This window comes from Flavobacterium notoginsengisoli, from assembly GCF_014207905.1.
Taxonomy (GTDB): Bacteria; Bacteroidota; Bacteroidia; order Flavobacteriales; family Flavobacteriaceae; genus Flavobacterium; species Flavobacterium notoginsengisoli_A.
Genome location: NZ_JACHLB010000003.1, coordinates 173,014 through 230,684, shown reverse-complemented (window position 1 = coordinate 230,684; position 57,671 = coordinate 173,014). Strand labels below are relative to the sequence as shown.

35 protein-coding genes (2 of these 35 only partly in view) are annotated in these 57,671 nt (G+C 35.5%); 25 read left to right on the top strand and 10 right to left on the bottom strand.

All coding sequences use genetic code 11. The features are described from left to right. From fucP to HNP35_RS11400, 7 genes are all read right to left on the bottom strand, one after another. Positions 1-712, bottom strand: partial view of an L-fucose:H+ symporter permease gene (fucP, locus tag HNP35_RS11430; RefSeq protein WP_184161733.1) — the 5' portion only. The gene continues 593 nt to the left of window position 1, outside the view; 712 of the gene's 1,305 nt are visible here — the first part of the coding sequence; it begins with the start codon at positions 710-712; its stop codon lies beyond the left edge, outside the window. Between the two features lie 136 nt (positions 713-848). Further along, a complete protein-coding gene (locus HNP35_RS11425) occupies positions 849-1,292 on the bottom strand; it encodes a MaoC/PaaZ C-terminal domain-containing protein (protein WP_109193888.1) in 444 nt (147 codons plus the stop codon). Positions 1,293-1,389: 97 nt separating this feature from the next. Next, a complete protein-coding gene (locus HNP35_RS11420) occupies positions 1,390-2,463 on the bottom strand; it encodes a Gfo/Idh/MocA family protein (protein WP_184161730.1) in 1,074 nt (357 codons plus the stop codon). A gap of 33 nt (positions 2,464-2,496) precedes the next feature. Then, positions 2,497-3,753 carry an extracellular solute-binding protein gene (locus HNP35_RS11415; protein WP_184161727.1) on the bottom strand — a complete coding sequence of 419 codons (1,257 nt, stop codon included), beginning with the start codon at positions 3,751-3,753 and terminating at the stop codon, positions 2,497-2,499. Continuing rightward, on the bottom strand, positions 3,753-4,892 hold the full coding sequence (locus tag HNP35_RS11410) for a CaiB/BaiF CoA transferase family protein (protein ID WP_184161724.1): 1,140 nt from the start codon (positions 4,890-4,892) through the stop codon (positions 3,753-3,755). Before HNP35_RS11410 ends, HNP35_RS11415 begins: the two co-directional genes overlap by 1 nt. Before the next feature lie 196 nt (positions 4,893-5,088). Next, entirely contained in the window at positions 5,089-6,231 is a 1,143-nt protein-coding gene (locus HNP35_RS11405) for a CaiB/BaiF CoA transferase family protein (RefSeq protein WP_184161721.1), read from the bottom strand. Further along, a complete protein-coding gene (locus HNP35_RS11400) occupies positions 6,228-7,376 on the bottom strand; it encodes an ABC transporter substrate-binding protein (protein ID WP_184161718.1) in 1,149 nt (382 codons plus the stop codon). The genes HNP35_RS11405 and HNP35_RS11400 overlap by 4 nt, the downstream gene beginning before the upstream one ends. Positions 7,377-7,741: 365 nt before the next feature. Between HNP35_RS11400 and HNP35_RS11395 the strand changes: the two genes are divergently transcribed. From HNP35_RS11395 to HNP35_RS11380, 4 genes are all read left to right on the top strand, one after another. Continuing rightward, the gene (locus tag HNP35_RS11395; protein WP_184161715.1) at positions 7,742-8,596 is read left to right on the top strand and encodes a fumarylacetoacetate hydrolase family protein; all 855 of its coding nucleotides are present in this window, start codon (positions 7,742-7,744) and stop codon (positions 8,594-8,596) included. A gap of 183 nt (positions 8,597-8,779) precedes the next feature. Beyond that, entirely contained in the window at positions 8,780-9,793 is a 1,014-nt protein-coding gene (locus HNP35_RS11390; protein ID WP_184161712.1) for a zinc-binding alcohol dehydrogenase family protein, read from the top strand. A 120-nt stretch (positions 9,794-9,913) separates the two neighbouring features. Further along, positions 9,914-10,711: an SDR family oxidoreductase gene (locus HNP35_RS11385; protein WP_184161709.1), complete on the top strand. Its 798-nt coding sequence runs from the start codon at positions 9,914-9,916 to the stop codon at positions 10,709-10,711. A 6-nt stretch (positions 10,712-10,717) separates the two neighbouring features. Further along, complete coding sequence (locus HNP35_RS11380) at positions 10,718-11,551, top strand: amidohydrolase family protein (RefSeq protein ID WP_184161706.1); 834 nt, start codon at positions 10,718-10,720, stop codon at positions 11,549-11,551. 77 nt (positions 11,552-11,628) lie between these two features. Here the strand turns inward: HNP35_RS11380 and pelA are convergent, their stop codons facing one another. Together pelA and HNP35_RS11370 are read right to left on the bottom strand one after the other, a co-directional pair. After that, on the bottom strand, positions 11,629-12,804 hold the full coding sequence (pelA, locus tag HNP35_RS11375; protein ID WP_184161703.1) for a pectate lyase: 1,176 nt from the start codon (positions 12,802-12,804) through the stop codon (positions 11,629-11,631). A gap of 12 nt (positions 12,805-12,816) precedes the next feature. Beyond that, the gene (locus HNP35_RS11370; RefSeq protein ID WP_184161701.1) at positions 12,817-14,499 is read right to left on the bottom strand and encodes a glycoside hydrolase family 28 protein; all 1,683 of its coding nucleotides are present in this window, start codon (positions 14,497-14,499) and stop codon (positions 12,817-12,819) included. A gap of 382 nt (positions 14,500-14,881) precedes the next feature. Between HNP35_RS11370 and HNP35_RS11365 the strand changes: the two genes are divergently transcribed. The 4 genes from HNP35_RS11365 to HNP35_RS11350 all read left to right on the top strand — a co-directional run bounded on the left by HNP35_RS11365 (position 14,882) and on the right by HNP35_RS11350 (position 21,366). Continuing rightward, the gene (locus HNP35_RS11365) at positions 14,882-17,398 is read left to right on the top strand and encodes an L-rhamnose mutarotase (RefSeq protein ID WP_184161698.1); all 2,517 of its coding nucleotides are present in this window, start codon (positions 14,882-14,884) and stop codon (positions 17,396-17,398) included. A gap of 175 nt (positions 17,399-17,573) precedes the next feature. Further along, complete coding sequence (locus tag HNP35_RS11360) at positions 17,574-18,638, top strand: Gfo/Idh/MocA family protein (protein ID WP_184161695.1); 1,065 nt, start codon at positions 17,574-17,576, stop codon at positions 18,636-18,638. After that, complete coding sequence (locus HNP35_RS11355; RefSeq protein ID WP_184161692.1) at positions 18,635-20,215, top strand: sodium:solute symporter; 1,581 nt, start codon at positions 18,635-18,637, stop codon at positions 20,213-20,215. The genes HNP35_RS11360 and HNP35_RS11355 overlap by 4 nt, the downstream gene beginning before the upstream one ends. 215 nt (positions 20,216-20,430) lie before the next feature. Further along, a complete protein-coding gene (locus HNP35_RS11350) occupies positions 20,431-21,366 on the top strand; it encodes a hypothetical protein (RefSeq protein ID WP_184161689.1) in 936 nt (311 codons plus the stop codon). 70 nt (positions 21,367-21,436) lie between these two features. On the opposite strand, the gene HNP35_RS11345 is transcribed toward HNP35_RS11350, so the two are convergent. Continuing rightward, the gene (locus tag HNP35_RS11345; protein ID WP_184161686.1) at positions 21,437-22,648 is read right to left on the bottom strand and encodes an MFS transporter; all 1,212 of its coding nucleotides are present in this window, start codon (positions 22,646-22,648) and stop codon (positions 21,437-21,439) included. Between the two features lie 101 nt (positions 22,649-22,749). Between HNP35_RS11345 and HNP35_RS11340 the strand changes: the two genes are divergently transcribed. The 17 genes from HNP35_RS11340 to HNP35_RS11260 form a co-directional block, all read left to right on the top strand. Then, a complete protein-coding gene (locus tag HNP35_RS11340) occupies positions 22,750-23,568 on the top strand; it encodes an AraC family transcriptional regulator (RefSeq protein ID WP_246453478.1) in 819 nt (272 codons plus the stop codon). Positions 23,569-24,007: 439 nt separating this feature from the next. Next, positions 24,008-26,194 carry an alpha-rhamnosidase gene (locus HNP35_RS11335; protein WP_184161681.1) on the top strand — a complete coding sequence of 729 codons (2,187 nt, stop codon included), beginning with the start codon at positions 24,008-24,010 and terminating at the stop codon, positions 26,192-26,194. Between the two features lie 262 nt (positions 26,195-26,456). Continuing rightward, complete coding sequence (locus tag HNP35_RS11330) at positions 26,457-28,133, top strand: hypothetical protein (protein ID WP_184161678.1); 1,677 nt, start codon at positions 26,457-26,459, stop codon at positions 28,131-28,133. Between the two features lie 187 nt (positions 28,134-28,320). Then, positions 28,321-29,445 carry a glycosylase gene (locus HNP35_RS11325; protein ID WP_184161675.1) on the top strand — a complete coding sequence of 375 codons (1,125 nt, stop codon included), beginning with the start codon at positions 28,321-28,323 and terminating at the stop codon, positions 29,443-29,445. Positions 29,446-29,577: 132 nt separating this feature from the next. Then, on the top strand, positions 29,578-32,922 hold the full coding sequence (locus HNP35_RS11320) for a glycoside hydrolase family 2 TIM barrel-domain containing protein (RefSeq protein ID WP_246453476.1): 3,345 nt from the start codon (positions 29,578-29,580) through the stop codon (positions 32,920-32,922). Positions 32,923-33,141: 219 nt separating this feature from the next. Next, a complete protein-coding gene (locus tag HNP35_RS11315; protein WP_184161672.1) occupies positions 33,142-36,531 on the top strand; it encodes a glycosyl hydrolase in 3,390 nt (1,129 codons plus the stop codon). A gap of 316 nt (positions 36,532-36,847) precedes the next feature. After that, a complete protein-coding gene (locus HNP35_RS11310) occupies positions 36,848-38,272 on the top strand; it encodes a sialate O-acetylesterase (protein ID WP_184161669.1) in 1,425 nt (474 codons plus the stop codon). A 108-nt stretch (positions 38,273-38,380) separates the two neighbouring features. Beyond that, positions 38,381-40,711, top strand: coding sequence for a DUF5703 domain-containing protein (locus HNP35_RS11305; protein ID WP_184161667.1), 2,331 nt, complete (start codon positions 38,381-38,383; stop codon positions 40,709-40,711). A 15-nt stretch (positions 40,712-40,726) separates the two neighbouring features. Next, positions 40,727-43,186, top strand: a complete 2,460-nt coding sequence (locus tag HNP35_RS11300) for a pectate lyase family protein (protein ID WP_184161664.1) — start codon at positions 40,727-40,729, stop codon at positions 43,184-43,186. 158 nt (positions 43,187-43,344) lie between these two features. Continuing rightward, a complete protein-coding gene (locus HNP35_RS11295) occupies positions 43,345-45,363 on the top strand; it encodes an aceric acid hydrolase (protein WP_184161661.1) in 2,019 nt (672 codons plus the stop codon). A gap of 196 nt (positions 45,364-45,559) precedes the next feature. Continuing rightward, complete coding sequence (locus tag HNP35_RS11290) at positions 45,560-46,567, top strand: pectinesterase family protein (RefSeq protein ID WP_246453473.1); 1,008 nt, start codon at positions 45,560-45,562, stop codon at positions 46,565-46,567. Positions 46,568-47,261: 694 nt separating this feature from the next. Further along, complete coding sequence (locus HNP35_RS11285) at positions 47,262-50,633, top strand: SusC/RagA family TonB-linked outer membrane protein (protein WP_184161658.1); 3,372 nt, start codon at positions 47,262-47,264, stop codon at positions 50,631-50,633. 19 nt (positions 50,634-50,652) lie between these two features. Next, positions 50,653-52,632 carry a RagB/SusD family nutrient uptake outer membrane protein gene (locus HNP35_RS11280; RefSeq protein ID WP_184161655.1) on the top strand — a complete coding sequence of 660 codons (1,980 nt, stop codon included), beginning with the start codon at positions 50,653-50,655 and terminating at the stop codon, positions 52,630-52,632. Between the two features lie 102 nt (positions 52,633-52,734). Then, positions 52,735-54,444 carry a polysaccharide lyase gene (locus HNP35_RS11275; protein ID WP_184161652.1) on the top strand — a complete coding sequence of 570 codons (1,710 nt, stop codon included), beginning with the start codon at positions 52,735-52,737 and terminating at the stop codon, positions 54,442-54,444. A 179-nt stretch (positions 54,445-54,623) separates the two neighbouring features. Then, a complete protein-coding gene (locus HNP35_RS11270; protein WP_184161649.1) occupies positions 54,624-55,316 on the top strand; it encodes a DUF3826 domain-containing protein in 693 nt (230 codons plus the stop codon). Between the two features lie 51 nt (positions 55,317-55,367). After that, positions 55,368-57,074, top strand: a complete 1,707-nt coding sequence (locus HNP35_RS11265) for a polysaccharide lyase (protein ID WP_184161646.1) — start codon at positions 55,368-55,370, stop codon at positions 57,072-57,074. A 259-nt stretch (positions 57,075-57,333) separates the two neighbouring features. Further along, positions 57,334-57,671 carry the start of a DUF6298 domain-containing protein gene (locus HNP35_RS11260; RefSeq protein WP_317618012.1) on the top strand. Its footprint extends 2,815 nt past the window's final position, so 338 of the gene's 3,153 nt are visible here — the first part of the coding sequence; it begins with the start codon at positions 57,334-57,336; its stop codon lies off the right edge, out of view.

The window sequence follows — 57,671 nt, the reverse complement described above, 5'->3', positions numbered from 1 at the left end:
CAGCATGAGTTGCTTTCATTGAAGGAAGGTTGACAAAGTAAAATATAATTGCTATCAAAACTAATACGCATCCTAAGATAATATAAGGCATTTTCACTGCAGCAGCTTCTCCCATTAAATAAGCTGTTTTTTCAGCCTCTGGCATTGCTGCCATTTGCTCTTTTGTATGATTAGTTCCTGAAAGAATAAATAATGAACCAACTATAGGTGCTAACATAGCAGCCAATCCATTGAATGAAGCAGCTAGATTTAATCTTTTAGAAGATAATTCAGCAGCTCCTAAAATTGCCGCATAGGGATTCGCACTAGTTTCTAAAATTGTAAGGCCGCATCCAATTATAAATAAGGCAAACAAGAATAATTCATATGTTTTTGAGTTTGCAGCTGGCACAAATAAAAATGCACCGGCAGCAAAGACTAGTAAACCTGTTATAATACTATATTTATAACCAAATCTTTTGATCAGCATTCCGGCTGGGATCGCCATGATAAAATAAGCAAAGAATACAGAAGTGTCAATTAATGTTGATTGACTATTATTTAATTCACAGGCTTTCTTTAAATGAGGAATTAAAATAGAATCTAAATTATGAGCCATTCCCCACAGAAAAAATAGGCAGGTAACGAGAATAAATGGGAAAAGATATTGATTTCCTTTTCCGCCTTCTGTCGGCACTTCATGTTGATCACCGGCTTGGTTTGTAATTTGCATTGTTTAGATAGTTTTTTGAGTTATTTTTTTTTGAAGTTGCTAAGGTTCTGAGAGGCTAAGATGCTAAGTTTTTTTTGCCACAAAGGCACTAAGACTCAATGTATTTAAAATCTTAGTGCCTTAGAATCTTAGCATCTTAGGACCTTTTCTTCACAAGTAATAGATGATCACATACCAAAACTACTTCACCTCTTTGGTTAATAATTTCTACGTGTTCTGTAACAGTTCCCATTTCTGGATTTTTGGCTTCGCCTTTTTCAGAAATGGTAACTTCTGAGTGAATTGTATCACCGATATGAACAGGTTTTACAAAACGCATTTTATCGTATCCTCTTGAAAAAGCTTCAGGATTGATTTCAGAAGCTGTTAATCCGATTCCAATAGCAAAAACCATCGTTCCGTGGGCAATTCTTTGTCCGAATGGCTGAGTTTTACACCATTCTTCGTCCATGTGGTGTGGGAAGAAATCCCCTGTGTGTCCCGCGTGAACTACAAAATCAGTTTCTGTAATGGTTCTGCCTAAAGTTACTCGTTTGTCGTCGATTTGATAATCTTCGAAAAAAGTCGATTTAAAATACATATTCTTGATATTTTTTATCGGCCATACTTCTAAAATTCGTTCGTTTTGAAGAAGGCTTAAATTAGTTTTTTTTTGGTTTTGAAATATAGTGTTTTAATTACACTTCTTCAAAAGAAATTCCGCCATTTTTACTGCTCGCGTAGCACGCTTCTACAACTTTCATAGTTCCTAAAACATCTTGAACGCTGGCAGACAATTTTTCATCAGAACCTTCTTTGTAACGCATCAGATTAGACATTGCGCCAATAAAAGCTTCCGGAAACCAAGAACCTTCCAGTTTCACTTCTGTCCATTCGTATTCATTTTCATTGTCTTTTTTCGGCAAAGCATACTCAAAAACGTCCGGAAGACCGTCAGGATAATTCATCAGCAAGCCCATTTTTGCTTTAACAGCGCCTTTTGTTCCTTCCCATTTGATATAGCTTTCTTCATGTTTTGGACCAAAATGATGATCGTGATTTGTATTGATGACAACATGTTTATCGTCGCCATAATCTAGAATAATCGTAGATCGGCTTGAAGATAATTTTTTAAGCGGATGTTTAGCCGTTTTCGCATAAACACTTTTCGGATTTCCCAGAAAAGATCGAATGCAATCGATATAATGAACGCTGTGGAAAAGAATCTCCAATCTCGGATGTTCTTTAATTAGAGGAAACAATTCCCAAGGCGTATTTACCGTTACTTTGAATTCTAAATCGTACAATTCGCCAATAATGCCCTGATCGATTAAATATCTTGCAGCGCTTACAAACGAAGCAAAACGCAATTGAAAATTGATTGCCGCAACCAAATTTTTTCTTTCGCAAACTGCCACAATTTCGCGCGCCTGAGCCAAATCATTTCCCATTGGTTTCTGAATCAAAACTGCAGCTCCGTCAGGCAATTGCTCCAGAATTTCAATGTATTGATCAGGTAAAACTGTAATATCGTAAACAGCGTTTGATGGTGCATTTTTAACCGCATCGGCAACACTTTCAAAAACATGATCGATTTTAAATTCTTTCTGTAAATCGTATGCTTTTGAGATTGTTCTGTTGGTAATACCAAAAACTTTAAAACCAGCCATTTCATAAGCAGGAAGATGCGCATCTTTTACAATACCGCTTGCACCAATAATCACAATCGGCTGTTCTGTTTGGGGAAGTAAAGGTTTATATTGAATATTCATTTGTTCTATATTTTGAAATTAAACCTGCCAATTTTAATTTTTGACAGAGCTGTGTAATGTTGTTCCTTGACTTAATTCTTTAATTTTTTTCTGAGTTTCCTCTAAAATTATAGCTGATGAAATATTAGTTTCTATAGCTTTTAAAACTGCTCCGTCAATGAGTTCAGCTACTTTTGGCCAGATTGGAGTTTGAGGAAGCGTCAATGCATTTTCATGAAGCATTTCCAGTTTGTGATAAAACGGAATCAAAGTATTAATTTCTTCATCTTTCCAAGTCGATTTTCGGCATCCGATTCCGCCTTCGGTAGTCAATAATTTATCGCTTTCGGGTGTAGTTGCAAATCGTAGAAAATCATACGCTAGTTTTTTGTGTTTGCTCCCAGAACCAATCGTGTATAGCCAATATACGTTCAGAGAAGCCGTTTTATGACCAGGATCAGATGGGAGGGAAGTAATATCGATTTTTCCTTTCACTTTCGATTCTTCAATTACTTCTGCCATAGACGCAAATCCGAACCAATTGATGGCTATTGCCGCTTGTCCTTCGGCGAAAGCCAAACCAGCTTCTACCGAACCAAATTCACGAGATTTTGGATGAACAGCATTTTTGTCATTGACCATTTTTCTATAAAAATCCAATGCTTTTATGGCCGCTTCGTTATGAATGTCAATCTGATTTTTTTTGTTTAATAATGAACCGCCACGTGTCCATAGTTGCAAACAAAAATCAAAAACCATATTATGTCCGTCTGGGTAATTGGCAAAAACAGCACCGTATAAATTTTGTTCTGGGCGATTAAAAAATGTTGCTATTTCTGAGAATTCTTGCCAAGTTTTTGGAGTTGAAAGCTCGTAGCCAAATTGTTTTTTAAAATTCTCTTTTTCTGTTTCATTTTCGAATAAATCTTTTCTGTAAATGAGACATTCTGGACCATCGTGAAACGGAAGTCCGAAAATACCGTTGCTTAATTTTTGTAAATGCAACAGCGATTTATGCCATCCAAAAGGATAATTTTCTGGTGGATTTTCTCCAATTAATGAAAATAAATTAAGAACCGCATTTTCGTTTGCAGCATCAAAAATCCAATCGGTGTTAATATGGGCAATATCCCATTTTCCTTCTTTTAGACCCTTTTCTGAAATCGTGGTTTCATATAAATCATGAAGTTCTAATGCAACCATTTCAGCCTCAATTTTTATATTGTTTTGAAGTGAAAATGCATCCCATAATTTTTGAAGTGTACTTTCGAACGGATCGAATTTTCGAACGGCGATTCTAATTTTTTCCATCAGCAGTCTATAAATTCTTTAATAATTTTCTCGTTGTCCTGACCTAGTTTCGGCGAACCTTTTCCAGATGTCAGATATTCGCCGTCAATTTTTATCGGACAGCGTGTTGTTTTATAAGTGTAGCCGTCAAGCATTTCGACTTGCTGTGTAAAATTCAAAACTTTAAATCCATCTTCTGCAAATAGCTGCTGATAATTTAAAACTCCTGCACACCAAATGTCTGCGGGTTCTAAAATGTCCAGCCAAAACTGTGTTTCTTGCGTTTGTAAATGATCGGCAAGTATATTTTTTATGTCGTCTCTAAGCGTAAATTTATTTTCAGGAAATTGCAATAAAGCATCACATTTTAGCAGAGAAGCCAAAACAGGAATCGATCCCATTGCCAATGCCAAGTAACCATTTTTCGTTTTGTAAATTCCGTATGGCGCGCCTAAATAAGCGTGTGCATTGTTTGTTTTAGTTCTAACAGGCAATTCGCCTCCGTCATTAAAGAAAGTGGTAATGGTTTCAAACTGAAAATCAAATGCCGATTCCAACATGCTCACTTGAATTTGTGCTCCAATATTATGCGTTGCTTTTCGGTATAAAGCGGCCAAAATTCCTTGTGCCAAATGCGCTCCGGCCAGCATATCTACAATCGATAATCCCATTGGTACTGGACCATCTTCCTGATTGCCGCTTAACCAAGTCAATGCCGTTAAAGATTGTAAAAGCAAATCCTGACCCGGTAAATCTTTTAAATTAGGATGTTCTCCAAAACCAGAAATAGAACCATAAATCACATTCGGATTAATGCTTTTTACATCTTCATAACTTAGTCCGATGCGTTCCATAACTCCAGGTCTGAAATTATGCATGACAACATCGGCTTTGGCTAATAATTTTTTTAGTTTTTGAAGCTCCTCAGGCTGTTTAAAATCAATAGCAAAAGATTCTTTGTTTCTGTTGATGGTATGAAAAACAGACGACTCGCCGTTCATAATCAAATCAGAAGTATATAAAGTACGGCAGATATCTCCCGTTCCCGGTTTTTCAATTTTTATAACGCGTGCGCCCAAATCAGCCAAGCGCAAACTCGCCGAAGGCCCCGAAAGAAACTGACTGAAATCTATAATTAAATAATCTTCTAAAGGTTTCATATTATGTTTAACCGTTTTATCATTTATTTGTTTAATCGTTTTATTCAACAATTAAAATCTAATTTTAATCTGCTCAAATCTTTTTAAATCTGCGTGAAATACTTTTTTGTGTATAGATTTTTTCACGCAGATTTACACAGATTAAAGCAGATTACGCAGATTTAATCTAAGTTGATGAATAATAAATTTTAGTTTATTATTGAATAAACTCTTTATTTATCGCTAAATTATCCTGACCAACTTTCGGAGCAGCTTTTTCACTTAGTAAAATTTCACCGTCTAATTGAATAGGACTTCTCGTTGTAACTAAAGTTTCGCCTTCGGTATTTTTTACCGTTTGTTTCAGCTGTAATTCATTCACAAAAGGCTGACTGTCTAATTCTTCGTAATTGAAAACTTTTCCGCACCAAATGCCTTCTTTTTGCAGGATTTCTATCCAGTAATCAGAAGTTTGGGTTTTAATTCTTTCGCTCAAAATCGTTCTGATTTCATCTCTTTTTTCAAACCAAAGATGTTTATCCGCGAAAGCGTTTAAATCTAAACCTAAAGTTTTTCCAATGAAAATCAAATCACCCATTGCCAGCGATAAATAACCGTCCTGAGTTGGATAAACACCATAGGGAGCGCTTAAAAAAGCATGTGCACTTCCTTTGATATCGCCTCTTTCTGGCTGTTGTCCGCCATCGTTTAAGAAAGAAGTAATGGCTTCAAATTGTACATCCAAAATAGATTCCAGCAAGCTGACTTCAATCAAAACTCCTTTTTTGGTTTTAGCTCTTTTTAAAAGTGCCGCTAAAATTCCCTGTACAAAATGATTCCCGCACATTAAATCGGCCACAGCCAAACCAAAAGGAACTGGGCCTTGACTTTTACGTCCACTGAGCCAGCTTAATCCAGAAAGGGATTGTAATAATAAATCTTGTCCTGGTTTCTTCGCCCACGGACCTTCATTTCCGTAACCTGTAATAGTTCCGTAAATAATCTGCGGATTAATAGAAAGCGTATTTTCAAAATCTAAACCGATTTTTTCCATCACTCCGGGTCTGAAATTATGCGTCATAATATCAGCCTTTTCGATTAGTTTTTTGATTAAAACCAAATCATCAGGATTTTTCAAATCGGCTGCAAAAGATTCTTTATTTCTGTTAATCGTATGAAAAAGCAAACTGCTGTCATCTACAAACAAATCTTTAATGCTCAGTTGTCTGCAAGCTTCTCCTTTTACTGGACGCTCAATTTTGATAACGCGCGCACCCAAATCGGCCAGTTTTAATCCGGCAGAAGGTCCTGCTAAAAACTGACAGAATTCCAGAACAATTAATCCTTCTAAAGGTCTCATACCGTCTGGATTTTTAAAGATTCCGCGTAAAGCGAATTCATTTCTTCCAATACTTTTAATTCGTCTCCGCCATTCATCAAATAATTACGAACCACATCTCCCGCGTGATCTTGGAAATACATATGTCCATAATATCTTGGACGAAGGAAAGCGCGTTCTAAAGCAGGAAGTGTATTTTTGAAATAATCATGTGTTACGCCATTAATTCTCTCGCTTTTCCAAGCTTGTAAATGACCTGGCTGACCACCATTATCGGTATAAATATTCTGCTGAACTTGTGATGAACAGGTAAATTCGGCATATTTTATTGCAGTTTCAGTATGCTCGCTGAATGAAGAAACAGCCAAACCTGTTCCACCCAAAGACGAAATCATCGGATTATTATTTAAACTTACTAAATCATAAAAATGTAAAAGTTTACGGCTGTAGCCAATGCGAGAATAGTTAGAATAACCATAAGCGAAAGGACAATACGCAATTTCGTCTGAATTAACCATTGCTTCGTAAACTTGTATAGGATTTCTATTAAAGTTAGCAGAATCAATTAATTGAGCCAATTCTCTAAACATTTGAAGCGCTTTGATTCCAGTCGTTTCAGAAATCACTTTTTCTTCAGAAAGAAAAGGAGCTTCACCCAAACTACAGCAAAACATATAGAAACTCATTAAAACATCTACTGGGATTCCTGCAAAAGCGACTAAGCCTTTTTTAGCTAAAGCCAATAAATCATCATAAGTTTTTGGGACTTCTAAATTGTTTTTTTCCAAAAGATCTAAGCGGGCAGAAGCAACCGGAGTTGCAGCATCAATTGGCAATGCCCATAATTTGTCGTGAAAAACATAACTTCCGTATGATTTTCCAACAGTATTACTTTCTTGATCTTTAATATATTCGTTTGATAAATAATCAGATAACGGAAGAATCGCTTTGGTCTGAGCTCCAAAACCTGTCCAAGGATGATCGATAACCAATAAATCGAATCTTTTGGCTAAGTCTTCGATAGAGGCATCGGCAAATTCTTGTAAGCTTCTTTTCTCCCAAGAAATTTCAACTTCAGGATGTAGTTCTGTAAAACGTTGCGATGTGGCAACCATAGGGAGCAAACCTCTTGTATGATTCCAAGTTATGCCTTTTAATTTTATCATTTTTGTATAGGAATTTTGGGTAGTGAAATCGATTGAAATAATAAATGTAAAATTTACAATTACAAAAGTAGAAATAAGATTGAAATGAACAAGAAATCCTTTCTTTTTAAGAAATCTTTTTTACATAAATCGATAATTAGTGATATAATTTTTACAAACCGTCTAAAAATTGTTATAAAAATTTAAAGTTTAGTCATTTTCATTAACGGAAAATAAAATATAGGTCGGATATTAATTTTTAAGAAGTACTTTTGTAATTGTAAATTTTACATTTATTAATTTTGCTTTGTTCTTTTTGAGGAATTTTGAATTGGTAAAGGAGGATTTACTGTAAATAATAAACTAACAACTAAAAATATACGATTATGAAATTAATACGTTTTGGAGAAATCGGAAAAGAGAAGCCCGGAGTTTTGATTGGGGAAAAAAGATATGATGTTTCTTCACTTGTAACCGATTTTAACGAGAGCTTTTTTGAAGAAAACGGATTGGAAAAACTGCAAAAAGCATTAGAAAGTAATCCAACTTTGCCAGAAGTAGATGCTTCGGTACGTTTGGGTTCACCTGTGGCTCGTCCTTCAAAAATAATCTGCATTGGATTGAATTATATTGATCACTGTAAAGAAACCAACGCACCGATTCCGACAGAACCTATTATTTTCTTCAAATCGACAACTTCTTTGTGCGGTCCAGATGATGATTTGATTATTCCAAAAAACAGTGAAAAAACAGACTGGGAAGTGGAATTGGCTTTTGTTGTAGGTAAAAAAGCAAGTTATGTGGAAGAAGCAGAAGCTTTGGATTATGTGGCTGGATATGCTTTATTGAATGATTACAGTGAAAGAGCTTTCCAACTGGAGCGCGGAGGACAATGGGCAAAAGGAAAAGGAAGCGACACTTTTGCGCCTCTTGGGCCATTTTTGGCAACAAAAGACGAAATCGCTGATGTAGACAATTTAAAGATGTGGCTGACTGTAAACGGTAAAAAATATCAAGACAGCAATACATTGAATCTGGTTTTTAAAATTCCTTATTTACTGCATTATTTAAGTCAGTTTATGACTTTGCTTCCGGGCGATATCATCAGTACAGGAACGCCTCCGGGAGTTGGTTTAGGGATAAAACCAGATCCGATTTACATTAAAGCGGGTGACGTTATTGAACTTGGAATTGAAGGTTTAGGAACAAGTAAACAAAAAGCGGTTGCTTATAAAAAATAATATAACTATCTGTTATTATACTAACGAATGGTAACGCGGATAAAACTGATTCGCTATCGCGAAGACACGGATTTAACGGATTTTTCATCGTTTTTCTTAACAATAAAATCCGTTTTAATCCGCGTTTTTACGAAGTAAATCCGTTTCATCCGCGTCCAATTAGAAATTTAAACGAAACAAAAAATGAAATATATTGTTTGCGAAAAACCGCAGGAATTTTTACTAAAAGAAACAGCGATTCCAGAACCAAAAGATGGTGAAGTTTTATTGAAAATTAAAAGAATCGGAATCTGCGGAACTGATATTCACGCTTTTGGCGGAACTCAGCCTTATTTTGAATATCCAAGAATTTTAGGTCATGAATTGGCTGCAGAATATGTAAATGGAAATGCCGAAGGTTTTAAACCAGGAGATAAAGTAACTTTTATTCCATATTTCAACTGCGGAAAATGTGTGGCGTGCAGAAACGGCTTAACAAACTGCTGTGTAAATATCAAAGTTTTCGGAGTTCATATTGATGGCGGAATGGCTGAATATGTTTCGATTCCAGAACAGTATTTATTGCACGGTCAAGGTTTAGATTATGACGAATTGGCCTTGGTTGAACCATTGGCAATTGCAGCGCACGGAGTTAGAAGAGCGGCTGTAAAACCAACAGATACTGTTTTGGTAATGGGAGCAGGTCCAATCGGAATTGGTTTGATTCAGTTTGCTAAAATTGCGGGTGCAAAAGTAATCGTAATGGATATTAACGATTACAGACTGAATTTTTGTAAAGAACAATTACAAGCAGACGAAACGATTAATCCATTGAATGATGATGTTGCTCAAAAACTAGCTGAGTTAACCAACGGAGATATGGCGAATGTGGTAATTGATGCGACTGGAAATCAGAAAGTCATGAACAGCGCTTTCAATTATATTTCGCATGGTGGAAGATTTGTTTTGGTTGGACTTCAAAAAGGAGAATTGAGTTTCAGTCACCCTGATTTCCACAAAAGAGAATCAACTTTAATGAGCAGTAGAAATGCTACAATTGAAGATTTCGAATATGTAATGAAATGCCTGAAAGAAGGAAAAATCGATCCTAAAAAATATATTACGCATAGAACTAGTTTTGATGAAATGATTACTGATTTTGGAAACTTGATTGATCCTAAGAATAATGTAATTAAGGCATTGATTGAAATTGAGTAATTAGTTATTAGTGAAAAGTAATTAGTGAAATGTGAAATGTGAGCAAGTTTAAGTTGAATATATTTCACAATTCACAATTCACAATTCACATTTTACAAGTTACATCTAACACAAAAAAAAATGGATTTAAACTTAAAAAATAAAATAGTTGTCGTTTCTGGTTCGGCTGGAAAAGAAGGTAGTATTGGAGAAACTATCGTTAATAGATTGGCAGATGAAGGCGCAATTCCGGTTTTAGTTGATAGAAATGCAAGAGGTTTTGAATACGCAGAAAGACTTCAAAAAAGAGGCATTAATTCTTCATTTGTGCAGACTGACGTTACCGATCCTGTTGCGATAGAAAATGCCGTAAAAGTAATTGGAGCAAAATATGGAAGAATCGATGCTGTTATCAATAACGTTGGTGTTAATGATGGAGCAGGATTGGACGCTTCTTATGAGGAATTTATGGATTCTCTGAAACTGAATGTGGTAAGTTATTTTCTTTTAGCTAAATATTCACTTCCATATTTAAAAGAATCTAAAGGAAATATTTTGAATATCGGTTCAAAAGTTGCCTTAACTGGACAGGGCGGAACTTCGGGTTACGCTGCTGCGAAAGGTGGAGTTTTAGGTTTAACAAGAGAATGGGCTGTCGATTTGATTCAGTACGGAATCCGTTCGAATGCGATTATTATTGCCGAAAGTTATACGCCAGCTTACGAAGATTGGATTAAAACATTGCCAGATGGAGAAGCGGTTTTGAAAAAAATCAGTAAAACGATTCCATTAGAAAGCCGAATGACTAAAACAGAAGAAATTGCTGATACGGCTCTTTTCATCATTTCTGAAAAATCATCGCATACTACAGGACAATTTGTTTTTGTGGATGGAGGTTACGTACATTTAGACCGCGCTTTAATCAGCGATGTTAATTAAAAAGTTATGAGTAAAAGAATAGATTCCCATCAGCATTTTTGGGTGTTCGATCCTGTTCGAGATAGCTGGATCGACGAAACCATGCAGAATATTCAAAGACATTTTCTTCCAGAAGATTTAGAGCCATTATTAAAAGCTAATCAGTTTGAAGGTTGTGTGGCAGTTCAGGCAAGCCAATCAGAAGAAGAAACTCAGTTTTTATTGGATTTAACTTCTAAAAATGATTTTATAAAAGGAGTTGTAGGCTGGATCGATTTACGAAATGAGAATATTGAAGAACGTTTGCAATTTTTTTCAAATCAAAAAAAATTAAAAGGTTTCAGACACGTAGTTCAGGGCGAAGCTGATGATTTTATGGATGGTGAGGAATTCAGAAGAGGAATCAAAGCTTTAAAACCATTCAATTATACTTACGATATATTAATTTTCCACAGACAGCTTCCGGCTGCAGTACGTTTGGTAAAAGATTTTCCAGAACAGCGTTTTGTGATTGATCATATCGCTAAACCAGATATTAAATCAGGAAGTATTGATTCTTGGAAAAAAGGAATCGAAGAAATTGCAAAATACGACAATGTTTGGTGTAAAATCTCAGGAATGGTCACAGAAGCCGACTGGAAAAACTGGAAACCAGCAGATTTGAAGCCGTATTTAGATGTGATTTTTGAAAACTTCTCAGCTGATAAATTAATGTATGGTTCAGATTGGCCAGTTCTTAACGTTGCTTCAGATTATCGCGAAGTAGTAAAAACTTTAGAAGATTATATTTCGAAGTTTTCTGTTGAAGACCAAAATAAGATTTGGTTTGAAAATGCGAATGAATTTTACGGCTTGAAATAAAATTTTATAGCCACAGATTAAAAGGATTAAAGTGATTAAAAAAATCTGTTAAAATCCTTTTAATCTGTGGTAAAAACTTATTTCAAAACATTATCGTCAGGAGCCCATTTCTTCTGCCATTCAGGATATTTTTTTAAGGCTTTTTCAGGCTTATCCGTATACCACGCATAACCCGTTCTTCTTTCACGGCTTACTTCTGCCAACGAATATAAAAACTCACTGTCACGATCACTGAACAAAGGTCTGTGTGTTTTTAATTCATAATAGCGAGTCCAGATTGGCGGAGCAGTTGGATCGTTTACCACTCTAACGTCATTCTTGATTTTCTTGTATTTGGATTCCATTTCTTCAGCTGCAAAACTTTCGACTCTGGTATTATAAATTTTAGAATTCTGAAACCATTTTATAGCACCTTGGACAGCATTAATTATTTTTTCATTTGGATTATCAATATCCATCAGAAATAAAACAACATCAACGCTTTCGGCATTACAGATGCTTGGCGGTTCAAATTTACGAGCCCAGGCAGGTTCAAGCGTTATTTCGTCATGCTGCTGACACCAAGCAGTTAATTTTCCGTTGTCTTTAATCTGCATTTTTAAAATACAGTCCAATCCTTTTTGATATGCTGCAGTTACTTTTTTTCTGGTTTTAGCATCAATAAAAGCATAATCAGGATCATTGTTTACAATCTTTTTCAAGAGATTCATAATTCCCATATAAGCTCCGTCATTAAAGGTAATATGACGGCTATATCCTTTTTCCAGCGGATAATATTGTGGCCAGCCTCCGTTTGGATATTGTGCTTTTAAAGTAAAATTAATGCCTCGCAGACAACCGTCTTTATATCTTTCATCTTTTGTAAGCGTATAAACCTGCGCCAGATAATGAATATGAGTGTAAGTTGTTTCATTATCAAAGGTAGTATGTTCAATATATTTTGTTTTCACTACGCTGTCAACTTGTTGTGGCGTCAAGATAGCTTTCATATCGTAGTTCTTTGGCCATCCGCCGTTATCACGTTGGAAATACAGAATATTATCGGCGATTTTTGTGTAATCCGTTTCGGCATATTTCGGCTGATTCGGAATTGGATTTATGATATTGGTTTTATCTTTAATAAAATACCAATGATTAGTTCCATCAGTAAAAGGTTTTGTACTTATTTCACTTGTCTGTGCATTTAAACATAAAACGGAAAAGATACAAAAGGCTGATGCCAGTAATTTTGAGCTGTTTACGGAATTGAACATAGAACCTCTGTTTTAGAATTTAACCGCTTTCTTAGGAACATTTTTATCAATTGTCGTAGTCTTCGAAAAATTAGCCGAAGAACCACTCAAATCAATATTCTTACTCGCTTCACCATTAATCGTAATCGCATTTGAAGAAGAAGGATTAAACTCAATATTTTTCAGCGAAAGGTTTTTAGTATTGTAAATTTCGAAAGCATTTTTAGCCTCGATATCCAATTGCGCATTGTTGATTTTAATTCCGTTTGCATCAATTATAGAAAAACCTTTTTGTGCTTTGGCAATCAGATTTGAGATTTCAATATTCTCTAAATTCATTTCAGGAAGACCTTGTAAAAATACGGCTTGCTGAGCACCTTTAATTGTAATATTCTTGATTACAATATTTTTAAACTGAGGCGTTTCTTCGTTAACCGGAATTGCTTTTGTACTTACCGTATTTCCGCCTTCAGCTAAAGTTTCAGCAATAGATTTTCCTCCATAATATAAATCGAAAGAAATTGCTTGAGACGGAATATCCGTCATAAAAACATCTGAGATATAAATGTTTTCTACGACACCGCCACGTCCGCGAGTGCTTTTAAAACGAAGACCAACATCTGTTCCCATAAAAGTACAATTCGAAACATGCAGGTTTTTTACACCGCCAGACATTTCACTTCCAACCGTTACACCGCCGTGACCGTGATACACTATATTGTTTTTTACAATGATATTTTCGCAAGGAACACCTCTGTCACGTCCGTCTTTATCTTTACCAGATTTAATACAAATAGCATCGTCACCCACATCAAAACTTGAATTTTCGATTACCACATTTTTGCAAGATTCCACATCAAGACCATCACCGTTTTGAGAAAACCAAGGATTACGAACCGTTATGTTTCGAACAATTAAATCTTCAATTAATAAAGGGTGAATATTCCATGCCGGAGAGTTTTGAAAAACAGGTCCGTCAAATAATACTCTTTTACTATTCTGAATACTAACCAGTACTGGACGCAAGAAATCATGAATGGCTTCAAAATCTTCTTTTGTTTTTAAATCAAGACGAATATTCTGATCTGCACCTTTGGCACCTTTTAAATATTGCTCAGAAGGATACCAGCTGTCTTTCTTTTCATTTAAAACTCCGCCAGAAGCCACAAATTTTTTCCATTGGTCGTCTGTCAGTTTACTCTTTTTAACTTGTCTCCAGGCTTCACCAGAACCGTCCCAAACGCCTTTTCCTGTAAAAGCAATGTTTTCTAAGTTTTTTCCATAAATAGGAGAGATGCAACGCCAAGTGTTTAAACCTTCAAAACTCGTTTCTATAATAGGATATAAAGATTTGTCGGTAGAGAATTTAATCAAAGCACCAGTTTCAGCATGCAGTTCAATATTACTTTTTAGAATGATTGGGCCAGTCAGCCAAATTCCGGGCGGAATAATTAGTTTTCCGCCACCTTTTTTAGAAAGCGCATCAATCGCATCTGCAAACGCTTTTGTGTTTAAAACATAACCGCCGTTTACCGCTCCAAAGTCTTTTAGATTAACAGTATTGTTAGGGATAACAGGCTCGTTAACTTTAGACATTTTAAACTCAATGTTTTGGTAAGTGCTATTCGGAACGCTCTGGGCAATCCCATTTTTAGAACTCAGACACATCATTAAAGCAAGAGCAAGAGAAGCAAATTGTAGTCGGTTGGTTTTCATTGTTAGTAAATTTTTTGGTGTTTATTTTATTTATCTGGAAATTTAGCTTCTAATAAATAATAATTTCTAAATGTAATCGATTACACAAATCTATTAAAAAAATATTATGAAAAGCTATTTTTAGGCAGTTTATCACAGAATTATTATGAATTTAACTTTTTTTGATTGTGAAATCAGAAGATAATGAAAAGTCAGTTTTTGAAAGAGAATGTCTTAAGGGCAATATTACAGGAGGGTACAGGATGCCTGTAATTTTATATTCTTTTAAATTGTCCCTGTTATTTGGTAAAAGTGTTAAAAATACATTTATTTGTAAAAATTATAGCGCTTTAAATAAATGCCTCGTAATTTTAGTACAAGAAAAAAATCAATACTATAAATAATGCGTTTAATTTCTTTCAACAAATTACTGATTGTTTTTTTGATGGTATTCACAATTTCGGCAAGTGGAGCTGAAATCTGGGTTTCGCCATCAGGAAAAGATTCGAACAACGGAACAAAATCAAGTCCGCTGGCAACGGTTCACATGGCAATGCGAAAAGCCAGAGAACTTCGTCGATTAAAAGATCCATCCATAAAAGACGGAATCCGAATCATAGTAATGAACGGAACGTATTATTTAAACGAACCGTTATTTGTAAGACCAGAAGATTCTGGAACTGCTGACAGTCCAACAACAATCGAAGCCGATGCCAACGCAAAACCAATTATAAGCGGTGGAATTGAAATTAAAAACTGGACAAAATCAACAACTGTAATTAATGGATTGAAAAAAGGTTCAGTTTGGGTGGCAGATGCTCCTAAAAAAGCGGGAACTTTAATTGATTTCAGACAATTATGGGTCAACGATAAAAAGGCAGTTAGAGCTAAAAATACGGCTGGAAACGCAATGGAAAGAATCTTGTCTTGGGATCATGAATCGCAGACTTGCTGGATTCCGTTTAAAGATAAATCGGTTAAGTTCGAACCCGGAATGGAAATGTTTATTGTGCAATGGTGGTCGAATGCGAATCTTAGAATTAAAAATATTGAAGTTCAAAAAGACAGCGCCAGACTTTCGTTTGAAGAACCAGAAAGCCGAATCCAAAGCGAACACCCTTGGCCAGCGCCGTGGATTTCTAAAAATAATGGAAATTCAGCTTACTTCTTAAACAATGCTTTTTCACTTCTAAACGAACCGGGCGAATGGTATTTGGATAAAAAAAATGCCAAAATCTATTATATTCCAAGAGATGGAGAAGAAATTACTACAGCTAAAGTAACTGCTCCGTTTTTAGAAAATCTTCTAGAGGTGAAAGGGACAATCGATTCTTCTGTACATCATTTTCAATTTAAAGGAATTTCGTTTCAGTATAGCAATTGGCTTCGTCCTTCACAGCAAGGTCACGTTCCGTTGCAGTCTGGTTTGTATTTGTTGGATGCTTATAAATTGAAACAGCCGGGAACGCCAAATCAGGCGAATTTAGAAAATCAGGCTTGGGTTGGAAGACCTCGCGCTGCCGTAGAAGTGAATTATGCGAATAATATTCAGTTTGAATCGTGCCGTTTTGAACATTTGGCTTCGACTGGTTTAGATTTAAATAAAGGAACAAATCACAATACCATAAAAGGAAATTTATTTAAAGATATCGGTGGAAGCGCCATCAATGTTGGGATTTTCTCTGAAGAAGCTTTTGAAGCGCATTTGCCTTTAATCATAAAAGACGAAAGAGAAATGTGTTCTGATGAAGTGATTGCTGATAATTTAATCACAAATGTAACCAATGAAGATTGGGGAACTTTAGGAATCAGCGCTGGATTTGTTCGAAATATTACAATTGAGCACAACGAAATTTCAGACGTTTCGTATTCTGGAATGGCAATGGGTTGGGGTTGGACACACACGCCAAACGTGATGCAGAACAATAAAATTCTAGGAAATAAAATTCATCATTATGCGAAACACTTGCATGATGTTGCTGGAATTTACACGCTTTCGGCTCAGCCAAATAGCCGAATTGAAGAAAATTATATCGACAAAGTTTACAACAGTCCGTATGCGCACGATCCGTTTTTATGGCTGTATTTGTATACCGATGAAGGAAGCGAAGGTTTTACGATTAAAAACAACTGGATTGCAGAAAAGAAAATCCTGAAAAACCATAACGGTCCAAAAGGAAATATCTGGGAGCACAATGATCCGTATGTTAGTTCTAAAATAAAAGACGCAGCAGGAATTAGAGCGCCTTATAAGGATTTAGAAAAAGAAGTTGTTATTGATGAAAAATGGGGCTTGCAGGAAATGCCAAAACCGTATGCCATCGAATTGATAGGTTCTGATTTTGATATCGAAAAAATCAAATCGACTTTGACAGGATTCAGAATCGTTGGTCAGGAATTGTACCAATGGAAAAATCATTTGGTGATATACGGAAAAATGAATCAGCCGGAAAGAACGAAACGAAAACTGGCAGGTGCTTTTCCATCCTTACAAATTAAAATCTATGAAGATTTGGTTTACGATTTCCAAAATTTCGAAAGATGTAAAGATTCAAAACCTGCATCAGATTGGGAAAATGTGGTTTTAACAGCAAATCTTCCTGCTGATGAAAAACTGCAAAAGGAATATGTAGAGTATCATAAAACGCAATTCGAAAAATGGCCAGAAGTTGCCAAAGGTTTCTGTAATGCCGATTTCCAACAATTGCAAGTCTTTAAAAATGAAAGACAATTAATCTTGGTTATCAGTATTCCGAAAGGTGAAAATCTGGATAAACTAAACCCAAAAACAACTCAAAATAACCCAAAAGTAGATCAATGGAACGCCTTAATGAAAAAATATCAATCTGGAATTGAAGGCACAAAACCAGACGAAACCTGGATTTTCTTGAATAAGGTGAATGTGGAAGAGAAAAAGTAGAAGAAAGAACCAATTAGAAAATAGAAGAAAGAGGCAAGAAGAAAGATTTTCTGAGAATTAAGAAGGAAGAAAATCTGCTGAATCTGCTGAATCTGCGTGAAAAAATAAAACTAACCTCAGAGAAGATTTCGGAAATAATATAAAATCTAAACTCAAAAATCTAAAATAATAAACCATGTTAAAAATAGCCATTCTGGGACTTGGAGAAGGACGAAGCACAATGTCGGCTGCAATAGAAAGTTCAAAACTAGAACTCGTTAAAATATGCGACCGAAACGAAGAATTGTGCAAACAGCGCGCAAAAGAATTCGATTTTCATTCGTACACCACCAATTACGACGATTTGTTAAATGATGCCTCAATTGATATTATCGCGATTTATACGCCAGATCATTTGCATGCGCAACACGTAAAACAAGCTTTATTGAGCGGAAAACATGTCGTGTGTACAAAACCGTTTATCGATGATCTTTCAGATGCAAAAGAATTGTTAGAATTAAGCAAATCAACTGGAAAGAAAGTTTTTATCGGACAAAGTTCTCGTTTTTTCGAACCAGCAAAAAGACAAAGAGCCGATTATGAAGCAGGTTTAATTGGGGATTTGATTACGATTGAAGCACAATACCACGCCGATCACAGATGGTTTTTAAAGAAAGAATGGTCGCTTTTGCAATCGTTTAAATGGTTGTACGGAGGTTTGAGTCATCCTGTAGATTTTATCAGATGGTATTTGCCAAATATTCAAGAAGTAATGGGATATGGAATGATCAGCAGTAACGGACAATCGGCAGGATTGAAGAATGAAGACACGATGCATTTTATCTTCAAAGCAACCGATGGAAGAATTGCTCGTGTAAGCGGTGTGTATACATCACCAACTCAGCCTGCACAACGCGACAGCGGAATGAGTACCATTCTGCGTGCTACAGAAGGTGCAAGTCAGGCCGATTATCACGAATTGCGTTATGCACTTACTGATAAAACTGGAGAAGAAAAAGTAATTACTTGGGGCGATAGTACGATAAAATATTATTTCCGTTTTGAAGGACAAAGTCATCACGGCGGAGAATATCAAAATTATTTAGAATATTTTGTAGACAGTATTGAGCAAGGTTTTGAGGCATATCCAAACATGGAAGAAGGAATTGGAACTGTGGCTTTATTACAAGCAATGGACAAATCGCTGCAAACTGGAATGCCGGTTAAAATTGCCGATATTCTTAATGAATATGGACTATGAACAGTATCTACGATAAATTAACCACGCTCGATTTTGTCATTGTTGCAGGTTATTTAGTGGCTTTGTTAGTCATTGGATATGTGGTAAGCATAAAGCAGAGAAAGAAAAACGAAACGCTTTTTCTGGCCGGAAATTCTTTAAACTGGTACAGCATCGGGTTTAATATGTGGGGAACCAATGTTGGACCTTCGTCATTATTGGCTTTTGCAAGTATTGGTTACGCTACGGGAATTGTAGCGGGAAATTTCGAATGGTACGCTTTTGTGTTTTTACTGCTTTTGGCAATGGTTTTCGCACCAAGATATATTGCCAGTAAAGTAAGTACAATGCCAGAATATATGGGAAAACGCTACGGCGATAGTACGCAGAACATTCTCGCTTGGTATGCTTTAGTAAAAATATTAGTAAGCTGGTTGTCTTTAGGATTATTCAGTGGAGGTGTTTTAGTACGTCAGATTTTAGGAATTCCGATGTGGCAGAGTGTTACCGTTTTAGTGATTTTCTCTGGAATTTTCACTTTTGCAGGAGGATTGAAAGCAATTGCTAAAGTGAATGTTTTTCAGATGATTCTGCTGATTGTAGTTTCATTAACCCTGTCATATTTAGGATTGCAAAAAGTGGGTGGAATTGAAGCTTTAGCAGCAAAAACGCCATCCAACTTTTGGAATTTAGTTCGCCCTTCTGATGATGCGAGTTATCCGTGGCCGGCTATTTTGTTAGGATATCCTGTTGCAGCAGTGGCTTTTTTCTGTACAGATCAATCGATGGTGCAGAGTGTTTTAGGAGCGAAAAACTTAGAACAAGGACAGCTCGGCGTGAATTTTATTGGATGGTTGAAGGTAATGGCGCTTCCGTTATTTATTTTACCTGGAATTTTGTGTTATGCCTTATATCCAGAACTAGGAAGTAACTCAGACTTAGCTTATATGACCATGGTTACGAATCTTTTCCCAAGCGGAATGAACGGTTTGGTAATCTGTGTGATGATTGCCGTTTTGGTAGGAACTATTGGTTCTTCGCTAAATGCTTTGAGTACCGTTTTTACGAATGATATTTATGTGAAGAAAATCAACCCGACTGCAACGATTCAGGATCAAATCAAAATTGGTCGTTTAACAATTGCTGCTGGATGTGTATTTGCAATTCTTATTGCCGTTGCGATTGACAATATCAAAGGGCAAAATTTATTCAACATCTTTCAGGCGGTTTTAGGTTTTTTGGCGCCTTCGTTATCTGTTGTTTTTCTTTTGAGTGTTTTCTGGAAACGCACTACCAAAAAAGCCGTAAATGCAACACTATCTTGGGGTTCTGCTTTTAGTTTATTTGTTGGGGTTTTATATCTATGGATTTTTCCTGCTGACAAATACCCAGTTTGGCCTCACTTTTTATTGATTTCGTTTTACATTTTTGCCGTTTTAATGATTAGTGCGGTTATCATTTCTTTAACTGATAGAAATCCAGAAGTTAATGTTTCAGACGAAACGGATATTCCTAAAACTAGTAAAAAGGTGAAGCTTTTGTTTGGTTTGCTGGGATTGGTGATTTTGGTTTTGTATTTAATCTTTAATTTCAATTGATCATAATTAAAAAACACAAAACTTTTAGATGTTGGTTACAGACAGATAAATGAAATTTTACAATAGTAAAAGCGCTTCCATGATAGGAAGCGTTTTTTTTGATAGAATGCAGATGAATTTTTTAGTAAATATAAAGTGGTATTAAAAATAATAAAAAGATTACTTTATTGTGTTGTTTTGTAGTTTTTGTACTACATTTGTATCGTTTTTAAACGATGTATAACGATAAAAATGTAATTATGTATAAAAGTAATTTTTTAAGTATTTTAGTATTTCTTCTAGCAGGATTTAATTCTATTACCTCTCAAAATCAGATTTATGTTACCAAGGTAAAAAATGCAGATAATAGTATAGAGTTTAAATATACTAAGGTAGTGCCAGGTAACTATTTTATAGAGTTTAATATAGAAAATGTTTCAAATGTTAATGATATTGCCTCAATCAAAAAAACATATGACATAAACCTGATTGGAGATACAGGAAAACTTTTTAAACTGTATCCTGCTGATAAAGATAAACCAATTAATTGTTCTTATAGCTATAGTGTTACTAGAGGACTTATAAAACCCCAAGTAGATTATACTGTTACCTATTTGCTTCCATTCAAAGAGAATAAAACCGTAACGATATATGAGTCTAATAGATTTAATGTAAGTTCAGATATATGGAAAAACTATGTGGTCTATTCTAAAACAAAAGATACAATTTGTGCCATGAGAAAGGGTATTGTTACTGATATAAGAAGAAATGCTATTGATAATGATGGAAAAACAGTTTTTAAAACTGAAATTATTGTTGATCATGCAGATGGAACTAATGCATCTTATATTGGTCTTGATGAAAAGCTACTAGCTGTAAAAGTAAATGACTCGATTTTTCCGGGCACACTTTTAGGGCTAATGGATGATATACTTGACTCTACACAGAATCGTAATTTTAAATTTAATATCTATTATTTTTCTAATGAAGAAATAGACGGAATAGAAGGAGGAAAAAATCTAAAAATAATTGAGAAATCTGTTATGCCAGTTTTTTATACCTCAGAAGGATATCAAAATTTAGTAACTGATCAAAATTATACAGTAAAATATGCAGATGAGATTTTATTGAAAGAAATGACTCCAGACGAAAAAACTAGGTATAAGTCTTAGATTAAAAGATTAATTAAAATAAAAAATGCTCCATAATTATGGAGCATTTTTGTTTTATAAGTTTTAAAGTTTACGCATCGTTTTTTCTCCCTTCAATATTCGGTAAAAATCCTGTAATAACGCCAATCAAAGGCAGAAATGCACAAATCTTAAATACATATTCTATACTCGTAGCATCGGCGATTTTTCCTAAAACAGCAGAACCCAATCCGCCCATTCCGAAAGCAAATCCGAAGAAAAGACCTGCGACAAGTCCTACTTTTCCTGGCATTAATTCCGTTGCATAAACTAAAATTGCAGAGAAAGCCGAAGAAAGAATCAATCCGATAATTACAGATAAAGTTCCAACCCAGAAAAGAGAAACATAAGGAAGCATTAAAGTAAACGGAGCAACACCTAAAATAGAAACCCAGATTACATATTTACGTCCGAAACGATCTCCAATTGGACCTCCAATTAAAGTTCCAGCAGCAACAGCTCCAGAAAACAAGAATAAATAAACTTGTGACTGCTGAATCGAGATGTGGAATTTATCAATCAAAAAGAAAGTGTAATAACTCGTAATACTGCTCATGTAGAAGTATTTAGAGAAAATCAAAACCAATAAAATTACAAGAGAAGCAATTACACGATTTTTAGATAAATGATGCGTTTCAATTTTATGAGCCGATTTATTCGCATTTCTTTCAGATAGATGTTCGGTGTACCAAATCGCAATTTTATACAAAGCAAAAACGCCGACCAAAGCAATAATACAGAACCAAGCCACATAACTTTGTCCGTGCGGAATTACAATAAACGCTGCTAACAAAGGACCAATTGCACTTCCGGCATTTCCGCCCAATTGAAAGATGGATTGCGCCAAACCTCTTTTTCCGCCCGAAGCCAAATGCGCCACACGAGAAGATTCAGGATGAAAAATAGAAGATCCGATTCCGATTAAACTTACTGATAATAATAAGTAAATAAAGTTAGAAGCAATCGAAACCATAAAAAGTCCGACCATTGTAAAACACATTCCAATAATTAGCGAATACGGTTTAGAATTTTTGTCGGTATACATTCCCACAAAAGGCTGAAGAATAGAAGCGACGATTTGGTAGGTAAAAGTAATGATTCCGATTTGAGAGAAACTTAGGTTAAAGTTTTCTTTTAACAACGGATAAATTGACGGCACTACAGCCTGTAAAAGGTCATTGACTAAATGAGAAAAACTGATAATAAAAAGTATCGAATACGTAGTTTTTTTAACTATGTCAGGATTTGCTTTAATAGTGTTCATGGGTTATTTTTTGATTCTTAATTTAGGTTTAAAAACAACAGCTGTATTATTTTTTACAAAATTGAAACAAATAACAATGTCAAAATTGCTATATTTGGACAATGAATAACCAGATTCGGACATATAGGATGGCGCAGGAGCATGGATACAGAGAAGATCCATCGATTCCTGTTATTGGTTATACCGAAATGGTAACCAACGAAATGTGTATTTCGCACTCGCACCCAAGAGGACAGTTGATCTACGCAACACGAGGCGTAATGAACGTTGTCGTGGGAAATCATATTTGGGTTGTGAATCCGTTGCAGGGTTTATGGCTTCCGGGCGGAGTAGAGCATCAGGTTACTTTTCAGAAAGATGTGAACTATTATAGTGTTTTTATCGATTCGTCTGCAATGGCGGGATTACCAGAGAAAAGTTTTTCATTTGATATTCCGATGTTTTTAAAGCAATTGGTTTTTAAAATCATTTCTTTTGGAGTAGATGGAAATTTAACGCCTCCACAACACAGAGTCATATCGGTTTTTCTGGACGAATTGGCTTTAATAGAACCAAGTGCGACTTTCCTGCCAACAACCAATCACGAAAGATTGCAAAAAGTAGTCGAATTGATAATGGACGATATTGCCAGCAAAAACACGATCGATTATTACGCCGAACTTTCATTTATGAGCAGTAGAACTTTATCGCGTTTATTCATTAAAGAACTCGGAATGAATTTCAGCGACTGGCGAACTCGTTTAAAATTATTAGAAGCCATAAAACGTTTGGGCGAAAAACAATCCATAAAAGAAATCGCTTTTAATTTAGGCTACGAAAACACCAGCGCCTTTATTTATATGTTTAAAAAGCATTTAGGAAAAACACCTTCTAATTATATTTTGGAAGATGAAAATGAAAACGATAAGTTATCGGCTTAATTTCATGTGCCTAAAATTAGAACGCAGATAAAACGGATTTACTTCGTAAAGACGCGGATTTGCGCGGATTTTTTCTTTTAGTTTATCCAAAATAACGCAATTTTTGTCATTTCGACGAAGGAGAAATCTTCGCAAGTAACTCTGCAACGAAAGTCCAATCTTTGTAGAGCTTCTCGTGGAGATTTCTCCTTCGTCGAAATGACAATAAACAGAAAAAAAAGAAATCCGTTTTTCATCCGCGTCTTCGCGATAGCGAATCCGTATTATCCGCGTCCCATAAAAATTGTAACATCATTTTTTTTAGTACTAAAAAAGTTATAACTCATAATTTTTCCCTTAAAAAATTATCAAATAGTATTGTTTTTTATAAAATAACAGGATAGTGCAGGGTGTGAAATGTGATAATAACACTTATCTTTATTCCCAAAATAAACTTACTATGCTAAACCGCTTTCCAATTTTCAAGATTTTACTTCTTTTTGTTGCCCTTTTTTCTTGTTCGCTTTCATTTGCGCAGGAAAAAACAAAAGAAGCGACATGGATCTGGTATCCAGGGGATTTTGAAGTTTGGTTAAGCAATAAAATGCAGGTAAGACGTACAGAACGTGAAGCGGTATTTCCTCCGCTTTGGCAATATTACAGTCCGTATGCTTTGGTTACTTTTCAAACAGAAGTAGATATTCCACAGCCAGACGAGGTAAAAATTTACTCAGAAGGGCCTTTTCAATTACTTTTAGACGGCGTTCAAATTTACGGACAGCCAAAATCAATTGCAGTTCCTGCCGGAAAACACAAAATTTCTTTTAAAGTGTATAATCAGGAAGTTTTGCCGGCTATTTATATAAATGGAAAATACGTTAAATCTGATGCTTCATGGAAAGTAACCAACGAAGACAAACTCTGGATTGACGAAACTGGAAAAGCGCAACAATCTGGGACGCCATGGGTTCCAGTTGGTTCCTGGAATTTTAATTCGCCAGAAAGTAAACCTTCCGGATTCAAATTAACAACAAAACCTTTAAGCGCTAAAAAAACAGAAAAAATTGGAGCGGGTCAGTTGATAGATTTTGGAAAAGAAACTTTTGGTTACATTAAAATTCACGGTTTAAAAGGAAAAGGAAAATTAGCTCTTTACTATGGAGAATCTCGTGAAGAAGCTTTGGATTCTGCCAAATGCGAAACTTTAGACCATTTATCTTTTGACGGAAAACAATCTGAAACTTATACGCATGACGGTTCAAAAGCATTCCGTTATGTTCAAGTCCAAGCAGATGCAGGAGTAAAATACGATTCTATTTCGATGCTTTATGAATATCTGCCATTAGATTATCGTGGAGCATTCAAATCATCAGACGAACAATTAAATAAGATTTGGGATGTGTCGGCTTATACGATGCATTTGACTTCTCGTGAATTTTTTATCGATGGAATCAAACGCGACCGCTGGGTTTGGTCTGGTGATGCTTATCAAAGCTATTTAATGAATTATTATCTATTCTTTGATTCGGCTTCTGTAGAAAGAACACTTTTAGCACTTCGTGGAAAAGATCCTGTAACGGCTCACGTAAACATTATAATGGATTATTCGCTGTATTGGTTTGTTGGAGTTTACGATTATTACTTGCACACAGGAGATACAAAATTTATCAAAACTTTTTATCCAAGAATGAAATCTCTTATGGATTTCTGTTTAGAAAGAAGAAACAAAAACGGATTCCTTGAACCATTAGAAGGCGACTGGGTTTTCATTGACTGGGCAGACGGATTGCCAAAAACAGGCGAAGTCAGTTTTGAGCAAATGCTTTTAGCGAGAAGTTTAGAAGCGATGGCAGTAAGTGCTGAAATTGCTGGTAAAACCGAAGATCAAAAACAATATCAAAAATTAGGAACTGATTTAAAAACCAAATTATTTGATGTTTTTTGGGATAAAAAAGAAAACGTGATGAAACACCAGCGTATCGATGGAAAAATTCAAAACATCGTAACCAGATACGCAAATATGTTTGGTATTTTCTTCAATTATTTTAATGAAGAACAAAAGCAAAGCGTAAAAAATAAAGTGTTGTTGAATAAAGATGTTCTTCAAATTACAACACCATACATGCGTTTTTACGAGTTGGAAGCTTTGTGTGCGATGGGCGAGCAAAACTATGTTCTAAAAGAAATGAAAGATTATTGGGGCGGAATGTTGAATGAAGGCGCAACATCTTTCTGGGAAGAATACAACCCGAACAAAAAAGGAAAAGAGCATTTAACCATGTACGGTCGTCCTTACGGAAAAAGCCTTTGCCACGCTTGGGGAGCAAGTCCGATTTATTTATTAGGAAAATATTATTTGGGTGTAAAACCAACTGCTCCAGGATATTCAGAATACGAAATCAAACCAAGTTTGGGCGGTTTAAAATGGATGGAAGGAAAAGTACCAACACCAAACGGAGAAGTTGCTGTGTATTGCAGTACCAAAGAAATCAAAGTAAAATCAGGCGAAGGACAGGGAAAATTGATTTTTGAAAGTGCAACAAGACCAAAAACAAATTCTGGAACAATTACGGAATTAGCCAAAAATAAATATCAATTGATTGTAAAACCGAATGTGGAGTATAAAGTGAGTTATAAGGCTTTGTGAGTTGTTAGTGATTAGTAATTAGTAATTAGCCAATAGTTTATAACGTCTAGTTTGTTATTCCGATGAAGGAGGAATCACACTCGTAACCACAAAGATTATCACGTACAGTTTGTCATTTCGACGTAAGGAGAAATCTTCGCAAGTAGCTCCTCACAGAATGTCGCCAATGTTTGTAGAGTTTCTCACGAAGATTTCTCGTTCCTCGAAATGACAAGATTGGGGAAATGCATTAAAAGAATAAAAGCCAAAAAATAAAAAACCAATGTCTTCAAAAAAGAAAAAATACAACATCAAATTAAAAACCGCTTTCCTAATGCTATTGGCTGTCTGCATTCAATCCACAGCACAAACAACAGCATGGAAATCAGCCTCATTTGAAATTGTAAAATCAAAATACAAAACGTTCAAAACCACACAATACGCGCATGTATTTTCAGGAAGCAAACACAATATTTTCCGTTTAGCTCCAGAATTGCAAGGGTTAACAGGTATTGAACTTCCTTTAGAAGCCTATAAAAATGGGACTAATTCTCCGTTACAATTAAAATTTAAAGAACCAGTAACGGTTTTGATTGGCGTTTTTCAAGAAAATAATTCAGAATATCTTCAAGCTGATAAACTTCAAAATGCCAAATTAATTTTAGAAAACGGAATAACTATAACAGGATTGCCTCCAGCAAATATTTATGCGGTTTCTTTCTCAAAAGGAACTCAAATATTAAATTTTGGAAAAGGATTATTCGCCATTTTAGGAGTGGTAAATGCATCTGAAAAACTAGAACCAAGAAATGCCAATCTTCCAGACGGGAAACTTTGGAATCCAACCTTTATCGTAGAAGGTTTTTCAGATGAAAAACCGCTTTTCGAAATTATCGGCGGAGAAAACAAACCTGTTATTGATGAAGGAATGTCTGGAACAGAAGGAATTCAGGGAGGTTTTGAAGGTGGACGTGTGGTAAAAGTTGGCGATACCTATCATATGTTTCCAACCGAAAGAGCAGGGGAAAAAGGTGTTGATTACTATTATGATCGTGTAAAAACTAAAATCGGACATTGGACGAGTAAAGATGCCATTCATTGGAAAAGAGAATCTACAATCTACCAAGCAAGCGGTGTTTACGCTGTTACAGAAGATGATAATCCAATGAATGATCGTCGCGCAGCGATTTGGTCTTACATGCCGATTTTCAATGAAAAAGCAAACAAATGGTATGGCTATTATTTGGCGTATACGGTTAGTAAAGAAATAGAACCAAATCATTCCTTTGGAAGAATTTGGCGTTGCGAATCGACTGTTGACGGAATCAATGGAATCGGTGGTCCTTATAAAGATATGGGAATTATCATGGAACCCGGATTAGATTCTCAGCCTTGGGAGGGACGTCAAGGTGTTGCTTCGTTTTTTCCATATCAAGTTGGAGATAAATATTTCGGATTTTACAGTGGTGCGTATCCGTTCAATTCATGGGCAGATTATCCGAAGAAATCGGGAAAAGGCTGGTTTGTGGCTTTAGCCGAATCAAAAAGTTTAGAAGGCCCTTGGTTGAGAATGAATAAAGGTTTGGAACCAATTAAAACGATGCATCCGCTATTTGTTGAAAATCCAATCGTAAGTCAATTACCAAACGGCCTGTACATCGCGATTTTCGACGGAGGTCCAGACGGCTGGGGACATCATTTACCAAACATGATTGCGTATTCATTATCAGCAGACGGCGTTAATTGGGCAGAAGCACATTATTTACCAATAGAAACCAAAGTAGATAAATGGTGGGATATTATGAGAACTCCGCTTTGCTTAATTCCAGAAGGAAATGACGTTTACACAATAGTATACAATGCAATTGACTTGAAAAGAAGATTTCATCCAACAGGAATGGTAAAAGTAAAACTGAACAGAGATGTAATGGATTCTAAATTAAAAGAATTGAAGAAATAGAAGAGAGTGGGGGAAGAAGAAAGATGCAAGAAGCAAGATGCAAGAAGCAAGATTTTAGAATATAGAGAATAGAATATAGAGAATAGAAACTTTGCGACTCTGTGACTTTGCGAGATTAAATTGTTCGCAAACAAAACAAAAAAACTTAGAGCCTTAGCGCCTTCGTGGCAAACTAAACATAACCAAAATGAAAATTAAATATCTAATCGTAGCCATTTCAGCACTTGCCATAACCAGCTGTGCAACCAAATACAAGAAAAGAGAAATTACCGATAGCGTAATGCAGGAGATTTACGAAGAAATCAAAACGCCTTACAAATACGGTTTGGTGATGGTTCCTACCGACAACTCATACAAAATGGATTGTCCGAGCGTCTTTAGAAAAGACGGGAAATGGTATATGACGTATTTAATTTACGACGGAAGAGGTTATGAAACTTGGTTGGCAGAAAGCGACAATCTTTTAGATTGGAAACATTTAGGAAAAGTAATGTCATTCTCAGAAAACGAAAAACATTGGGACGTTAACCAAAAAGCTGGATATATTTCGTTGCAGGATCTGACTTGGGGCGGAAGCTACGGATGGGAAAAATTCGATGACAAATACTGGATGAGTTATTTTGGCGGAGACAGCAAAGGTTACGAAGCAGGCGTTTTATCAATCGGAATGGCGTATACCAAAGAATCGCCAACAAAACCACACGAGTTTCAAAGGTTAGAAAATCCGGTTTTGACGCCAAAAGATAAAGACGCCAAATGGTGGGACAATAGCACGATGTACAAAAACAGTGTGATTCGCGATAAAGATAAATTGACTGGACACAATTTTATCATGTATTACAATGCTCGTGGCGATAGTTTAAATCCTGCAAAAGGTGCAGAACGTATCGCGATGGCGGTATCAAACGATATGAAAACATGGAAACGTTATGGCGATAAACCATTAATCAATCATCATAAAGGTATTTCGGGAGATGCTTATATTCAGCGTATTAATGATACTTGGGTGATGTTCTATTTCGGAGCTTTCTGGACGGGTTGGAATCAAGGTGCCTTTAACCGTTTTGCTGTTTCGAATGATTTAGTAAACTGGACGGACTGGAAAGGCGATGACTTAGTTAAATCATCAGAACCATATGATGATTTGTTTGCTCATAAATCTTTTGTAGTAAAACATGACGGCGTTGTGTATCATTTTTACTGTGCTGTTAACAAAGCAGAACAAAGAGGAATTGCAATCGCAACTTCTAAAGATTTAGGAAAAAGCAAATTGAATTTTGTGGCTCCGCCGGAGAAAAAGAAGAAACAATAATTGAGTTAAGTGTGAGATGTTAAATGTGAAAAGTAAAACGTCTTCACGGTGATACTCCGCTAGGAGTATTTGGTTGGTAGCAGATTAACCCAAAGTGAATTTGTCCCATAGGGACAATTGAAACAAATAATAATGAAACAAAATATAAAACCAATGTTTACGTCAAAAACAAAATACAAAACAACATTTTTCAATCTTCGATTTGCGACGTATACATTTTTCATTTTACTTCTAACATCTTACACAACCCACGCCCAATCCGTAACAGGAGAACCAGCGGGAGTTCCAGAATTGCATAAAAAATACGAATTTGCTCCGTGGGAAGATCCAACAATTACAAGCATCAACAGACAGCCATCAAGAGCAACTTCTTATTCATATACTTCTGTTGAAGACGCATTAAAAGGCGACAGAACCAAAAGCCGAATGCAAATGTTGACAGGCGATTGGGATTTCAAATATGCTGTAAATTTAAAAGAAGCTTCAAAAGACTTTTATCAAAACAAAGTATCAGGTTGGGATAAAATCGAAGTGCCTTCAAATTGGGAAATGAAAGGATATGATAATCCGATTTACAAAAGTGCCGTTTATCCGTTTAGACCGATAAATCCGCCTTATATTCCTAAAGATTATAACGGAGTTGGTTCTTACCAGCGTAGTTTTACCATTCCAGAAAACTGGAAAGATATGACTGTTACGCTTCATTTTGGAGCTGTAAGTTCAGGTTTTGAAGTATGGCTAAACGGAGAATTTTTAGGCTATGGCGAAGACAGTTTTCTGCCATCAGAATTTGATATTACACCTTATTTAAAAGCAGGCGAAAATGTAGTTTCAGTTCGCGTAATTCGTTGGACAGATGGTTCTTATTTAGAAGATCAGGATCATTGGCGTATGAGCGGAATCCAACGTGAAGTTTTCATTATGGCCGAGCCGAAATTGCGTATTCAGGATTTCTTTGTTCAAACGAAATTAGACAAAGAATACAAAGATGCTATTTTCAAATTGCGTCCAAAAGTGGAGAATCTGACTGGAGCAAAAATCAAAGATTATACGATGAATGTTCAATTGTACGACGCCAATAATACGGCAATGTTCAAAGAACCGCTTCAAAGACCTGTAATCGATTTAATCAACGAAAGTTATCCACGTCTGGATAATGTACGTTTCGGATTCTTTCAGGAAACCATCAAAAATCCAAAAAAATGGAGTTCAGAAGAGCCGAATTTATATACCATGGTTATTTCCATAAAAGATAAAAACGGCAACGTTACCGAAGCGAAAAGTTGTAAAGTAGGTTTCCGTTCGATTGAATTTTCGAAAGAGAATGGAAAAATGCTCATCAATGGAAAAGAAACTTATGTTTATGGCGTAAACCGTCACGATCATCATCCGACAAGAGGAAAAGCCGTTACAAGAGAAGATATCAAACAAGATATTACTACAATTAAAAAGTTTAATTTCAATTTTATACGTACAAGCCATTATCCGAATGATCCTTATTTCTACGAATTATGCGATCAGTACGGAATTATGGTTATGGATGAAGCCAATCAGGAAACTCACGGAATTGGTGGTAAATTAAGCAACGATCCGCTTTGGACAAATGCTTATATGGAAAGAATGATTCGTATGGTCGAAAGAGATAAAAACCATCCATCGGTCGTGATGTGGAGTTTAGGAAATGAGGGCGGAAAAGGGCCAAACCATTCAGCAATGTCGGGTTGGGTTCACGATTTCGATATTACACGTCCAGTGCATTACGAACCAGCACAAGGAAATGCTAAATTAGATGGATATATTGATCCGCTTGATCCGAGATATCCAAAAACAATTGATCATGCTTACAGATTCGAAAATCCGCAAGATGATTCGTATGTCGATATGGTCAGCCGTTTTTATCCGGGCGTTTTCACACCAAAATTTTTAGTGGATCAAAAGAAAGATACACGTCCGATTATTTTCGTTGAATATTCTCATGCAATGGGGAATTCAGTTGGAAATTTAAAAGAATTATGGGATGAATTTCGTTCGCTTCCAAGAGTTATCGGAGGTTGTATTTGGGAATTCAAAGATCAGGGAATCGTAAAATTCGATTCAAGATCAGGTCAGAATTATTTTGCGCACGGAGGAGATTTCGGCGAAAAATATCATGATGGAAATTTCAATACAAAAGGAATTGTTGATTCTTACGGAAAACCAAAAGGCTCGATTTTTGAAAATAAATGGGTGTATCAGCCAGCAATTTCAACTTTAAACGGGAATCAATTAGAAATAAAAAATCGTCAGGCCGTTAAATCATTAGAAGGATATATTCCAGTTTTAAAGGTATTGGAAAACGGAAATGTGATTAAAACTCAGATTTTAAAACCATTTAAAGTTGAAGCGGGACAATCGACAACTTTAGACGTGAGTCAATATCTTCCAAAAATGAAAGCCGATGCTGAATATATTTTAAATATAGAATTCCAGCTTTCAAAAGATGAGCTTTGGGCTTCAAAAGGTTACGCTGTCGCGGAAGATCAGTTTGTGTTGAAAAAGAAAGAAGCTGTTTCACCTGAATCGAAGAAAGAAAATGTCAACGTTTCTGAATCAGATTCTGATTTTAGAATCAAAGGAAAAGCGTTTGATGTTACAATTAATAAAACAAATGGAGCTTTAAGTTCTTATGTTTTTAATGGAGAAGAGCAGGTTTTTGCGCCTTTGCTTCCTAACTTCGTAAGACCGCTTACAGACAACGATAAACGTGGTTGGAAGTCTCAAAAATTATTAAAACAATGGTATAAAGCAAAACCAAAATTGGTAAATATTGCCATTGATAAATCAGCTTCAGTAATTAAAATCACAAGTAATTATGAAGTGATAAAAGACAGTGCAAGTGTAAATGTCGTTTACAATATTTTACCAAACGGATTAATAAAAGTAGATTACAGCTTAAAAGCATCAGACAAACTGCCAAACATTCCAAAAATCGGAATGCAGATGGGCGTTAAAAGAAGTTTCGACCAGATTTCATGGTATGGAAAAGGCGAATTAGAAAATTACAGTGACAGAAGTTTTGGTTCGTTTGTTGGGAAATATTCGCTTCCAATAAATGATTTTATCGAACATTACCCAAAACCACAGGAAAACGGAAACCGATGCGATGTAAGATGGATGGCATTAAGCACTCCACAGAAAAACAGCGGATTTTTAGTAGTAAATGATACTAAAGTTTTAAGTATGAGCGCATGGCCTTATACACAAGAAAACCTAAGCGCATCAGGACATACGTACGATTTGAAAGATCCAGGGTTTTTGACCGTAAACATCGATTTAATCCAAATGGGAGTGGGAGGAAATGACAGTTGGACAATTGTTGCACAGCCTTTAGAACAATATCAGATTAAATCGGGCAATTATGAATACAGTTTTTATTTGACGCCTTTCAGCGGATCGAAGAATGAATTGGAAAGTAGTTTGAAGAAGTTTAAGTATTAATTGATAATTGATAATTGATAATTGATAATTGATAATTGATAATTGATAATTGATAATTTTAAAATTAAGAACTAAAGATTAAAGATAAAGTTTGTCATTTCGACGAAAGGAGAAATCTTCACGAGTAGCTCCGTAACGAGAATCTAATTTTTGTAGAGTTTCTTTCGAAGATTTCTCCTTTCGTCGAAATGACAAACAAAACGGTTAAAAACAATTAAAATGTTTCAAAAAAAACACCTCTTTTTAATGTTACTTCTTGTGGGATTTCTTTCCGCGCAGGAAGTCCATAAAAAAGAAACTACTTTTCAGCCAACATTAGAATCCTCACGACCTTGGGTGTATTGGTATTGGATGAAATCAGCATATTCTAAAGTCGGAATTACAGCCGATTTAGAAGCGATGAAACAAGCTGGAATTGCGGGGGCATATTTAATGACGATCAAAGGACCAGTCAATCCGCCATTAATAGATCCGCCAGTTTTGCAGTTAAGTCCGGAGTTTTGGGATATGATTCATTGGGCTTTTAAAGAAGCAGATCGTTTAGGTTTGAAATTGGCTTTTCACGGTGCAGACGGATTCGCCGTTGCAGGTGGACCATGGATTACGCCAGAAATGTCAATGCAAAAAGTAGTTTGGTCAACGACGGAACTTTTAGGCGGTAAAAAAATGACTTCAAAACTGCCAGTTCCAGCACATTACAAAGACTATTATAAAGATATTGCCACTTTTGCGATTCCGATAAAAGAATACCAAATCACTTCACAGACGCAATTGCCAAAAGTAACGACATCCAACAATACCGATGCCTCGTTTTTGGCAGATCCTAAAAAAGAAGAAAATTTTAAATTTGCCGATGCAGGATGGATTCAGTATGAATTTGCACAGCCTTTTACCTGCAAATCCATTGTAATTGAAACCAAAGGAAGAGATTTTCAAGCACAACGTCTGATTGTAGAAGTAAGTGATGACGGAATCAATTTTAGATTCCACGAAAGAATGATTGCACCACGTCACGGCTGGCAAGACATGGATTTCCCAAATACACACACCATTACACCCGTAACTGCAAAATATTTCAGATTTGTTTACGATCCAAAAGGAACAGAACCCGGAGCAGAAGATTTAGATTTTGCGAAGTGGAAACAGAATCTGAAAGTGAGTAAAATTACGCTTTCAAACCAATCTCTGATTAATAATTACGAAGGGAAATCAGGCGCAATCTGGCGTTTGACTCCACAAACCACAGCTAAAGAAATTCCAAATTCAGATGCATTCCAAAAATCGGAAATAGTTAATATCTCCAATTTTGTTGATACTGACGGAAACCTAAACTGGAAAGCACCAAAAGGAAAATGGAAAATCATCCGAATGGGTCATACTTCTACAGGACATGAAAATGCAACTGGAGGAGCAGGAAAAGGATTAGAAGTGGATAAATTTAATCCTGAATTAATCCGTTTTCAGTTAGATCATTGGTTTGGAGAAGCTGTTCGTTCTGCTGGGCCAGAATTGGCTTCAAAAGTTTTAGAAATCCTTCATTTTGACAGTTGGGAATGCGGAAGCCAAAACTGGTCTTCGGTTTTTCAGGCTGAATTTAAAAAGAGACGTGGTTATGATCTTATAGAATATTTGCCTGTAATGGCTGGAATTCCAGTAGAAAGTGCCGATTTCTCAGAGAAAGTTTTATACGATGTCCGAAAAACCATTGCCGATTTAGTGGCTGATAATTTCTACGGAACTGTAGCACAAATCGCCAAAGAAAACAACATAAAATTAAGTGCAGAAAATGTAGCACCAGTTGTAACGAGCGACGCCTTACTTCATTATAAATATGTTGATTATCCAAGTGGTGAATTTTGGCTGAAAAGCCCAACACACGACAAACCTTTTGACATGGTAGATGCCATTTCGGGCGGACATATTTACGGAAAAGATATTATTCAGGCAGAATCTTTTACGGCTCTGCGAATGGATTGGGACGAACATCCCGGAAATCTAAAAACAACAGCAGACCGAAATTATGCTTTAGGAATTAATCGTTTATTTTATCACGTTTTTGTACACAATCCGTGGACGGATAGAAAACCGGGAATGACTTTAGACGATATCGGGACTTTTTTCCAAAGAGACCAAACTTGGTGGAAACCAGGAAGAGCATGGTTTGATTATTGCCAAAGAGTACAGTTTCAATTGCAAAAAGGAAAACCTGTGATTGATCTGGCGGTTTTTATCGGAGAAGATTTCCCTTCACGTTCTTTTGTTCCAGATCGATTAGTTCCTTTTATTCCGAATGTGTTTGGAAAAGAAAGACTAGAAAGCGAGAAAATCCGTTTAGAAAATGAAGGTCAGCCAACGGCAAAGATGCCAAAAGAGGTGACCTATTCTAAAAATATTACCGATTTATCGCAATGGATTAATCCGTTAAATGGATATCAATATGATTCTTTCAATGCCGATGTTTTGATCAATCGTGCGAAAGTGGTAAACGGAAAAATTTCTTTTGATGGCGGAATCGAATACGGCGCTTTATTCTTTCCGGGAAGTCATAAAATGGCACCGAATAAAATACTTTCTTTGGCTTCCGCCGAAAAAATTCTGCAGTTGCTAAAAGACGGAGCAACGATTTTTGTAGATGAAAAACCAAACCTTCAACCGGGAATCCATTCAGAAAGCGATCAAAAGAAGTGGCAGAATGTAATTGATGAAATTTGGAATAATGCCAATTCATCAACACGGAAAATTGGAAAAGGAACGGTTGTCAAATTACCGTATTTAGGAAACGATTTTGCTTCAATCGGAATTACTCAGGATATTTATTTTCCTAGTTTAAATAGAGCTGAAGCCGAAACATTAGCTTGGGCGCATCGTAAATCGGATACGGAAGATATTTATTTCATTTCCAATCAGAAAACAGAAAAACGTTCTTTTGAGGCTTCTTTCAGAATCTCTGGAAAAGTTCCGCAATGGTATAATGCTGTAACGGATATAACTTCAGCTTTAGCCAATTGGAAAATTGAAAACGGAAGAACAATTGTTTCGATAACTTTAGATGCTAACGAATCTGGTTTTGTGATTTTTAAAGATCAAACGAAAGAAGTTTTAGCAAAAGGAAAATCAGCTGAATTTGAGAAAGTTCAAACTTTAGACGAAAAATGGGAATTACAATTTGATCCCGCTTTTAAAGGCCCGAAAGAAATTGTTAAAACAAATAAGCTTTTTGATTGGAGCTCTTCTGAAAATGATCAGATTAAGTATTATTCAGGAACTGTAATCTACAGAAAAGATTTTGTTTGGAAAGGAAAAAGCACAGATAAAATTTGGATGGATTTGGGCGAAATTGGCAATATCGGAGAAGTGATCATTAATGATATTCACTGCGGAACACTTTGGACATTTCCTTATAAAGCCGATATTTCGAAAGTGCTCAAAAGAGGTAAAAATGAGATTGTAATTAAAATCACAAATACCTGGAGAAACAGATTAATTGGCGATCAAAAATTGTCAAAAGAACAAAGATTAACTTGGACAACAGCGCCATTCCGTTTAGAAGGAGAGCCGTTGTTGAAAGCGGGATTGTTAGGGCCGGTTACAATTTTACAGGAGAAATAAATGTTAGCCACTCCCGATAGCTATCGGGATAAAAGGATTAAAAAGATTTCTTTTGGAAAAAAGAAGAAAATAAATCAATTGCCTCCAACTTTAGTTGGAGGTTAAGAAAGAAGACACAACAAGGCTTTAGCCAAATAATTAGTTTGGCTAAAGCCCATTGAAAATAAACATTTGATGATCCTCCAGTTAAAACTGGAGGCAATTGAAAAAGAAAATAACTATAAATTAAAGGGTTTCAAATTGAGAAAAATTCGTGAATTCGTGGCGAAAAAAAATCCTTCTAATCCCTTTAATCTGTGGCAAAAAATAAATCAAAATGAAAAAATCAATTATTGCATTATTAACGATTTTAGCGAGTTTTCAAATCAATGCCAAAATCAAACTGCCAGCATTGTTTACGGACAATATGATGTTGCAGCAAAAGTCAAATGCGCCAATTTGGGGTTGGGCAGAAAAAAATGCCAATATCGTAATCAAAACTTCATGGGATTCTAAAACCTACAAAACAAAAGCAGATGCTTCTGGAAAATGGAGAACTGAATTGCAGACTTCCAATTTTGGCGGACCATACACGATCGAAGTTTCGGAAGGAAATGAAAAAGTAACGATCAAAAATGTTTTGTTGGGAGAAGTATGGTTTTGTTCCGGACAATCGAATATGGAGATGCCTTTAAAAGGATTTCAGGGACAGCCTGTTAAAAACGGAAACGAAATCATCGTAAGATCAACCAATAAAAATATTCGTTTAATTACGATTCCAAGAGCGACGGTTTTAGAACCTTTAGATGATTTTGAAGGAAAATGGGAAGAGGCTTCCCCAAAATCAACTTCAAATTTTAGTGCTACCGCTTGGTACTTTGGATCGCTTTTACAGGAAGTTTTAGATGTTCCTGTGGGATTGATTCATGTTTCGTACGGAGGTTCGAGCATGGAAGCCTGGATGAATCAGGAAATGCTGAAAGATTTTGCGAGTGCTAAAATTCCGACTACAAAAGAAGAATTGGCAAAAGATCCAAATCGTGTGCCGACTACTTTATTTAACGGAATGCTTTCGCCTGTAATTGGTTACGGAATCAAAGGCTGTATCTGGTATCAGGGAGAATCAAATTACGAAAGAGCTTCTGAATATACCGCTTTAATGAAGAAAATGGTCGGCAGTTGGAGAGCGTTATGGAAACTAGGAGATTTCCCGTTTTACTACGCGCAGATTGCACCGTTCAATTATGCTTCTTTTCATCCAAAAGATTATCAGGAAAAATACAATTCAGCTTATTTGAGAGAAGCGCAGTTTAAAGCTTCAAAAGAAATTCCGAATTCTGCAATGGCGGTTTTAATGGATGTTGGAGAAGAAAATAACATTCACCCAATGGACAAAGAAAAAGGCGGAAATCGTCTGGCTTTTCAAGCTTTGGCAAGAACTTATGGAATCGAAGGATTTGAATTTGAAAGTCCGAAATACAAATCGATGGAAATAAAAGATGGTGCAGTAACCGTTTCGTTTGATGATGTTGCTAACGGAATTACATCTTATGAAAAAGAAGTGACCGGTTTTGAAATTGCGGGAGAGGATAAAGTATTCTATCCAGCGAAAACAGTCGTAAGAAGAAAATCAGTAGTTCTGACTTCAGATAAAGTAAAGAAACCTGTTGCAATACGTTATTTATGGAAAGATTTCGCTAAAGCGGAATTGTTTAGTGCGGGTGGATTGCCGGTTTCTTCGTTTAGAACGGATGAGTGGTAATACGCACGCGCTCCTGCAAGGTTTTCAAAACCTTGTAGGTGTTGGATTGATTTGAAACTTAAAAATTTATACCTACAAGGTTTTGGAAAACTTGCAGGAGAGAAAACGATGAGAAATAATATACTAATACTACTTTTCTTCACCACGCTTTGCCTCAAAGCGCAAATCCCTACGCTTGATAATTACAACCAAGTATGGACAACGCAGAGTCAGAATTCATCAGAATCGATGCCTTTGGGAGGCGGAGATATTGGTATGAATGTTTGGGTTGAGAAAGGCGATTTGTATTTCTATTTTTCGCGAAGCGGAACTTTTGATGAGCATAATACTTTACTGAAATTAGGTCGTGTAAAAGTAACTTTAACGCCGAATCCGTTTGAAGGGAAAGATGGTTTTCATCAGGAATTGAAACTTAAAGACGGTTATGTTTTAGTTGGACAAAATGATACTAAAATTAAACTTTGGGTAGATGTTTTTAAACCGATTATTCATGTTGATTTAGAAAGTAAAAATGCGTTACAAATGACGGCTTCGTACGAAAGCTGGCGTTATCAGAACCGTTATCCGAAAGGAAAAGAAAACAATGCGAATTCATATAAATGGGCGCCTCAGGGAGAACTTATTATGTTTAAAGATTCGATTTCGTTTGAAAATAACGGAATCAAATTTTACCACAGAAACAGAGAAAAGACTGTTTTCGATGTAGCGGTAAAACAACAGAAAATGGAATCGGTTAAAGATCAAATGATGAACCCGATTGCGAATCTGACTTTTGGCGGATTTATGACCGGAAATAATCTAAAACCAAACGGAACGTATTTAGGAAAATATCAGTCAACCAATTTTAAAGGTTTTAATTTATCAAGCATAAAACCTTCCAAAAAACATTCACTAGAAATATATTTGAATACCAATCAATCTGATTTTTCGACTTGGAATAACATATTAAAAAGTTTGATTTCAGCTAATAAAAATAATTTCAAACTAGCAGAAAAAAACACTCAAAAATGGTGGAATACTTTCTGGAATCGCAGTTTTATTTTCACTCAAAAAAATCAATCGATTGAGAAAGATTCAGTCTATCAAATTGGACAAAATTATCAGTTGTTCAGGTATATGCTTGGATGTAATGCGTACGGAAAATATCCAACGAAATTCAACGGCGGACTATTTACAGTTGATCCAGTTTACACGAATAAAGATCTGGATTTTACACCTGATTTTAGAAACTGGGGCGGAGGAACCATGACGGCTCAAAACCAGCGATTGGTTTATTTTCCGATGGTAAAAAGCGGTGATTTTGATATGATGAAATCGCAATTGAGTTTTTATTTGGATTTGCAAAAAAATGCTGAATTGCGCAGTAAAGTTTACTGGAATCACAATGGTGTATCATTCACAGAACAATTAGAAAATTTTGGACTTCCAAATCCAGCTGAATACGAATGGAAACGTCCTGAAAATTACGATCCTGGAATGGAATACAATGCGTGGCTGGAATACGAATGGGATACTGTTTTAGAATTCTGCCAAATGATGTTGCAGCAAAAAGAATATGCAGGAGAAGACATTCAGAAATACAATCCATTTATCATTAGCTGTCTTCGTTTTTTTGATGAACATTATCAATATTTAGCCAAACAAAGAGGTAGAAAAGCGTTGGACGGAAACGGAAAATTAGTTTTATATCCGGGTTCTGGAGCAGAAACTTATAAAATGGCGAATAATTCCAATAGTACTATTTCGGCTTTACAAATTATTACAGCACAGCTTTTAAACCTTTCTTCGGAACAATTATCTAAAGAAGACCTGGAATATGTAAAAGGATTTCAAAACCGAATTCCGCCTTTAAATTTTGGACAAATCGAAAATCATAAAGTTTTGGTTCCTGCCAAATCTTGGGAAAGAGTCAATAATTCTGAAGTTCCACAATTATATCCTGTTTATCCGTGGGGAATTTACGGCATTGGGAAACCAGATTTAGAAACTGCTTTGAATACGTGGAAATTTGATTCAGATGCTTTAAAATTCAGAAGTCATGTTGGCTGGAAACAAGACAATATTTTTTCGGCTCGTTTGGGATTAACAGAGCAAGCAGCAAAATATAATACCATGAAAATGGCGAATTCAGAAAGACGTTTTCCAGCATTTTGGGGTCCGGGATTTGACTGGGTTCCTGATCATAATTGGGGCGGATCTGGAATGATTGGCATGCAGGAAATGCTTTTGCAGGAAACAGACGGTAAGATTTATCTTTTTCCGGCATGGCCAAAAGAATGGAATGTGCATTTTAAATTACATGCCAAACAAAATACTACGATTGAAGCCGAGCTTTTAAATGGAGAATTAAAAGTTTTAAAAGTAATTCCTGAAGAACGAAAAAAAGACATTATAAATCTGCTCGGAAAATCTGAAGCAGAGAAAACAAAATTAAACTAACTATTACTAACAGAAATGATTAAGAAATTAATAAGCGGTGCTGTTTTGTCCATACTTTTGACCACAAACGGACAAGCACAATCAGTTCAAAATACTGATAAACAAATTGTAAAAGTCGATTTTGACTTTTTTCAGAGAAGATTAGAAGAAGTTCATGATCCAAGTTATGAAGCTTGGGTTATCAATGAAAATAAAGAAGACCAAAAAACTTTTAACAGTGTAAATTTTAAACTAAAAGGAAACTTTACTTCAAAATGGTATAAAGTCGGAATGAACGCCCCGTTTTACAATAAACTGGGAAGCGACGGATTAATAACAACTGAAAATTTAGAATTAAAAATCAGCGGTTTAAAAGAAGGAAAACATACACTTTTGACATTTCACAATGCATTTGATGTGATTACAGGAAAGACTTTTTCGCCCATAAAGATTTATGTGGATGGAAAACTTCAGGAAACCGTAAATGCAAGTCAAAGAGCCAATGCTAAGATTGATGCTTCGATGGCTTATCTGACTTTCAATGCATCAAAAGGGAAAGATGTGATTGTTCGTTTTGAAATTGATCCGACTTCAAATCCTGATATCGTAAAACAGATTGTAATCAATGGTTTTGAATTGGATACGCCAAACTTAATGAATCAGGCGCGTACCCCAGAACCAAAAAACAGAGATGAACATGTTGAAGTAACCAAAAGTTTACTTTTAAAATGGGACGCTCCCAAAAATGTAGTGGCTCACAAAGTTTATTTTGGAACAGAAAAAAATGCGGTAGAAACAGCAACAGAATCTTCAAAAGAATTTAAAGGAAAACAAAGCGATAAAAGTTTTACTGTTTCTGACTTATACAGCGGTTCAACATATTATTGGAGAGTAGACGAAATTGATAATAATGGTGCGGTAACTTTAGGAAATGTTTGGTCGTTTAAACCTGCACAATTGGCTTTTCCGGGAGCTGAAGGTTACGGAAGATATGCCGTTGGAGGACGTGGCGGAAAAGTAGTAGAAGTAACTAATTTAAATGATGACGGACCAGGAAGTTTACGTGATGCCATTAATCAGGAAATTGGTCCAAGAACGATTGTTTTTAATGTTTCGGGAAATATTAAATTGGCTTCGAGATTAGTAGCAAATCAGCCTTATATTACTATTGCTGGACAAACTGCACCGGGAGAAGGAATCACGATCAGTAGAGCGCCAATTGGGTTAACTGGAAATGACGGAGTAATTCGTTTTCTAACGGTTCGCATTGGTGGAGGAACAACTTTCGACGGAATGGGATTAACAGGTGCCGATTACAGTATTATTGATCACTGTTCGATAAGCTGGACAATTGATGAATCGTTTAGTTCACGTGGTGCGCATCATATTACGCTACAGCGAACTTTAATTTCAGAAGCTTTAAACGTTGCGGGACATGATAAATATCCTGCTGGAAAAATGCACGGTTTCGCCGCGACTATTGGCGGAGATATCGGAAGTTTCCATCATAATTTATTGGCGCACAATCAAGGTCGTAACTGGAGTATTGGCGGAGGTTTAAACGGAGATGGCTATTATACAGGAAGACTCGATATTACAAATAACGTAGTATATAACTGGGGAGGAAGAACTACTGACGGTGGTGCGAATGAAGTAAACTTTGTAAACAATTATTACAAACCAGGTGCTTCAACTACTATATTTGTGGCTTTAAATGCACAGCACGAAGGAGTTGGAAAAGGAATGCAACGTTATTATTTTGATGGAAATATTATGCCTGGTTATTTTGATGAGAAATCTCAAGATAAAGGAAGAAAATCTACGATAAGTAATAATGAAAAAGTAGAATATGAAACTTTCGTTGATAAACCATTTTTTCCTTCTTATGTAAACACGCAATCGGCGAAGGGAGCGTATAAAAATGTACTTTCGGATGTTGGGGCAAATCAGCCGTTTTTTGACAAACACGATAACCGAATCATCGATGAAACTTTAAAAGGAACTTTCACATACAAAGGAAGCAAAAGCGGTTTGGGCGGTATGATCGATAACGAGCAAGATGCAGGAGGATGGCCGAACTTTGTTTCAGAAACTCGCCCAGCAGATTGGGATACTGATCATGACGGTTTGCCAAACTGGTGGGAAAAAGCTTTTGGGTTGAATGAAAATTCCCCTTCAGCAGATTTCTCAGATTCGAATTCAGATAAGGATAAAGACGGATTCACACAGTTGGATAATTATTTAGACTGGCTGGCTCAGCCTCATTATTTTATCAGTTTAAAAGATAAAAAAGTTTTAAATGTAGCAGATTATTTTAAAGGTTTCGAAAATAAACCGGTTTACACTTTCTCAGAAGTAAAAAATGGAAAAGCGAGTTTAAAAGGAAAAGAAATTCAGTTCACGGCTTCAGATAAAGGTTTCGCTTCTTTCGTAGTAACCGTAAAAGATGCCGATGGAGATTCTATGAGCAGAATTATCAATTTCTTTGTGAAGTAAAGTGATTTCACGCAGATTTAGCTGATTTAGGCAGATTTGCGCGGATTTTATTTTAAAGAGTAAAAATCAAAAATTAATCTGCTAAAATCTGCTGAATCTGCGTGAAAAAAATATTCTCTCGCATATTTAGCAGATCAAACAGATAAAAAAATATCAAAATGAAAAAGAATATCATCATATCAAGTTTGTTTCTTTCAACTATGATCTTTGCGCAAAACAAAGGTTTGGTTGCCAATTCAGAAAGTCCATATTCTAAATTACAAAGCGTTGGTTTACAAGATGTAAAATGGACAAATGGATTCTGGAAAGAACAATTTGATGTCGAAACCAAAAACACCTTGCCATATATGTGGGATTTGTATCATAACGATGAAGTTTCGCATGCTTACAAAAACTTCGAAATTGCGGCAGGATTGAGCAAAGGAGCTTTTAAAGGACCTTCGTTTCATGATGGTGATTTCTATAAGATTTTTGAAGGAATGGCAGCAACATATGCCGTTACAAAAGATAAAAAACTCGATGCCGAAATGGATAAAGCCATTGCGCTTTTCGCGAAAGTACAGCGCAAAGATGGTTACATTCATACACCAGTTTTAATTGATGAACGCTGGGGAACTTTAGGTCCAGAAGAAGTTAAAAAACAATTAGGTTTTGAGAAATACAATATGGGACATTTAATGACTGCGGCATGTATTCATTATCGTGCTACAGGAAAAACAAATTTCCTAAATATTGCCAAAGGAGTTGCCGATTTCTTGTATGATTTTTACAAAAAAGCTTCGCCAGAATTGGCTAGAAATGCCATTTGTCCGTCACATTATATGGGAATTGTCGAAATGTATAGAACGGTAAAAGACCCTAAATATTTGGAATTGGCTAATAATCTTATTGATATTAGAGGAACCACAAATGACGGAACCGATGATAATCAGGACAGAATTCCGTTTAGACAACAGACAACTGCTATGGGACACGCCGTAAGAGCAAATTATCTATATGCAGGAATTGCCGATTTGTATGCTGAAACTGGCGAGAAAAAATTATTAGATAATTTAGAATCCATTTGGGATGATGTAACGTATCGTAAAATGTACATTACGGGTGGTTGTGGTTCTTTGTATGATGGAGTTTCGCCAGATGGAACTTCTTATGATCCAACGGTTGTGCAGAAAATTCATCAGGCGTATGGAAGACCTTTTCAATTGCCAAATGCAACAGCTCATACAGAAACCTGCGCCAATATCGGAAATGTTTTGTGGAACTGGAGAATGCTTCAAATTACGGGAGATGCCAAATATGCTGATATTGTGGAGTTAGCACTTTACAATAGCGTACTTTCGGGAATGGATTTGAAAGGAGAAAAATTCTTGTATAATAATCCATTGAATGTTTCAAACGATTTGCCTTTTCACCAAAGATGGGGAAATGAACGTGAAGGTTATATTGCTTTATCAAACTGTTGTGCTCCAAATGTAACGAGAACAATTGCCGAAGTTGGAAATTATGCTTACAGTCTTTCAAAAGAAGGTTTGTTTGTCAATTTATACGGAAGTAATTCTTTGAATACCAAAACAATTAACGGAGAAACATTAGAAATTGAACAACAAACCAATTATCCTTGGGACGGAAAAATAACGTTGAAAATTGTAAAAGCTCCAAAAGATTTACAGGCTTTATTTTTAAGAATTCCGGGTTGGAGTCAGAATGCTGAAGTTGCTGTAAATAATTCAAAAATTAAAGATAAAATCGTTTCTAGAACTTATTTGAAATTGAGTCAAAAATGGAAAAAAGGAGATGTTATTGAATTAAACATTCCAATGCCAGTTGAATTAATGGAAGCAAATCCGTTAGTAGAAGAAGTTAAAAACCAGGTTGCTGTAAAAAGGGGACCTTTGGTGTATTGTTTAGAATCTGATCAATTGCCTGCGAAAATTAGTGTGAATGATGTGGCTTTAAAGTTGAATTCTAAATTTGTAACGAATCCTTTTACATTAAACAATAGAAATTTGATGAGCATTGATGCTGAAGCGGTAATAAATGCTAATAATTCATGGGATAAAACGTTGTATAAACCGCTTTCTGCAAAAAATGAAAATACTGTGCAAGTAAAGTTGATTCCGTATTTTGCTTGGGGAAATAAAGGAAAAGGCGAAATGACGGTTTGGATGTCGCATTAATTTTGGACGCTGATGAAACGGATTTACTTCGTAAAGACGCTGGTTTAAACGGATTTTCAATTTTTACTGAGATTTTAGGGTTAAGGTTTGTCATTTCGACGAAGGAGAAATCTTCGCAAGTAACTCCGCAATGAAAAGCCGATCTTTGTCGAGCTTCTCGTGAAGATTTCTCCTTCGTCGAAATGACAAAAACATAATGAATAAATTAATTGTACATATGAAATATATTCTAACTCTTCTTTTACTAACAACACTTTCAATATCAGCCCAAACGCTAGATAACAAATTATCATTAACCGTTGCTCAAGACGGTTCTGGAAATTTCAAAACCATTCAGGAAGCTATTAATAATGTGAAAGACAATTCAGAAAAAAGAGTTGTAATTACTATTAAGCCGGGAAAGTATGTAGAGAAATTGGAAATTCCTGCTTCAAAACCTTTTATTACTTTAAAAGGAATTGACCGAAATAAAACCATTATTTCATTTGATGATTATTCAGGGAAACCGCTTCGTGAACCAGATCCATCTGGTAAAAAGGAATTTGGAACATCGACATCTTATTCTTTTTTAATAAAAGGGAATGACTGTACTTTAGAAAATCTAACAGTTGAAAATACCGCAGGAAGAGTAGGGCAGGCAGTAGCTTTACATATTAAAAGTGATAAAGTTGTTGTAAAAAACTGTAATATTTTAGGGAATCAGGATACACTTTTTTTATCACAGGAAAATACGCGAACCTATTTTGAAAACTGTTTCATCAACGGTACAACCGATTTTATTTTTGGAGCTGCAACAGTTTATTTTTATAAATGTACAATTGAAAGTTTAACGAATTCCTATATTACAGCAGCTTCCACTCCACAAGGTCAGGCTTATGGTTTTGTTTTTGTTGATTGTAAACTTACTGCAAAAGACAAATCAGTAGATAAAGTTTTTCTTGGAAGACCTTGGAGACCTTATGCGCAAACCATTTTTATCAATACAGATATAGGTTCGCATATTATTCCAGAAGGTTGGAATGCCTGGATTGATACCAGATTTCCAGACAAGGATAAAACAGCTTATTATGCAGAATACGGAAGTAAAGGTGCAAGTGCAAAAAATATTTCCCAGCGAGTATCATGGTCGCATCAGTTGAAGAAAGAAGATATAGAGAAATACAATAAAGAGTTAGTTCTAAACGGATGGAACCCGAATAAATAAACCCATAATCAGCAGTGAAATTCTGTAAATTTCCACTATCAAAATAATTTTAATGTAAAGCCCGCTGACTCCAATGGTTAGCGGGTTTTTTTATTGATTTTTTGAGGTCGAAAAAGAAAAATGTAATCGTTTACATTTCATTGGTCAGAATTTACTTTTAAAAATATTTATTATTTAAAATATTTTTTAATCTTATTTTAATAGTATCCTGTATTGCTTTTTGTAGGTTTTTTATTGTAAATTAAATGTTATTTTAATAATTATCTCTAACGTTTTCGTAAAATAGAACTATTTCTAAGGCTCTATGCATCAGCTATGATAATTGTAAGTTTTGCAGAATAAATAGTATATCTATAATTTTGATATAAATCCTGTTATTTTTTGATCAAAACAGGATTATAAATTTTATTTTAAGCAATCATTTCTCTTGAATATTTTGTATCGTCTATTTTTTACGTCCGTTTTTTATTAATATTGTTTTTTTTATGTCTTTTTTTTTGAAATTATGCTATCAAAACAGGATACAGCAGGACGGTTCTCATATATCATCGTTATATTTTTGGAATACTAAAATAAATGTGTTTTAAACATTTAATAAAATGCTTTAAGATTTCTTTAAGTAAAATTTTATTATAATTAAGACATGTTTAACATGACTAACTAACAATTAATAACCTAACCAAAAAAAACATTTATGAAACAAGCACTTATAAAAAGATGTAGTTTTCTTTTGTTTACATTGATGAGTGTGCTGAGTTATGCTCAAAGTAATCAAGTTACAGTAACAGGAACTGTTACAGATAATTTAGGAGGACTTCTTCCTGGGGTTAACGTCACAGAAAAATCGAGCAAAAATTCGGTGACAACAGATTACAATGGTAAATACCAAATTAAAGTTAAGAGTGGTGCAACATTAGTTTTTTCTTTCATCGGAATGAAAAAAATAGAAGTTCCACTTAATAATCGTACAGTTGTAAATACTCAAATGCAAGACGATTTTAATCAATTAGAAAATATTGTTGTAGTTGGTTATGGTACTCAAAAGAAAAAAGAACTTACAGGAGCGATTGCTACTATTAAGCCAGATGAACTTATGGATTTGCCTGCAACGAATTTATCTGATGCATTAAAAGGATTGGTTCCAGGTCTTTCTGTTACAGGAGGATCAGGTCGTCCGGGAGATGCTGCTAGTATTCAAATTCGTCAAACTTTTGGTTTCTCAAAAGATGGGAACTCTACTATACCATTAATTGTAATTGATGATATGGTTCAAGTTGATCCAGCTACTGGTAAAGCTACATTAGATGCTTTTAACAGATTAGATCCTTCTGAGATTGAAAGTATTACAGTTTTAAAAGATGCATCTGCTGCTATCTACGGTTCTCGTGCGTCTCAAGGAGCTGTTGTTGTTAAAACTAAAAGAGGAAAAGCAGGTAAAGCTAAATTTAGCTACAATAGCCAGTTTGTAATTAATGATGCAGTTAGCCATACTAAAACAATGAGCGCTTATGACTTTGGAGTTTTTAGTAATAGATTTTTAACTGCTCAGAATCCAACTATTCTTCCAGCGAGTTTATTCTCTGCTTCAGAATTAGAGCAAATGAAAAGTTTGGATTATGACTGGTTGAAAGAAGCTTGGAAACCAGCTATTCAACAAAAACACTCATTTAATATTAATGGTGGTAGCGAAGATATTACTTATTTTGCTGGTGCAACTTATTTAACTCAAGATGCTAACCTTGGTTACCAAAAATATGATAAATGGAACTACCGTACTGGTATTAATGCAAAAATCGCTAAGAACTTAGATTTCTCTGCTTCGATTTCTGGAACTTCAGGATTTATCGATAAATCATTTACTAAAGCATCTGCAAACATCAGTGATGGTAGTTATGGTAGTGCTGCTGGTGGAGAACAAGCTGATTATGGATATTTAGTGCATATGCCAAAATTCATTCCATGGGAAACTGTTGTTGATGGTAAAACATATTATATGTCTCCATTTCCAAATACAAATAAAAACTTTGGTAGTGCGAATGCTAATAACAACATTGCAGGATGGAACTATTTTGCAAACTTGAATAATGGATCTCACCAAACTACTGATGATTCTTCTTTCAACGTAAATGCTTCCTTAAACTATAAAGTTGCGGCTATTAAAGGATTATCTTTCAAAGCAACTTTTGCAAGAACTAAAAACTCTACTTATTCAGAGCAAATTCAGTTGCCTTACGATTTAGCAAGAATTACAAACTATCAATTGCAAGACAACAAATTAGCAAGTGCTGCTTATCCTAGTGCGATCATTAAAAATCCTGAAGTAGGAGGAATTATTGATTATGTTATTGAAACTAACGTAAGAAACTCAAGAGTTTATTATAATAGTAGTTTTTCTAAAAGTACTCAAGCTAACTTTTTTGCAAATTACAACAGAACTTTCGGAGATCACCAAGTTAGTGGAATGTTCGGTATTGAGAGATCAGAATCTGATTGGCAAACTACTCGTTTAGCTTATACAAATACTCCTAAAGATTATCTTGGAGATTGGCGTACAGCTGGAACAGTAGATACTGGAAACTCTACAGCTTTAAAAGGAAATAATGCAACACTTTCTTATTTTGGAACTTTAAACTATAGCTTTAAATCTAAATATTTAGTGCAGTTCTTAATTCGTAGTGATGCTTCTACAAAGTTTGCACCAGAGAATTACTGGGGAACTTTCCCATCTCTTCAAGTAGGTTGGGTAGCTTCGAAAGAAGCGTGGTTTGAAAGAAACTTACCAGGTGTAAATTTCCTTAAATTAAGATACTCTATTGGTAAAACAGGAAAAGATAACCTTCAGCCTTGGAAATGGTACCAATTTTATGACGTAACAGTTAATAAAGGATGGCAGTTTGGAACTAATGGTGGTCAATTAGGTGGAGGTTTAACTCCTAAAGTTAATCCAAACAGAGATGCAAAATGGGATTCTACGTTGAAACATAACGTTGGTTTAGATTTAGCTTTCTTGAAAAATAGATTAGAAATTAATGCAGATTTCTACTATGATATCACTAAAGACATGTTAACAGATATGGGTAGTGCGACTGGTGTGCCAATTTCTATTGGTGGAGCATTTGCAGAACAAAACTACGCTCACGTTGATGCTTGGGGTTCTGAGCTTAACCTTAACTGGAATGATAAAGTTGGTAAAGTTAGCTACAGTGTTGGTATGAACTTTAGCTACGGAGATAACAAAATTAAAAAATATCCAGATCAAGGAAATTTACTTCCATCTAACAACACAAGAAGAGAAGGATATTCTGAAGGATTTAACCCAGTTTGGGGATTCCAAACATGGAAAGGAACTTCTACAGGTGATGGTATCTTACGTACAGACGAAGATGTTACTAACTACTGGAACTACTTAAGTGCAAATGCAGCAGCAGCTGGTACAACGCCAAGTTATTTAGGAATTATTGATCCAACTAAGATTCAAAAAGGATCATTAGCTTATCAAGACGTTGCAGGTGTATTAAATGCAGATGGAACATTAAGCGGACCAAACGGACAGATTCTTGCAGGAAACGATTACGTTAAATTAGCAAAAAGTAGCAGAACTTACGGTTTTAATACTAACTTAGCTTTCAAATACAGTAATTTATCTGTAAGAACTCAAATCGCAACTTCTTGGGGTGGAGCAACTTTTGTTGACTTGATGAGCCAGCCAACATCTAGTGCTAGTAACATGTGGGCTCGTGAAACATTCTGGAATGACATGTATGCCGCAGATAATGTAAACGGTAAATATCCTAACTTGGCACAAGCAGGTGTATTAAGCCCTTCAGATTTCTGGCAAGTAAGTACATTCCGTTGTTTTGTTAGAAACTTAACTTTGACGTACGATATTCCTAAACAAGTATTTGCTAATACTAAGGTTAACAATATGTCAATTGGTATTACGGGTAATAATCTTTGGGATTTCTACAATCCTTATCCAGATCATTACAGAAATATGTACGACAACTCTTCAGTTGGATATCCTACTCTTAGATCTTGGTCGTTTAATTTCAACATCTCATTCTAATCTTAATTCGATTTTAATTATGAAAACAAAATTTAATATATATATAACTTTAGCACTAGTTCTTGTTCTAGGGGTTTCCTGTAGTGACAATTTCTTGGACGAAGTTAAGCCTATCGGACAGTATGATGATTCATTCTATCAAAATCAGGCACGTGTACAAGCGTATGTAGATAATCAGTATTTTGAGTTTTTTGCAGCTTTTAAATCTCCAACTTCTAGTGTAATTGGAGTTTATACAGATGTGAATACTAAATTAACTGAAGAGCAAGGTGGAGTTCAAGATTATACAAATCCTAGTAAATTACTTCAAACACCAGATGTAGCAAAAGATTATTTTGGTGCTAAAATTGGTGCAGGTCTTGTGAACAATGCTTACACAAGAATTAGAGAGTGTAACAATTTATTGGAAGATATTGACGTGAAAGGAGCTAGTTTAGATAAAACTTTCCGCGATCGTGCAAAAGGACAAATGTATTACATGCGTGCTATTCAATATTTTGATTTAATGCGTACTTACGGAGGTGTTCCAATTGTAACAACTGTTATGAATGCATCTGTTGATGATGAAAGCATTAAATTACCAAGAGCAAAAGTTTCTGAAGTTGTAGCTCAAATTGTAAAAGATTTAGACATGGCTGCAAGTTTATTGCCAGGGGACTGGGATGCTGCAAACTATGGACGTTTTACAAAAGGTGCAGCTTTGGCTCAAAAATCTAGAGTATTATTAACTTTCGCAAGTCCATTGTTCAACAAAAACTGGGACGGTGGTAATGAGCGTTGGCAAGCGGCTCTTGACGCAGGATTAGCTGCTGAAGCAGAATTAACGCAAAACGGTTACGGATTGTACGGAAGTACAATTAAAGAATGGGATAACATGTTCTTGATTGACAATATCAAATGTAGAGAAGCGATTACAGTACAGCTTTTATCTGCTACAAATAGTGATATTACATTTAATGTGAACAATAACTGGGAAAAAGCAACTCGTTTACCAAGTCAAGGTGGAACAGGAGGAATTTCAGCACCAAAAGAAATGATCGATTTGTTTCCAATGGCTGATGGTAGAAGACCAACTGCTGCAAATGGATACAATGATTTCACTTTCTTCCTTAATCGTGATCCAAGATTCTATAGAACATTTGCTTTCTCTGGAGTTAAATGGGGATACAAAGAAAGTGCAAACGCAGTTTTCTGGTCTTACCGTTGGGTAGATAGCGCTAATAAAGCTTATTTCAACGATCTTAATACAACAACTACAAGTCCAGCCGTTGTTAGAAAAATGACAAATGCTACAGCTAGTAATGCAGTAAACTATGCTTATTCTCCAACAGATATTATGGAATATCGTTATGCAGAATTATTATTGAATATTGCTGAATGTTATGCTGCTTTAGGACAAACTCAAAATACAATAGCGTATTTAAGTAAAATTAGAGCTCGTGTTGGTATTCCTGCTGCAAATAACTATGGAATTGGAACATTATCAGATAAATATGCAGCTATTGAAGCATGTTTATATGAAAGAAGAGTAGAGTTAGCTTACGAAGGAAAACGTTTCTGGGATGTACAACGTTGGAAATTATACAGCGATGATCCACTTGGACCAAATAGCAGCAATAGCTGTCAAAAATTAGGTTTAACACCTATTAACGGAACTCAAAGAACTGGAAACTACTTGCAATACAGAACAACAGCAACTGCTGCAGACCCTTTAGCTGCTTCACGTGCAAGTATTGTAGTAGATCCAGACGCGGCTGCGGCTACTTTCCAAACACAATTGAACACTTTAGCAACTTATTACAATGCTAATTTCGTACGTACTGCTTTAGTTACCCCAATGGATAATGTTAGTGGTGCAGCGGTTAAAATCAAATTTAATCCAAATTATTACATCAGTGGTCTTAACACAACTGCTTTAACTTCAAACCCATGGTTAGAACAAACTCTTGGTTGGAATGATAATTTGGGTGGAGCTGGAACGTTCAATTACCAAGAATAGATTTTAAAATCAAAGAAATTATTATATAAAGCTTTTCACCTGTATTCTTCTCAAAAGATACAGGTGATTTGTTTAAAAGAATTACCATAATTAAAAATTAACATGAAAAATTCCGCATTATTTATCGCATCTCTACTTTTTTTTGGAAGTGCAAAATGTTTTGCTCAATACCCTAAAATAAGTCCAGAAGTTCAGGCTCAGGAAAAAGCAATTAAAGCAGAAGCTCAAAGACTTTCTGACGAAGCTTGGGAAAAAGCATTAGTTGTTATTGAAGAAGAGGCAAAGCATGGTAAACCTTACATTCCATGGGCGTCAAGACCAACAGATTTACCGCAAGCAGATATTCCAGCTTTTCCAGGTGCTGAAGGAGGAGGAATGTATACTTTCGGTGGTCGTGGTGGAAATGTTTATGTTGTAACAAGTTTAGAAGACCGCGGACCTGGAACTTTGCGTGAAGCCTGCGAAAAAGGTGGAGCTAGAATTGTGGTATTTAATGTATCAGGAATTATCAGGTTGAAAAGCCCGCTAATTATTCGCGCGCCTTATATCACAATTGCTGGACAAACAGCGCCTGGAGATGGTATCTGTGTTGCAGGAGAATCAACTTGGATTGATACGCACGACGTAATTATCAGACACATGCGTTTCCGTAGAGGAGAAACTTTTGTTGGACGTAGAGATGATTCAATTGGAGGAAATCCTGTTGGAAATATTATGATCGACCACGTTTCTGCAACTTGGGGATTAGATGAAAATATGTCAATCTACAGACATATCTACAGCCCAGGAGCGGGTTATCCAGATGTAAAGGTTGGAACAGTAAACATTACAATCCAAAACAGTTTATTTGGAGAAGCTTTAGATACTTACAATCACGCTTTCGGAAGTACTTTAGGTGGAGAAAATTGTTCTTTCATGAGAAATATGTGGGCTAATAATGCAGGTAGAAACCCTTCTATCGGATGGAATGGAATTTTCAATTTTGTTAATAATGTGGTTTTCAACTGGTATAATAGATCTACTGATGGTGGAGATTATACTGCTAATTACAACATCATCAATAACTTTTACAAACCAGGTCCTGTTACCGATTTGACTCAGCCAATTAGTTACAGAATCTTAAAACCAGAATCAGGAAGAAGCAAATTGCCTTACATGGTTTTCGGTAGAGCTTATGTAAACGGAAACGTTGTGAATAATAATGATAAAGTTACTAAAGATAACTGGGACGGTGGTATTCAGCTTGAAAACAAAAAAGGCGAGTTAATGACTTATGATGAAGCTAAAGAGTATTTTGCTAAAATGAAAAGTGACAAGCCTTTCCCAATGCCTTGGTTCAACAAATTCATGACTGCTGAAGAATCTTATGAATTCGTTCTTAAAAATGTGGGAGCAACGTTGCCAATTAGAGATAAAGTGGATGAAAGAATTGTAAGAACGGTTAAAACTGGAGTTCCAGAATATGCTAAAGGTCTAGAGAAAAAAGAATTTTATCAGTTTGAGCACAGACGTTTACCGATGGATTCTTATAAAAAAGGAATTATTACAGACATTTCTCAAGTAGGAGGTTATCCAGAATACAAAGGAAAATCTTATGTTGATACAGACAAAGATGGTATGCCAGATGCATGGGAGAAAAAATACGGTTTAAACCCGAATGATCCATCTGATGCAAAAGGAGATTTAAACGGAGATGGTTATTCTAATATTGAAGATTACATCAACGGGGTAAATCCAGCAATAAAAGTTGACTGGAAAGATTTAGCTAATAACAAAGAAACTTTAGTTAGACCTTTATTAGATTTAAAATAAGGAACAATTTTTGAAAACATAAAATTGCTCGCAAAGTCGCTAAGACGCAAAGATTATTAAAGTAAAGCATAAAAAAGCTTAGCGACTTTGCGAGATTAAAAAGTAAAGTAGATAAAAATCTATTTAACTTTTTAACTCAAGCAAAATATGTTTTTCAATTAAATTAAAAAACAAAAGACATGGCACTAAATAAAATAAATGTTGGTTTACTATCGCTGGTTTTTGCATTTTCAACTTTAAGTGCACAACAGCATTTGGATCCTGAATATATTAAGGTTACGAATGAAAGAGCTGCAAAAATCGTTACGAAATTAGATTTAAAAAACGAAGCAAAAGAAAAAGCAGTTTCAAACATCATTGCTCAGCAGTTTAGAGATTTAACAGAAATTCAAGATGGAAGAGACGCTGAAATCAAAAAAGTAAAAGAAGATACTTCTTTAGCAAAAGAAAAACAAAACGAAAAAGTTGACAAGTTAAAAGCAAAAGCAGACGAATCAATTGCAAAATTGCATAAATCTTACCTTAAAAAATTAGGTAAAGAATTATCAGAAGACAAAATTACTGAGGTTAAAGACGGAATGACTTATGGTGTTCTTCCAATTACAGTTGCAGGTTACAATGACATGCTTCCGAATTTGACAGCAGAGCAAAAAGACTATATCTATAAAGCTTTAGTAGAAGCGAGAGAACATGCAATGGATGGTGGTTCTTCTAAAGAAAAACACGGCTGGTTTGGTAAATACAAAGGAAGAATCAATAATTATTTATCTAAACAAGGTTACGATCTAAACAAAGAAAGTGCCGACTGGCACAAACGTGTTGAGGAAAGAGAAAAAAACAAAGCAAAAGATTCTACTTCTAAAAAAGAGTAAATACAACTTTAACTTTCTATCAAAAACTATTAAACCTTAGACCATCAATTCATGCAAAATATTATTCCCAATCGTACTTTAAAAAGAACATTAATGGCATTTTCATTTTGTTCTCTTTTTTCATCTGCGTACGCACAATATCCTAACATTCCAAAACCTGTTCAAGAAAAAGCCGATGCTATTTTAGCTGATGAAGAAAAAAGATTGAGCGAAATCTGGAATGCTAATCTTCATATAATCAAAGAAGAAGCAAAACAAGGAAAACCTTACTTGCCTTGGGCTTCTTATCCAAAAGATTTTGTTTTCGCAGATATTCCTGCTTTCCCAGGTGCTGAAGGAGGAGGGGCTTATACACAAGGCGGTCGTGGCGGAAAAATATTTGTGGTTACAAGTTTAGAAGATAGCGGAAAAGGAACTTTCCGTGAAGCTTGTGAAGCTGTTGGAGCAAGAACAATTGTTTTTAATGTTTCAGGAATTATTCGTTTGAAAAAAAGAATCAGCATGCGTGCGCCTTACGTAACTATTGCTGGACAAACTGCTCCAGGCGACGGAATTTGTATTGCTGGAGAAACTTTGGAAATCGATACACACGACGTTATTATCAGACATATGCGTTTCAGACGTGGTGAAACTGAAGTAACAAGAAGAGATGATGCATTGGGTGGAAACCCAATGGGAAATATCATTGTAGATCACTGTTCAGTTAGCTGGGGATTAGATGAAAATATTTCACTTTACAGACATCAATTTGCAGCTAATGCTAAGTCAAAATTAGAAAAACTTCCTGCTTGTAATATCACGATTCAAAACACGATTTCATCAGAAGGTTTAGATACGTACAATCATGCTTTCGGAAGTACGATCGGTGGATTAAATAGTACTTTTATGCGCAATTTATGGGCAGACAACATTTCTAGAAATGCTTCTATCGGAATGTATGGCGACTTTAATTTTGTGAATAACGTAGTATTCAATTGGTGGAATCGTACACTTGACGGAGGAGATTATCGTTCAATGTTAAACATCATTAACAACTATTTTAAACCAGGACCAATAACTCCGGCAAATGAACCTATTTCTTATAGAATTGTAAAGCCTGAATCTGGTTATATTGAGCCAAAACAATACGGAAGAGCTTATGTTTCAGGAAACTTCATTGTAGGTTCACCTGAAGTTACAGCAGATAACTGGAATGGCGGAGTACAACTGGAAAATCTTCCAGAAGCTGAAACGGCAGCATTTTTAGCAGCAATCAAACAGCCAAAACCTTTCTCGATGCCAAAATTCAATATCATGTCGGCAGAAGAAGCTTATGATTTTGTTTTAGCGAATGTTGGAGCAACAATTCCAAAAAGAGATGCTGTTGATGAAAGAATCCTAAAACAAGTTCGCACAGGAAAAATCGAAGTAAAAGACGGTCTAGAAAATTCAATTGGAAAAGAATTTATTAAAAGAAGATTGCCTGCCGATTCTTATAAAAAAGGAATCATAACGCATCCTGATCAAGTTGGTGGATATCCTACTTATAAAGGAAAAGCCTATAAAGATTCAGATAATGACGGAATTCCAGATGCTTGGGAGAAAAAATACGGTTTAAATCCGAATGATGCTTCAGACGCCAATAAAGATGCAAACGGAGACGGTTACACCAATATAGAAAAGTATTTTAACGGAATCGATCCAACTAGTAAAACAGATTGGACGAAAATTGAAAATAATACGGATACTTTGGCTAAGCTGAAATCATTGCTACAATAGCAAATAGTAGGAAGACCTAACAGGTTTTAAAAACCTGTTAGGTCTCTTAAACATAGAATAATCATCCAGTTTGTCATTTCGACGAAGGAGAAATCTTCGTAAGAAGCTCCACAAAGTATATCAATCTTTGGCGATGTAGCAACGAAGATTTCTCCTTCGTCGAAATGACAAGATTGAGGAAAATAGGATTTTATAAATTTATTGTTCCTTAAAAGGTTAATTTTAAGAATCTAAATTCTGAAATTTAAAATAAGAAAAAGTGAATTTCAATCAAGTACAAAATATAGTTTCTTCTTATAAAAACACATTTTCGTTAATGTGTATCACTCTTTTCATTAGCGGAAACATCACAGCCCAAAACAATTTCCCAGATATCGTAAAAACTAAAGAAGGCAAACTTTCTTTCACAACTGATAATCAAGGAAACCAAATTCCTGATTTTTCTTTTGCAGGATATAGAAACTCTGAAGTTCCGCTTCCGAATCTAGAGAACAAGATTTTTGTTTCTAAACAAGAAGAAGATGCTACACAAAAAATCCAAAATGCGATTGATTATGTAAGCTCATTAAAACCAGACAAATCAGGTTTTCGTGGAGC

Coding starts and splice junctions, on each gene's coding strand:
- HNP35_RS11425 (WP_109193888.1), bottom strand. CDS start 1,292: ATGTATTTTAAATCGACTTTTTTCGAAGATTATCAAATCGACGACAAA.
- HNP35_RS11420 (WP_184161730.1), bottom strand. CDS start 2,463: ATGAATATTCAATATAAACCTTTACTTCCCCAAACAGAACAGCCGATT.
- HNP35_RS11415 (WP_184161727.1), bottom strand. CDS start 3,753: ATGGAAAAAATTAGAATCGCCGTTCGAAAATTCGATCCGTTCGAAAGT.
- HNP35_RS11410 (WP_184161724.1), bottom strand. CDS start 4,892: ATGAAACCTTTAGAAGATTATTTAATTATAGATTTCAGTCAGTTTCTT.
- HNP35_RS11405 (WP_184161721.1), bottom strand. CDS start 6,231: ATGAGACCTTTAGAAGGATTAATTGTTCTGGAATTCTGTCAGTTTTTA.
- HNP35_RS11400 (WP_184161718.1), bottom strand. CDS start 7,376: ATGATAAAATTAAAAGGCATAACTTGGAATCATACAAGAGGTTTGCTC.
- HNP35_RS11395 (WP_184161715.1), top strand. CDS start 7,742: ATGAAATTAATACGTTTTGGAGAAATCGGAAAAGAGAAGCCCGGAGTT.
- HNP35_RS11390 (WP_184161712.1), top strand. CDS start 8,780: ATGAAATATATTGTTTGCGAAAAACCGCAGGAATTTTTACTAAAAGAA.
- HNP35_RS11385 (WP_184161709.1), top strand. CDS start 9,914: ATGGATTTAAACTTAAAAAATAAAATAGTTGTCGTTTCTGGTTCGGCT.
- HNP35_RS11380 (WP_184161706.1), top strand. CDS start 10,718: ATGAGTAAAAGAATAGATTCCCATCAGCATTTTTGGGTGTTCGATCCT.
- pelA (WP_184161703.1), bottom strand. CDS start 12,804: ATGTTCAATTCCGTAAACAGCTCAAAATTACTGGCATCAGCCTTTTGT.
- HNP35_RS11370 (WP_184161701.1), bottom strand. CDS start 14,499: ATGAAAACCAACCGACTACAATTTGCTTCTCTTGCTCTTGCTTTAATG.
- HNP35_RS11365 (WP_184161698.1), top strand. CDS start 14,882: ATGCGTTTAATTTCTTTCAACAAATTACTGATTGTTTTTTTGATGGTA.
- HNP35_RS11360 (WP_184161695.1), top strand. CDS start 17,574: ATGTTAAAAATAGCCATTCTGGGACTTGGAGAAGGACGAAGCACAATG.
- HNP35_RS11355 (WP_184161692.1), top strand. CDS start 18,635: ATGAACAGTATCTACGATAAATTAACCACGCTCGATTTTGTCATTGTT.
- HNP35_RS11350 (WP_184161689.1), top strand. CDS start 20,431: ATGTATAACGATAAAAATGTAATTATGTATAAAAGTAATTTTTTAAGT.
- HNP35_RS11345 (WP_184161686.1), bottom strand. CDS start 22,648: ATGAACACTATTAAAGCAAATCCTGACATAGTTAAAAAAACTACGTAT.
- HNP35_RS11340 (WP_246453478.1), top strand. CDS start 22,750: ATGAATAACCAGATTCGGACATATAGGATGGCGCAGGAGCATGGATAC.
- HNP35_RS11335 (WP_184161681.1), top strand. CDS start 24,008: ATGCTAAACCGCTTTCCAATTTTCAAGATTTTACTTCTTTTTGTTGCC.
- HNP35_RS11330 (WP_184161678.1), top strand. CDS start 26,457: ATGTCTTCAAAAAAGAAAAAATACAACATCAAATTAAAAACCGCTTTC.
- HNP35_RS11325 (WP_184161675.1), top strand. CDS start 28,321: ATGAAAATTAAATATCTAATCGTAGCCATTTCAGCACTTGCCATAACC.
- HNP35_RS11320 (WP_246453476.1), top strand. CDS start 29,578: ATGAAACAAAATATAAAACCAATGTTTACGTCAAAAACAAAATACAAA.
- HNP35_RS11315 (WP_184161672.1), top strand. CDS start 33,142: ATGTTTCAAAAAAAACACCTCTTTTTAATGTTACTTCTTGTGGGATTT.
- HNP35_RS11310 (WP_184161669.1), top strand. CDS start 36,848: ATGAAAAAATCAATTATTGCATTATTAACGATTTTAGCGAGTTTTCAA.
- HNP35_RS11305 (WP_184161667.1), top strand. CDS start 38,381: ATGAGAAATAATATACTAATACTACTTTTCTTCACCACGCTTTGCCTC.
- HNP35_RS11300 (WP_184161664.1), top strand. CDS start 40,727: ATGATTAAGAAATTAATAAGCGGTGCTGTTTTGTCCATACTTTTGACC.
- HNP35_RS11295 (WP_184161661.1), top strand. CDS start 43,345: ATGAAAAAGAATATCATCATATCAAGTTTGTTTCTTTCAACTATGATC.
- HNP35_RS11290 (WP_246453473.1), top strand. CDS start 45,560: ATGAATAAATTAATTGTACATATGAAATATATTCTAACTCTTCTTTTA.
- HNP35_RS11285 (WP_184161658.1), top strand. CDS start 47,262: ATGAAACAAGCACTTATAAAAAGATGTAGTTTTCTTTTGTTTACATTG.
- HNP35_RS11280 (WP_184161655.1), top strand. CDS start 50,653: ATGAAAACAAAATTTAATATATATATAACTTTAGCACTAGTTCTTGTT.
- HNP35_RS11275 (WP_184161652.1), top strand. CDS start 52,735: ATGAAAAATTCCGCATTATTTATCGCATCTCTACTTTTTTTTGGAAGT.
- HNP35_RS11270 (WP_184161649.1), top strand. CDS start 54,624: ATGGCACTAAATAAAATAAATGTTGGTTTACTATCGCTGGTTTTTGCA.
- HNP35_RS11265 (WP_184161646.1), top strand. CDS start 55,368: ATGCAAAATATTATTCCCAATCGTACTTTAAAAAGAACATTAATGGCA.